We start from the raw sequence: 57,410 nt of genomic DNA on the forward strand, positions 1-57,410 counted from the left end.
AACAGGTATTATTTGAACCTGCCGCTTATAGCCGGTTCATATTGTTGAAAAGCTTTATTCTCAGCCATACCCCGCTGAGCAATCATCAGCCGAAGCCGAACGGTCTTCTCATTTAACTGCTTGTACAGGCGCTGCTTCTCGCTTGGATCGTTGCAGGCTTGCAGCAGATCCTCCAGCTGCAGACACTCACCTCTCAGGGTTAACTCTTCAGGGACATAACCTGCATTTTTCATAACTTTATACGCAATACGAAGATCTTCAGGGATGTGGGAGAGGTCCTCCATTTGCAAAGGCTCTCCCTTGCCTGGAAGATCCTCCAGCTCCCCCCTGTCAACTGCTTCTGTTATTCTCTGTTCAGCCAGCCAGGTGAACATGCAGCTCCACAGCTCCTCTCCAAATTTAAGCTACAGTAATGATTCTGCTCCATCAATAACGATTCTTGCTCCTGTGATATGCTTTGATTCCGATGATGCTAGGAATGCAACGAGGTCAGCAACATCCTCCGGTTGACCAGGTCCATCAGCCAGCGGCTGACTGCCTTCAGGATATTCGACAGGAATTACAATTTCCTTCAACTCATCGCTGGGTTCTGTGGTCTGGTCAATATTGGTGGCAATGGCGCCTGGGCAGATCACATTCACCCGGATCTTGAATTTCGCAAGTTCCAGGGCAGCCATCTTCGCAAAACCGACTTGTCCTGCCTTGGTTGTACTATATGCAGACATTCCGAAGCCTGCAAACCGGTCACTTCCGTTAATGGAACTTGTGATAATAATACTGCCTTCCCCTTTTTCTTTCAAATAAGGGAGCGTATACTTCACCGTCAAGAAGGTGCCATTCAGATTAATCCGCAGCGTTCTTTCCCAGTCATCAAAGCCCATCTCTTCAATAGGCGCCAGGACACCGTTAATGCCCGCATTGGCAAAAACAATATCGATCCCCCCAAAGTAGGAAGCTGCCTCCTGTACCGCCTTCTCCATGCGCTCCGGGTCTGAGACATCTACATCAAAAGAACGTGAGATCCCTCTGAATATATTGTTAATTTCATGCTCCGTTGATCTTGTACGGTCATTTTGCAGATCAAATAGAGCCACCTTTGCCCCTTCTTGAGCAAGCCGAATTGCTGCTGCTTTCCCAATTCCAGAACCCGCACCTGTTACTATAGCTGTTTTACCCTGAAAACGTTGTCGATTGGTCTGATTATTGGGCATGTTTTTTCACTCCTTATCTCTATTTATAGGATTAGACTTAGTCAGCAATTTGCTTCTGTCTCAAGATTACCCACAAAGTGATACTATTTAATCAAAAAGTCATTTATTTCTAAATAAAAAAACAACGCCAAGGGATTTGGCGTTGTTCTCTCAGGTATTCCAGGTTAACTCAAGCCAAGACGCATCATCCTCCAGATGCGCTTCTTTGGCTTGATTGGTGAGCATTCGATTCAGTAAAGTAATAATTTCTGACGGCTCCCCGCAGCCGTCAAGCCGCTTGAATCCATCCGTATAGATCATTAAGCGGTGGTTCTCATTCGCCTTCATAAAGTCTTCCGCATATACATGGGGAGAGCCTCCAATAACTCCATGTCGGCCGGACCACCGCTCTCTGGTATCAAAGGAATCCGGCTTCGTGGCCACCTCGGCGTGATCTACCCATCTCCTAACCCGGCAGTCCCCCTGCCAAGCCAGCCAAATGCTGCCCTGTCGTCCACCATCCGGAAGCTCGATTCTCCCGCATAAATACATGCTCTCAGCTCCGCGGGAGCGCTTATCCTTCAGAACCTCTCTTAAGAGATATGGCATACCCGAAGGTAATTCCAGGCTGTCGGCTGCCTCTGAAGCTTCGGGAACCAGGTCTTGAAGGAACTGCTCGAAGCCCTCTTTGGACAAGTCCATGGACTGACCCAGCCAGTTGAATATACGACTGCCAAGGAACCTGGCCGCGAAATCTCCGCGATAGGATAAGGAGACGCCATCACAGATTACGAATCTGCAGGAATGGCCATCTATTCCTACGGCCAGATAATCCTGACTGGCCTCCCCGAGTTCCAGGGTTTCATCCGAAGGGCTGTATGTATATCGGCAGGTGAACCGGCGGGTAGACTTCTCGGCAAGGGGATGGACGTAATTCTGGTGACTGATCCACTCGAAGGAGGAGGGAACCAGGCGTGTAAATTTATTTCTCAACTCGTCTGCCTCATCTAACCGGTGTTGCAGCCGACATCTGGAATCCTATGGATACCAGCTCCATACAGTTCCCTGGCAGCAGCATAAGGGCACCCGGAGCCAGCTGGTAATCCGCTTCAGCCAGCATCTCTCTGTAGCTCTCTGGAAGCACAGAGGACATTTCACGCAGCTTCAGTCCGGCGCCTTCCTTCAGAATGGTTGCCTGGTCAATGCCCTTCCATCTACGCGGCTCATGAATTGGATCGTCAAGCACGTGGTCCGAAATGAAAATATTCTCCACCAGAACGTTCCCATCCTCAACTCCCATGGCCATGATTCGCTTCACGATCGGCTCCGGGTCTTCCCCGGTAGTAACCCCATCTGTCATATGGCAGATCAAGGGAGCCGGGCATCCCTGCATATCCGGCAGCTCGGCCTGTAGAATTCTCTCTGCCTGGGCAAAAGCTTTCGCAGAGTCCGAGAACCTCTTGGGTGTCAGGTCAGGAAGCTTCCCAAGCAGGGCAACCTCATCAATTCCTTTGACGCCGCCAAGCAGGTCATACACCTCATCACTGTAGGCCAGCAGGGCAATCCGGTAGCGGGGGGTCAGCCGGTTTCCTTTAGTCGATCTGAACACCATCTGTCTAACTGCAAGGGATAGGGCATCGTATACAATATCAATCCGTCTTCGCCCTTCCATCAGCAAGTTCATGGAAGCACTAATATCAATTAAATATATAATCAGGGCCGGCGTCCGTTGCGAGGCCTGAACGGTGTACTTCATGCAGCTTTTGTCTCCTTTAATTACGCTAAATCATTCCTGGTCTAAATATCGGGCAGTCCTGCAGAGGGTTTGGCCAAAAACTTTTTGAGACCTGCAGCCCGTTTAGCCAACTTGGCATTTTTGCTGAAATAACCGGAGTCCTGGGTATACGTGTCCAGGAACTGCCAAGCGTAGGATTTGGCAGAGTCGGTGCCGCCAGTTTTGAGCGCATTATATGCCTGGTTATAAGAAGCATTGAGTTTGATCACCTGCTGCTCACGCTTGGCTGCCAGTATTCGCGCTTTTTGCTCACTCTCGCGCTTCTGCTCTTCAAGCTTTGCTTTGCGGGCGGCTTCAGCCTTTTGCTTCTCGGCTGCTTCCTTAGCCAGCCGTTCGTCCCGGTCTTGCTTCCATACCAAATACTTCTCGTACTGCAGCTGCCGGTCATACTTGAGCTGAGCTTCCCTCTGCTTGTCAAGTTCGGCTTGCTTCTTGGCCTCTTCCTGCTTCTTGGCCTCTTCTTCCTGCCGCTTAATCTCTGCCTGCTTTTTACGCTCCTCTTCAAGCTTAGCGGCTTTGGCAGCCGCCTCCGCCTTGGCTTGTTCGGCCAGCTTATCCTGGTTAGCTGCAGGGGCTTTTACCGGACTTTGAACCGGTGCCTTATTCGGCGGAACCGCAGTCGCAGGCTGCTTGATCTGCTCGCCACTATGAACGATGCTGGTATCGCCGGGTTTTGAACTTCCTGGCAGAGCATAGACTAGAAGTACTCCGATGAGCAGGACAAGCAGTGCTGCTCCGGCATACCATACTTTCCGCTGTGGCTCTTTACTCCGGGGTAAGCCCTTAACCACAGGCTCCTCTGGCAGCGGAGCTTGAACGGTTATCAAGCCCTGTACAGCTGCCGAGAGCTCCGTATATAAGTCCCCTCCGGCAGGTGAGTCCGCAAGCGCTCTACGGTATCCTTCCAGTGCGAATTCCTTATTTCCTTCCTCCTCCTGTCTTCTTGACCATTCTACCAACTCATTGACAGTCAGGAATGAAGGAATTTCCAGTGTCTGATGATCACCCTCTGAAGCAGATGGGATGACCGGTGATGACGGCTCAAGGGCTGATCTTGATTCTTCCGCAGGAGTTTGAGGAGCCAGCATCGATATAACGACCAGCCATTCTCCAAAGGTTGGACAGTTCCTTACATCATCACTCTGCCACGCCCGGACAAATAGCTCAGCCGCAGCTTTTCCCCAGTTCTCTTCCAGACTTTGAACCATCAGCTCATATCTGGCGCTCCGGGTCTGCATCTCTTCCGGATCGAAGTAGCTCTCTCCCCAAGCTTCTGCAATAATACGAGGATCAGACCAGCTCAGCATCTCGGACAGAATGACGGCTCCGGCGAATCGATCTGCATAGGCGTGCCATGGCCCGCCTGTACTGCGATGCACGGGCTGACCAGAAGCATACCCCGGAGACCCGGTAAAGTTCACATCCGGTGGATCTAATCGTGGACTATACAGCTGCTCCACATCCACCAGCTCAATCGATGAGCTGTCATCCAGCTTAGAATTCGAGCTGCGCCAAGTGGGCAGCAGAACATTTGGAGAGGATAAGTCGCAGTGGGCCAGTCCCTTTTGCTCCATCGCCGATCCGACAGCTGCAAGCCCTTTGGCCAGTTCCCAGCTCTCGCTTTGGGTCAACTGATCCTGGTGAGCTAGAACATCCATCCAGGTTGAACCATTTACCCATGGCATAAGCACCGCATACAGCATGTCCGGATACCGGGCGATAAGTGCCCCATTCGTCTCCGGTGTGACTACAAGACGCGAGCATACTTTAAGGCCGGGCAGCGAACTGAAGATCTCCATATTCTCAGACTGATACACCAGCGCAGGATTCCGGTATTTGGGGTAAAAGATCTTCAGTGCCTTAGCCCCGTCCTCATCTCCGTGCTCGGGAATCAGCTTATAGACGGTGCCCTGCCTTCCGGCCTGGGCATAAGCCATACCCGGTGCTGCTGGATGCTGTCCGACCAGATATTTCGTTTGGCTAATATAGACCTCATCCCCCGGGTTAGGCTGAAATGACATTAATACTCCCTCTTTCTTCCGCAAGAATGAATAACTTTGAATTAATTATGGCTTTGGTCAATGGACCGAAATTTCTGTGAGAGCGACAATAATTCTTCGCTGATGGAATCCAGAATCTGTACAAAAGAATGCATTTGCTTGTCAGCTTCCTGGAACTCTTTGATGAAACGCTGTTTAGTAACACCTTCCCATTCATTCTCCATTCCTTGGACTGCATTCGTTAAGTTAGACACAATTTGCCTGCTTTCCTCACTGCTTTGCTTAAATTGCTTGGCGATTTGCTCCACATGTTCCGGGCTGATTGTTATACGTCCTGCCATTTGTGTCTTCCTCCCTGCCTATAATGTAGAATCTTCTTAATCTTGGGTAATGTTCCTCTCAGGCGGCTTCTGCTTGTTTAACAGCTTATCTAATGGCCGCACTCCCGATGGTTTCTTGCCTCCTGGAATAACTCTGATCCTGCGCAGCTTAAGCGGACGCTGCACGGCCGCAGAAGGATTGGTGAACTTCCATGCGGGCGGGTTGTTCACAGCTACCTGCAGAAGCTCGCGCTCATCTGCTTCAATACGTCCAGCATCTGTCTGCTGAATTCCGCTTGATCGCAGCCGGTTCGAAGTTTTGAAGCCAAGTACGTTGGATTGAGAGGTATGCACTTCCCACTTCTGCCCAGATCCCTGGTTCTTCTCATTCCTCACAGCCTGAACTGCCGATTCCGGGTTCGAGATCACGCCATGCATTTTATAGCTCCCTGGAAGGATTACTGGATTACGTACAGCCAGCAGGCCAGCGTATAGGGCAGCCGCGGTGCCCACTGCGGCAATCGGTGTTCCTTTCTGGTAGGCTGCCGGTTCATGCTCAAGACCTTGAAATGCATCTGCCTTGTTCTCTACAAATCTGCCAATCCGGTGAAGCTCAGTATGAAGCTGCTCAGACAAACGATGGGCTTGCTGCCACTGTTCGGTAACAGATCCGAGAGGACCGCTCTCCTGAATAAGGGAATGCAGCAGCTGATTAAGGCCTGCCGCCATTTGGCGCAGCTGTTCCGCAGATTGCTGCAAATTTTTGCTCAGTGTCCGCATTTGCTCGGGTTCCATTTTTATACGCATCATTATCACCTTTCCTCTGCTTCCGAAGGTCTTTCCAACCACAGCAGCAGCATTGTGTGAAATTGCTCTCTTGTCGTCGGGGTAGCAATCAACCAGTCTTCATCATCTTTGGTGCTCATACGAATTAACCAATTCATAGATTCATTTACGATAAAAGCCGCACCCTGGGTCTCCCAATCCGATCCACTCCATACAGATAACTGAAGCTCTCCATCGGATATCCTTGTTTTGATGCTTTTGGCCAAGGCCAAAGCGCCTTCGTGATCATCAGTAGATTCAGCGAGCTCCGTACTGATCTCATCCATACTCAGATGCTCGCTGTTCTCATACAGCTCATTAAATTGTTTTCGGGATAAGAGAAGAGCAGGCATATTCTCCGGAGATTTGGGATTCCATTTCATCCGGTTCACCAGAACCTCGCTAGCCTGTCTCACATTGCCGATCTCCAGCAGTTGATACTCTCGTGAAGATTCAGATATCTTTCTTACCTCAACGACCTTCTCATCCGTTACATGAAGATAACCCTCAAATTTCTCTTCCTCATTCGAGTATCTTACCCAGCATGCACGTTCGGCCAGACCAGCTATAGCCACCTGTGAGAATACCTGGGGTGACATTTCAAGCTCCACCCCATTGCTCACTTGGGTCAAATAACCCTTACTAAGCAAAGAATTCTTCGCACTTTCCCATTCCTCGGCGATTTCTTCTGACAAATATCCGCGGAACGGGTCATCAATTCCCAGCAGACGGTCTGAACCGAGAATGCCGGCAAGAAAGAACAGTTCCTTCGTCTCCAGGGTGATTCCCGCTGATTGATGTGAGGCATTTGCCGTCACCATTTATCCCACCTCCTCTCCGACTAACACCTTCCACTTATCGCTAATTCTTCTGATCCATTCTGCTTTTGCTTCCATAGTTGTAAAGGGTAGAGCTGCTTTAATCTTATCGTATTTGCGTCTTATATAATAACCCTGTCCTGGCGGCAGGACGGGCAGCTCTCCATTCCCCGTCTGGGTCTCTGACATAGGAATCCGGAAGAAGCTAAGATCATTCGCATCCCGGCTTCCCAGCAGAAATCCGCTTTGACAGTTGCGAATCTCGCTGAACCAGTCAACTCCAAAGGTTGGAAAGTCTGAAGGTACCCCGGAGATAATTACATGTACACCCAATTCTCTAGATTTTCTGATCAGACTCGTGAGCTTGTCCTTTAGAGTGAAGTCCTGCATTTGACGGGCAAGCAGATCCGCATCGTCAATCATCAGCAGCTTCGCCGGTCTTGGTCGATAGACCATTCCGGCAGACTCGGAAGAATTCGCCTGGGTGTCAAGGAGTTTGTCAACAATTCCGGCAAGCCCGTTGTCACCGAAGCAGCTGCCTTGGATATGCGGGATTCCTTGGAGTAGTGCCAGCTCATTCGCGGAGTGGCGATTATCGACGGTATAGATCTCTAGCTGCTCAGGCCCACAATTCCAGGCAAGTGACAACAGCCAGCTTGTCAGGAACATGGTCTTTCCCGCCTCCATTGGTGCGCCTACCAGAAAGTGAGGTCCTAACTCCAGATCCGCTCCAAAAGACTTAAGATCCTCTACTCTGATTCCAAGCGGAGCCCGAACACCGCTTCGGTCACATTCCTGAATCACTTCGTCCAGGGTCAAGGCGACCGGCAGTTCGCGAATCGGTTCGGGCCGTGGGCCTTTCCAGCCTCGGTCTAATTCAAATATCTGGTACCGAAGCAGCTCTGCTCTCTCAACCTCATTCTCACCCGGCGAAGGAAGCGAGCTTTGGAATTCCAATACACGGGACTCCCATTTGATATACCCGCGCCCAGGCGGCTGATGTATATCTGCTCCGCCGGCAGCACGAAGGCCCATATAATAGTAATCGCCAGGATCGGCAATCTGAAAGGCTATCGATCTTGGAACACTGCTGCGAAGCTTCTCGCTGATATCTCCAACGCGATTGGCACTAATAATTATTCGTATTCCAGCAGCTGCACCCTCTCGCAGGATGAAATCCAGCTTGTCATTTTCCGAAGGGAAGGAGCCTTTGAACAGATAATAATCGTCAAGTACGACCACAATCTCCGGAAGCTGCGGATCTACAGACCTGCGGTATTCGGCCGCAGTCTTCACGCCTGCTTGCACAAATTGTTGTCTTCGTTCATTCGAAGTGAGCAACAGGTAACGGAACAGCCGGGATACCCGGTCATGATCCTCAGGCATAAGGACATTCCCGATATGAGGAAGGCTGGCGAATTCCTTCATTGTTCTCCCCATATCGACCACGTACCCATTCCAGGTCTCTGGCGAATATCTTTTGGCTAATGACATAAGTAAGGATTGAATGAATGTGGTCTTGCCTGAACCAGGCATACCATAGATCAGCAAATGCCCATCGTCCAAGGCAATTTGAAGCGGAAGCTGCTGCTGCTCAGTGATATCATCTGCCAGTCCAGCCACGGCCACCAGGCCTTCACCTTGCTCAATCTCATCAGAAATTTCCAATGGCCCGATCAGCTCAGGCAGCGGAGGAAGCCATGGACCTTTTAGCGGAGTAACCCCCAAATGATCTGCCGTCTTCTGAACTGCATGAATTACAGCTTGCAGCTGCTTACTGGGCGGCTGGGCTGAAGTGATATCCATTGGTTCATTCACATTCAAGGCCATAGGCATTCGCTCTCCGCTTAATCCAAGCTTGTATATGGATGCCGGGGACTTCCCGTCAGCCGTATACGGAGCACTGCTCCAGGCAAATTGCAGCTGCTCGAATATTTCGCCGCTGCCTACCTGGAAATAACCGCGCCCGGATTTGGTAATCCATGCTGCATCCGGCACTTTAAGCATGTCCCTGCTGTCGCTCTCCTCCTGAACCCGCAGACAAATCCTGAATCTCGCGTTACTCCAGATCTTGTCATCGACTACACCCGAAGGCTTCTGGGTCGCCAGAATTAAATGTAACCCCAGCGTTCGGCCAATAGAAGCAATACTAATTAACTCATCCATGAAATCCGGGTGATCCCGTTTGAGCTCCGCGAATTCATCAATCATAACAATTAGATGCGGCAGGGGTTCCTTGGACTGAAGCAGATAATATTCATCAATATGCTGCAGATTTCCAGCCTCCTTGAGAATCTGCTGCCGGCGGACCAGCTCGGCCCGAAGTGACACTTTAGCGCGATGAATCATCCTTTTATCCAAATTGGTCAAGGAACCTACGACATGTGGGAAAGCCTCCAGCACATTCGACATGCCTCCACCTTTGTAGTCGATTAGCAGGAAATTGACGTCATGCGGATGATATTCCGCCGCCATACCTGCAACCAGGGATTGAAGCAGTTCACTTTTACCCGACCCGGTTGTTCCTGCTATAAGGCCATGTGGCCCGTGTCCCTGACGTTCAATCTTGTCATGAAGCTGCAACTGTACGGTTTTCCCGCCTGATTTCACTCCAATAGGTACTGGAAGCAGCTGGGGAAAGCGATTCCGTTCCCAGGATGCGGCCATGTCATGCTCACCCAGCTGCTTAATTCCCAGCAGTTCAAGAAGCGTTAATGCTGAAGGAATTTCTCCAGCTGTAGACTTCTTGAGTTCGATGGCCGCCATGGTCCGGGCTAATGAATCCATCTGCTGAAGAGAGATGCGGTCCACCGTCATCTGCTGAGTAATGGACACTCCGCTTTCTTGTCTTAAGGTATAAGACGCCTTCGTTCCATCACACTCCACGATAAGCCGACAGGGTCTCGGCAGATTCTCTGTGGAGTCAGCCAGGACCAGGACACAGGCATTCAGACCTTCCTCCTGTTCCATCAGCAGCGTATACAGCGCTTCATCTTCGATCAGCCGGTTGTCAGTCAAGATCGTCACATAATAGGGGTGATCCACTTGTCTGTACGGGCTATAAGCTCTCTCCGGTCTCGTAATTCGCGGAATAAGCTGCTGATAAAGCGATTCAGCAAGCTCACGAATTTGAACGGGATTTCCGGCAATGAATCTGCGATCCTTCCCTTCATCCCATATGTGGGGAAAGTATTGCATCCAGTCCCAATGCTCGCGCCCCGACTCCCCAAAAATCGCGGCAAGTTTCACTTCATCCGGTGAATGGTTAAGAGTAACTTGGGCAATTAAAGCGCGGACCAGGCTGCGAACCTCCTCCCCGCTGCCGACAATGCCAATCACTCCGCCTTCGGTAAGCGGAAGGGTTACAGGACAATCTGGCACATATTGATAACTTTCCTGTATCCGGATGGCCTGATCCACAAGCGGATCGTCTATGAATTCATTCTTCTTCGGCGCCTTGATGTCTACATGAAAAGGAACACTTCCTGTACCTGCTCTGACATCCAAAAAGTCCGCGTCGCCTGAGGATCTTTCCCACAGGACTGCCGCTCGCTCTGCAGCAATGTGTACCGCCGTGTCCGGGTGCCGGTGCACAGAGAGAAGCAGTTCTCTTTGCAGTGAACTTTTCGCCTCGAATTCTTCCTTATATTTATCAAGAAGCGTATTATATTTGAGTTCCCTTTCATTCTGCTTCTGTTCATAATCTCTGTTCCTTGCCCAATATACTGCGAAAGGCAGTGTATATGTCATGAGCACTACGATTAGGGCAATTCCTTCGTACAGCGTAAAGTGCGAGCCTGCCTTATCCGTAACAAAGTTCAAATAGATGATCACGCCCGCTGTAACCAATGTCAGCAGGGAAGGCCATACAAACAGCAGAGGCGAGAATACAGGTCTAGAGGGCGCATCTGGCGGCTTCAAAATTTCTGTCTGAGCAGACTCAACTGACTTTGTCATTCTAGGTGATCTTTGATAGAGAATACTCACCCTACTCCTCCTAGCTCCAAATTACTAGTATCATATTCCTTCATCAATTGTACTATAAGTACGCTGTATTCTGACAAAAGCCCCCTCCATTAGTCCGCTATCCCCTACTCCGCTTTGATTCGAAATTGGGAACCATGGACCCTCCGGCAGCCTGCCTTCAAGTATATATCTGACATTCTCTTCATCTACTAACGGTTGATATGCAAGTTCTTGCTGAAGCAGTCTAAGCAGGTCAAAGGCCTTAGTCTCCGGGGAGAAATCAATGTCGAACCAGTCTGCCTGATCTCTGCCTTTACATACGGTTACAATCACGAATGCTACCCAGCCTTTCGATTCAATTTCTATTAAAAGCAACTATGTTCATAATCATATCACTGTTGACCACTAGATGGCTTGCTGCTCTAACTTCATTTGTTACAAAATGCCCATAAAAATGGGTAATTTCTCTTAGTTTCATTTGAGGCTGTTACTTTTAATATCACATATACGTATCTAAATTTAAGAGGATAGAGCGTCAGCGGAAGCATTTCAGGGTAAACAGCAAAAAGAGACAGCAAGTGTCTCTCATTCCTCCATTTATTTAGAAAGTTATAAGGTTCTTTTAAGCTTATTTTAATAATTGTGTTTTAGTATTATATTATGAAACCACTGTATAGAGGTGATTAAAGTGAGAATCCTGATTAAATTCCAAAACAACACGGTTCCTGTGTACTTTGCAGCAGAGAGCAAACAACCCATTCAACGAACAATTAAACTTTTGACAAGCGCACTTGAGAAGAAGTTCACAACCGGCAAGAGAGCACTTAAGAAATGTTTGACGTCATTGATCAGTATTGAAATTGAAGGTTCAGAAGCCATTCTTCACAGCAAGAGTGAATTTGATTCCTTAGCTCTGTCTTTATATTAAATTTCAAGAGAATATAGCATGAAGGAATCAAGCAATCGCTGCAGCTAGAGGTTCATGGAGAGCAGGTTAACCCGCTGTTCTGTGGACCTCTTCCTCATGCCAAGCTTTCTCTACTCGAATGAGAAATAAAGTTAGCAGATTACGACGGACTAATTCATGTTTGCACTTCTCCAGCTTTTTTAGTATAAAACGGTCAATAGCCATTACGCCCACCTCCTAAGAGTTAGTGAAACCGGGTAAAGGAACTTTTTTCCTCTGACCCGGTTACTTGTAATTTAACCCGTTTATTTGATTTTAAACGCTGCGGTAAGATTAGTTGAAAAGCAGCCTATTTCGACATTTTCACTTGTCCTGACCGGCTCCCTCTCAAGGTCATACGGTACACTGTCATGCCAATCAAGCCTATTCCCGTGAGTGCATACATCAGCTTGGCTGCTGCAGTTCCCGTGTCACTGCCTGTGAATAACCCGTGGAACAGGGCCATGAAGAATATAGGATAAGACAGCAGATGCACCGCATACCAGAGCGGTTTTTTTATTTTACTTCTTAGATCGCTGGTCAGCAGCAGAATTAACATGCCGTATACCGCCAGTGTTCCAATACCGTACGCGACCGGGTGAGTGGGAGCCTTGAACGGAACCCAGATTTCCTTCCAGGTGAAAGGACTGTACTGGTCAACATAGATGATCATTCCGTGTGCCAATCCTATGAGGAAGCCTGCCCAGGTTGAGCGGGTGTGCCATTTAAAGAGTGCTGCTTTGGTCCTGCCAGCAAAGGAAGGCATTCCATGCAGAATACCAAGCATCATCCCGGCGAACAAAAGCAGATACGATACAATCCCCGATACCCTTATACCTTCCCATATGGGCAGACTCATTAACCAATCCGACATCTTGATTCCTCCTTATACCCTGCTTCTATTAAATTTGAATCTCATGTATGCAATCCGGTTCTAGCTTAGTTGTGATCAGATCAAGCTGCTCTTTACGTCCCCGGAAATGTATTTGCTGTTCCTTGTCCACCCAAATCATGGTATGGGTGAGACTACAGCGTCTAAGCCAGTTCATTCCTTCTATGCTGCCAAGGATACACATGCTCTTCGCTATAACTTCACATTCAGATACACGGTTTCCGATTACGGTGCACTGTACTATATCCCCCACTGCAGACTTACCCGTTCGCGGATCGATCAAATGATGAACCAGCTTGCCATCCGGTCTGGTCCACCTTCTCTTGGTACAGCTTGACGTGGCTGCTGTTCCGCTGTGCAGCTCCAAGCTAGCTATATTATTGTCCTGATGGAAGGGGTCCTCAATCTGAATGGTCCAGGACTTTCCCGCAGCATGGCGATTCCAGACAGCCAAGTCCCCGCCTGCATTCACGCAGAACGCTTCTACTTCAGACTGTGTACGAAGCCAATTGCTGATCTCCTGCACACACCAGCTTTTGACTATCCCTCCAAGATCGAGGGTTGTACCCGGATCTCTTCGGAACATGCGGGTCACGGGATCAAATAACCATTTTCTAGAGTGGACGGGTTCCCCTAAAGATTGGCCATTCTTATGACCTTCCAGGGACGTCTTAACCTCTTCAAAAGTTCGATCATATCCCTGTCTTTGCAGCTCTGGGAGAACGGCGGGTTCAAAAACACCTTCGGTGAGTCTTATGAACTGCCGTGATAGATTCAGTACCTCGGACATGGCAGCCGATACGCCCACCCATCCGCTGGAGGCATTCAAGGTACAAAGCTCGCTGGCGGGAATAAACCGGCTAAAGCGTCTCTCCTGAACCTCGAACCAATTCTGCACCTTTAAGGCAAGGGATCTGAATTGACTCAGCTCCGGTACCGCTAAATGAACTTCAATCCTGGTATTCATGGCCCGAAACTCGGCGGTCCAGGCTGGCGAAGCAGTCTCTAGCGCACTCATGACCCACCTGACCGGGTCTGAAAGGATGACGAAGGCGCCTGGTCGGTGAACCCGCCATTCGAGCTGCCTGCAGAGCTGTCATTTGGGATTTCGACATAGCTACCCCCGGAGCTGTCATCTGAGCTATCCATGGCGCCGCTGCCAGAACTGCTGCTTGAGTCCCCGGAAGAGCCATTCCCCTCTTCCCAGGATTGAAATTCTCTATGATGACCCCGGTGTCCATCCTGAGGCTGGAATTGATGCTCATCCATATTATTTTGCCAATCATTGATCGCACTATCTGAATCGGTATTGTCCGACTGATCCATAGCTGTCCCTGCACTGTCCAGAGCAGCAACCTGCTGGTGTGCGGTTTCAAAAGCAGGCGTCATCTTGAGCCACTGTAATGCCAGGCCTGCTGCGAGAACACCGGCCGCGCTCGCTTTCCATTTACGCCATTTATCTTTTTTTGCCATAGTATAAGTCTCCTCTCTGTATGAAGCTTTGTGACTAAAGATAGTGTACTAACCTTAGCTTAATAATCGCTGAATGCACGCTGAAGAATTGCCCAAAATGACTATCCCTAACAAAAAAACCGCCCTTAGCAGGCAGCCTGAATTTCGGCTTTCCTATCTAAAGACGGTTCTTAATCACATCATTTGTTCATCAAAGTAACTTGTTAGGACTTGGAAGCAGCCTGCTTCCTTAGCATCCTTCTTCTTAATGGATTCAGCTTCAATACCCAGGCGGTAATCAACAGCAGCAGACCGTTAAGAACAAATACGAACGAGATGGGTATAAATCCAGCCGCCGCACCTCCTGCTATCGGACCAGCCATGCCTCCAAGCTGATTGGCAGACTGATTCAAGCTGAACGCCCGGCCTCTAAACTCCGGCGCGGTTGTTTTGACAATCAACGCGTTCAAGGAAGGATACACCGCTGCGAAGAACAGACCATACATAAATCTCAGAATTCCGAACCCGTATAAATTGTGGAACACGAGCTGAAGCAGGTTACCCACACCTCCGCCGACCAGCCCAATAATCAATGTATTCTGGTAACCGATCCGCTGGCCTATCTTGCCCCATATGGGGGCCGCAATAACGGTGGCGATACCAACAGCCGAGAAGATAATTCCTGAGCTCAGGGAAGCGTCCCCCATCGAAGCACCCAAATCTACAACATAAAGCGTCAATAGCGGTTCGAGCACCATAACCGAGGTGGTCACAATAAGCACAACCGTCAAATGGCGGATCAGTGGACGGTTCGCAATAGCCTCCTTGAAATCATCCAGCACATGGGACCTGGCTTGATCGCGGTGGAAGTTCTCCTCTTTGACAAAGAACAAGGCGATCAGCGCAGAGATCAATACGACGCCTCCTGCAGCCAGAAAGCATTCCCGGTAACCGATATACTTGCTCAGAACTCCGCCGATCATCGGTCCCACGATGCTCCCTGCCGCCCCCGCCGTGGACATAATCCCAAGAGAGTAACCGACATTTCTCTCCGGCGTATTGGTTGCCACAAGCGCAATGGCAGAAGGCACATAACCGGCCAACAGGCCGGAAAGAATACGTACGCCCAGAAGCTGATAGGGATCCTGCACGAGTGAAGTCAGAATATATACCCCGCATAGACAGAACCCCGAACGCAGCAGCATCGGCTTGCGTCCATATTTATCTGAAAGTGAACCCCAATAAGGAGCAATTAAAGCGCCTGCGAGAAAAGTAATTCCGAAGGTCAGTCCGGACCATAGGGTTACATTCGTGCTTACCCCTAAATCGTGGCTAATGAACAAGGATAGAAATGGAATCACCATTGAATATGCCATACTGCAAAAGAATACACCGCTCCAGAGAACATAAAGATTTTTTCTCCAGGAAAATTCCATTTTGTTCACCTCTGTCTCTCTTCCCTGACGTGCCCGGGAGACTTAATCTTAGCCAGCTGCCAGCATAGCATTTTGTTCAGCCGCACAATATAATAAAATTGGACTATTCTTTATATACTAAAACTTTTTTATATTTTTTCACAGAGTTTCATACATTTTTCACAAAATTATTTCAAGGGGATGCTATCACATGGCACTGATTCAATGCAGATTCTACTCGGAAGTTCTTGGACTCCACACCTCAATGACCGTCATTTTGCCTGATCCCGCTTCAGATTCCGATAAACGTTCGGAAGTCTACCCTACTTTATATCTGCTTCATGGTCTATCGGACGATGACACCGCATGGACAAGACAAACTTCGATTGAACGATATGTATCCAAATACAGAATAGCCGTGGTTATGCCCCAGGTGCACCACAGCTTCTATACGAATATGGTTAGCGGCGGGGCTTACTGGACCTTCATCAGCGAGGAGCTGCCGCGGATCGCTCGCTCCTTCTTCCCGCTATCGAGTGCTAGGGAGGATAACTTTACCGCAGGCTTATCTATGGGCGGCTACGGGGCCTTCAAGCTTGCTCTCAGTCATCCTGAGCTTTTTGCAGCCGCAGCAAGCTTGTCAGGAGCTGTTGTTGTAGAGTCGATGAAGGGGCGGGCTCCCGAGCTGTATGCCCAAATCTTCGGAGACAAGGATATCCGCGGTACTAAGGATGACTTGTTCTATTTGCTCGAGCGCACCAGTTCGCAAGCTGGGGCCAAGCCACAGCTGTACCAGTGCTGCGGAACCGAAGATTTCCTCTATGAAGACAACCTAGCCTTTAGAGATGCACTCAGCAAATCAGGTATGGATTATATCTACGAGGAAGGCCCTGGAGACCATGACTGGGATTACTGGGATGCTCGCATCCAAGACGTGCTGGCCTGGCTGCCTATTAAGCATCGATAAACCGGCGTTCACCTGCAATAACTACAGAACAGGGCGCCCGCAAGCAGATCATTCTGCTTGCGGGCGCCCTGTTCATTAAGCAGCCAACATCCATTCCAAAAGATCACATTTCGAGAATCATCACTGAGGAATCCTGCTGAACCCCATTCATACCTGCTCTTTCAGGGCGGTGGGTCAGCATCAGCTCCTGCTCGGTAACATACAGCGGAATTGTTGGAAGCTCATTCAAATAGTGCTCATTCATCAGCACTTTGAAGTCTACCTCGAACTCCGGAGAACCCTGAATTACCGGCAAATTTCCTGTCTCGGTCACATAGTCGTCCACGGCATTTTGTACCAAATCCAGAAAGTAGGGGATATGCCGTTCCTCTTCGGGAAAAATCTCGTAGGTCTCCCGGGAGAGATAGAATTTCTGATCGGATACACCGCCTAGATACCGGCTAAGCCTGGATAGATCTATCGTACCATCACTTTGCAAGAGTGACATCCGGTTGATGGGTGTCGGCATCTCATCTTCATACTTGAGCACGGCTCTTCTTACGTCTTCGATTGTTACATGTATGGCGGTACGATTCGTGCGGTTGCGTTTATTTTTCCAGAACAACATAATGGATACCTCCCTGTTATTCATCATTGTCAGGAAGCGCTTACATTATTATTGTATCCTGAAAATTATTTTTTGCATATGGTTAATCGCTAACTTTATGCATTTTTCGCAAAAATATTTTCGTATTACTTAAGCGATCTCCAATCAGTCCACATTTCCCGCGGATTAAGCTCATACTCCTCATTCTCCCTGTACATGAACTGGTGCATGATCAGCTCCCGTCTAAGGGTGGCGTAATCCTCATGCATGGGTCTGATGAATTCGTTAATTTCTCGCTCGCTATATTTGTGACCAGGGGCAAGCTTCGATACCATATACTCGAGTACAATCAGCTTCTTCTTAAGCTGTGCGGGAATCTGCTTCAGCTGGCCTTCCTTGGTAAAAAAATTGCGGAGCACCGACTCCTTAAGCGAGTCATTCTTATCCTCCATTCCTTCCACTATCTCCTTCTTCTTAAATATGAATTGCTGCGTAGCGAGAGCGTGATTCTCGATAAAATAACGGTTGAGCGAGAAGTATACCGTGTTCTTCTCCCTTCGCTCATTCAGCAATGAGACTTGCCGAAGCTTGGCCGCATGATGGGTAATGGTTGGCTGCGACAAGTTCAGATGATCGGCCAGCTCCTGGCCGCTGGCCTCCCCCTCAGAGAGAAGCATTAACATGCGAAGCCGCGTCGGATCACCCAGCGCTTTGTGATAGGCAACAAGCTTATCCAGCTGCAATAGATTCACCCTTTCGTTTAGATAAATATCTAATTAGATAATAATCAAATTACTTACTCTTTGTCAACTCTGGAAATTAAGTTTCAATTGCTGTAGGATTAGAGTGTTTCAATCCAAAGGGTACCCGGTACCTATCGTGCCAAGAAAGCAGATTATTAGAGAATTATGAAGGAGGACTTCCATTGGAAGACGTAGTTATCATTGGTGCTGGACCTTGCGGGCTGTCCGCCGCCATCGAATGCCAGCTTCAAGGCTTGTCCGTACGAGTGATCGAGAAGTACAACATCGTTCATTCTATATATTTATATCCTACGCACATGCAATTCTTCAGTACTTCAGAGCTGCTTGAGATTGGGGGCATACCTTTCGTAACCCCGCTTGACAAGCCCTATCGTCATGAAGCTCTCGCATATTACCGCAGAGTAGCCTCTCACTATAATCTTCGCGTGAATTGTTATGAGGAGGCTCTCAGCATAGATCGTCAGCCGGATGGAACCTTTATGGTCAGAACCAGGACCTCATCGGGGGACCAAATGGAGTACCCGGCTCGTAATGTCATCCTGTCCTCCGGTTACTTCGACCACCCTAATATTCTGGGTATACCTGGAGAAGACACCGAGAAGGTGACTCACTATTTCCGGGAAGCCCACCCTTATACGGGGATGAAGGTAGCGATTATCGGGGGCAGTAATTCCGCTGTGGATGCAGCGATGGAGCTGCTTCGTGTCGGTGCAGAGGTTACGATTATCTATAGGGGTGAGGGGATTTCCTCACACATCAAGCCTTGGGTCAAACCTATCTTTGAAGCCATGCTTGAAAAAGAACGGATTCACATGCGCACTTCATCCCGTGTCGTCTCTATTCTCCCGGATCGTATCGTTATTGAATCTCTATCAGATGGAACAACGGATGAGCTCGAGAACGACTTCGTTCTTGCGCTGACAGGCTTTCGGCCTGACCGTAAGCTGCTGGCCTCGGCTGGAGTGCAAATGTCCGAAGACATGGACAAGCCGGTCTTCAATCCCGAGACGATGGAGAGCAACATCCCGGGCCTGTATATCGCCGGGGTCGTAGCATCCGGACGGAATGCGAATGAAGTCTTTATTGAGTCGGGCCGCGGACACGGCAAGCTTATTGCCAGACATATTGCGCAAGCTCCTCTGGCGGAGTCATAAACATGATGGCCCAGATTGATATTACGGCACTTCTTCTGTTATTTATGGCGGCACTGGGAATCATCAGCGGTAACATGCCCATAACGGTAGCCATGATTGTACTGCTGCTTCTAAGAGTGACCAAGTTGAATCAGGCCTTTCCCTGGCTGGACAAATACGGGCTAACTGCAGGAATCATTGTGCTTACGATCGGTGTGATGTCTCCTGTAGCCAGCGGTAAGTTGTCCCCACAGATGCTGTGGGCCTCGTTCTTTCACTGGAAATCACTGTGTGCCATTGCCGTCGGCATACTTGTAGCCTATCTTGGCGGCCGGGGTGCCTCCTTGATGACCAGTCAGCCAACCGTCGTAGCCGGCCTGCTGATCGGTACCGTCATTGGTGTCGCCTTCTTCAAAGGAGTGCCGGTTGGCCCTCTTATTGCAGCAGGACTGTTGTCCTTATTAATTGAGAGAAGCTAGTCATGCACTGCAAAAAAGCCTTCACTGCCCCTTTCGAGCGGCAATGAAGGCTTTTCACATTTATATGAGCTAACTGCAATATGTCTTACTGAAGATTCTGTATACTATATAGACCGGCGTAGACGCCTTCCTCGGCCATCAGCTGATCATGCGTTCCCGACTCGACTACTTCCCCGTCCTTCATGACATAGATCCGGTCGGCATGCGTGATCGTAGACAGCCTATGTGCCACAACAAGTGTAGTTCGATTCGTTGATAGCTCCCTCAGAGATTGCTGGATCAGATGCTCAGACTCAAGATCAAGGGCAGAAGTTGCTTCGTCCAAGATAAGAATTGGTGGGTCTTTCAAGAATACCCGGGCTATCGCAATCCGCTGCTTTTGTCCTCCAGACAGCTTCACACCCCGCTCACCTACTTCCGTATCATAGCCTTGGGGAAGCTTCATGATAAAGTCATGGGCATTCGCTGCCTTGGCGGCTTCAATAACCGCGTCCTCCTCTGCATCCGGATTACCCAGAATAATATTGTCTCTTACCGATCCGCTGAAGAGAAAATTATCCTGTAGCACCATACCTACATGGCTTCGCAGACTCTGCATCGTATAGTGCCGGACATCCTGTCCATTCACCATGATAGATCCCTGCTGGATATCATAAAATCTGGGGATTAGACCTACCAGAGAGGATTTGCCCCCGCCGCTCATTCCGACAAAAGCAATCGTCTCCCCAGGCTGAACACTCAGAGAAATATCACGCAGCACCCAGCCACCTTCGTCATGATACTTGAACCAGACGTTCTCAAGGGATACACTGCAGGAATCGGCCTGCAGAATCTCGGAATCGGGCTCGTCCTTCATATCATAAGGTTCCTTTAACAGCTCATGTACACGTTCCCAGGAAGCCGTGGCCTGAGTCAGAGTGGTTGATGAATTGATCAGGCGCTTCAAAGGCGCGTACAGCCGGTCAAGATAACCGAAGAAGGCGACAAAGGTCCCCAAAGTCAAATGTCCCTGAATCACTTGATAGCCCCCATAGCCAATAACCAGCAGCGGCGCAATGTCAGTCAGTGTATTGATAATGGCAAAAGTCCAGGCGTTCCAGCGGCTCTGGGCAAGCCCCTTTTGCAGAAAGGCTCCGTTCGTCTTTCCGAACAGCTTGCGGTCATACCCTTCCAGGGCAAAGCTTCGAATGACCGAAATCCCTTGAATTCGCTCGTGCAGATAGGCCTGAATCCCCGCCAAGGCAGCCGAGCGGTCTTTGGTAAGCTTCTTGAGACGTTTGTACAATATTTTTACAGCAAGGGCATAAAGAGGCATAATAGCAACAGACACCACGGTCAGCACCGGGTCCAGATAAAGCATAAAGCCAAGCACAAAGATTAGGGTGAACAGATCCAGCCAGACGTTCATCATGCCGACCTCAACGATATTCTTGGTCTGCTCCGCATCGTTAATGAACCGGGATATAATCTCTCCTACCTTGGTATTCTGATAATACCGCAGCGACAGCCGCTGCAGATGCTCGTACAGCCGGCTTCGCAGATCGAACAGGATCTTGGCCGTAATATACTGGGCGAAGTACTGCCGCGCATACTCTACAGGTCCGCGAACAATCACGAACAAGAAGAAGGTTCCCCCCAGTACCAGCATAAGCTGCTGAATCTGCTGCTGTACGGTCATGCTGTGATTCAGCATAAGATCATCCACTACATACTTAAGGATTAAGGGGAGCAAGGAAGGAATTCCGAACTTCAGAATCCCGATCAGCACGGTTACAATAATCCATTTCGTATAAGGTTTTACAAACACAAAATAAGCTTTCCATTGACTCAATAGATGCGCACTTCCCTTTGTTGTCATATTTGCGATTCCTGGATGAATTACGTACCCACGCTGTTTTTTTAGCCCTACAGTTATGATATACTCTACTGCATATATTGAAGAATGCGAGGAAATTCATGCCACATCGATTTGTTATTGAAGCGGTGATGTTAGCCATTTATGGGGAGATCACAGCCCCGGAGACACCCGTTGAATATATTGTACCGTATCCTACAATCATGGAGCTATATGAGTTTCAAAGCAGCACGGAGCACCTGATGAGCGACCCCAATGACGATCTGCACGTGAAGAGCAAAATTAACGAGCTGATTGCTTATTTAGAGGAGCCCCTTAACCGCAAGAAGCTGGAGCGTGCACTAAGTGTTCCTTGGTCTAAAAGCCCCTCTATCCTGTTAAGCAAGTCCGTCTCACTAACCGTAGTTCATGCTCTTGATAATGAACAGTATGGTGAATTCCTGGATCCTATCGAGACCGTTATTGTACTGTCTTCTCTTAAGGAGTCCACTCCCATTCTAACCGATCAGCCGGAAATGATCAGCCGGATTATTGAGGCGGAAATACCTGTACAGGTATTTGACATTCAAGACTTTCATTTCGCCCTGGAACCCATTGTTCCGGATTCACAGCAGACATAGTAACAGGCCCGCAGTGAGCGGGCCTGTTAGAGCTGCTTGATATGGCAAAGTTAAGCTGTCTTAGGTTTGGCCTTCACATATTTATAAGCGATATCGTCGGACGATTCTTCGTAAGTTACCTTCAAATCATAGCCTTCCAAATACCACAAATCCTGTTCTTCCATGTAGAACGTAATCCCTTCCGCCTCCGTTACACATCCCGGCGAACTTGGATTCTCGGTGCCAATACCGAGGGAAAATCCGGGATGAATATGGCCGCCGGCACTGTAGCGTACGAAGAAACGGATCGCCTGCCCTTCCTGAAGCTCCAATTCCTTTTTGTACCACTTTGCTGCTGAATCAGTAACGTGGATCATCAGTTTCATCTCCTTCGTTTTCTCTCTAAAGTGGAGCACCATGGGGTGTTCCTTAATGCTCTTCATACTCCATTGTAGACCAAGAGCCCCGGAATGCCAAACGTCCTTTTTTGGATACAAAACAAAATTAAGTTTGACATCTTTCCGAACCGGGTGATAAAATCGTCAGCGTACGAACAATTTTTTGTACAAATTTCCAAATGAAAGGGTGAATACGGTGTTTAAAGATCATCTCATGACTGCACTTGAATATGCAGCCAAATCTCAACAACTGAATACCGGAAGTAACCCTGCAATGATCGGAATTGGCTTTTAGCTGAACTGGAATCTTGCTCCTGGAGCATCTTACTTTGTTCTGCGGCGGTTACTTGTGCTCAAGTAACGTACGCGTGCTATGTGACCCTGAAATAGGAAGGCATATCGTTTACGGACGATATGCCTTTTTTGTTTTTCCGCGAAATTGCAGTGTTAATTCTAGAGCAAATTAACTTTACCAAAACCAAAGGAGGGAACCCTATGTTCTCAGTTCTCAAAAACTTGGGCTGGTTTTTCCGAAGAGAAAAACGACGTTACACTGTCGGTCTGGTCCTGCTGATCGTAGCGGGAATTGCCGAGCTGGCACCGCCCCGTCTGCTGGGCAATGCGATTGACGAGATTGTCAACGGATCGATTTCCTGGACTTCGCTTACCCAATATATTTTGATGATTCTCGGCATGCTTGTCTTTATTTATTTCATTACGTACATATGGATGCGGGAGCTGTTCGGCGGATCCAACCTGGTCGAGCGGCTGCTGCGATCCAGATTCATGGCCCATCTGCTTCGGATGACTCCGCCATTCTTTGAACGCAATCGGACCGGGGACCTGATGGCCCGGGCTACGAACGATCTTCGATCGGTGGCGCAGACGGCCGGATTCGGCATGTTGACCCTAACAGACTCGACGATCTTCCTGGCGGTTATCTTCATCGCGATGAGTACCATCATCAGTCTGAAGCTGACCCTAGCTGCCATCATTCCGCTCCCCTTCATCGCACTTGCCATGAGCATTTACGGGAAAGTCATCCACCAGCGGTACACCGTAGCGCAGGATGCTTTCGGGGACATGAATGACCAGGTGCTTGAATCGGTTGCCGGAATCCGTGTAATCCGGGCCTATGTTCAAGAACGTAATGATGAGCAAAGATTTGAATCCATCACAAATGATGTCTACGAGAAGAACCTGGCTGTAGCCCGGGTTGATGCATTTTTTGAGCCTACGATTCGCCTATGTGTCGGTATCAGCTACGCCATCGGCCTCGCCTACGGGATATATCTTGTTTTTCATAATGAACTTACTCTAGGAGAACTCGTCTCCTTTAATATGTACCTCGGGATGATGATCTGGCCGATGTTCGCCATTGGTGAACTGATCAACGTCATGCAGCGGGGCGGAGCTTCGCTAGACCGTGTCAATGAAATTCTGTATACCCAACCGGATGTGGAGGATAAATCCACACCTGCTCAGGTCGATGAGCCAGAACGTATCGAGTTCAAGGATGTGACCTTCCGCTACCCTACATCCGCTGCAGATAATTTGAAGCAGATCAACCTTAGTCTACACCCTGGCGAAACGCTTGGTGTTGTTGGAAGAACCGGCAGCGGGAAGTCTACCCTGCTTAAGCAGCTTCTTCATGAATATCCGCTCGGGACGGGCGAAATTCTGATCTCGGGTGTGCCGCTTGAGCATATCCCTGCCGAGAAGCTGCATTCCTGGATTGGTTATGTGCCACAGGAACAAATTCTCTTCTCGAAGACCGTCCGCCAGAACATCCAGTTCGGCTTGCAGGATGCTTCCGACGAGACCATCCTGGAGGCGATCCACACGGCAGCCTTCGATCAGGATCTCAAGACTTTATCCGATGGGCTGGATACGCTTGTAGGTGAGAAAGGCGTCGCCCTGTCCGGCGGACAAAAGCAGCGGGTATCGCTGTCCAGAGCCTTCATTGCCGATCCAGAAATTCTAATTCTAGACGATGCATTGTCTGCGGTCGATGCGCGCACGGAGGCCCGAATTATTGAGAATATCCGGAGCAAGCGTTCCGGCAAGACAACACTTATATCCACTCACAGGCTCTCTGCTATCGAACACGCAGATCACATTATTGTCCTGGAGAAAGGGCAAATCATTGAACAAGGAACTCACGAGGAGCTGCTATCCCAAGGCGGTTGGTACCGTGAACAGTACGATAGACAGCAGGTGGAATCCAATCTTACAGACGGGGAGGTGTCCTAATTGCATACAAGCACGGGAAAATCTCTATTTAAATACGCTTTGACCGCCAAGAAAACATTTATTCTGGCATTAATCATGCTCGCCATTGGGGTAGCCGCAGATCTTGCCGGCCCCTTCATCGCCAGAACGATGATTGACGACCATGTACTGGCCATTGAGAAGTCCTACTTCCAGACTCAGACCAAAGATGATTACACCGTCTCCTACAATAACGAACTCTACAAGCGAGAAGACCGCTTTGGCCCTGGAGAGCCAAAAGGACAGGAAGTCCGCATTCTTCAGGTTGGAAAAGGTTATGTTATAGCTCTTGGAGCGATAACAGCCAAGGACGGTGATAGATCTTTCCAAGATGGGAAGCTATCCATAACCCATGGATCACAGACCGACACTTATCCAGCGAGACAGCTCAGCAATGCCGAAATCTATTCGTTCTACAAACCTGAGTTCCCTGGTATCGTTCAGCTGCTGGGCTGGTATCTTGGCTTTCTGGCAATTGCGATTATTATGGAATTCGGCAAGACCTACTGGCTGCAATCTTCAGCCAACCGCGTAATTCAGAAGCTTCGACTTGATGTCTATGCTCACATCCAGCGGCTGCCTGTGAACTTCTTCGACAATCTGCCTGCAGGCAAGGTGGTCTCCCGGGTTACGAATGACACAGAAGCCGTGAAGGACCTGTTCATTGCGGTCCTATCTAATTTTTTCACCGGAATTATCAATATTATCGGGGTCTATATCGCTTTGTTCCTGCTGGATGCCCGGCTCGGGCTTACCTGTCTGTTCATCGTGCCGATCCTGATTCTGTGGGTGGTGCTGTATCGTAAATTTGCCACCCGCTACAATACGATTATCCGCTCCAGATTGAGCGAGATTAATGCAATCATTAACGAGTCCATCCAAGGGATGTCCATTATTCGAGTATTCCGGAGACAGAAACAGACCACGGAAGAATTCGAATCCCTTAACGATGATTACATGAAGCATCAGAACAAGATGCTGAATCTGAATGCATTTACCTCCCACAACCTCGTTAATGTACTACGAAGCGGCACGTTTGCAATTATCTTATGGTATTTCGGTTCCTCTGCACTCGGCGGAGCTAGTGTGGTGTCTCTGGGTGTTCTATATGCCTTTGTGGATATTCTGGGACGCCTGTTCCAACCGATCACCGGGATGGTCAATCAACTGGCCGCGCTCGATTCTTCCATGGTCTCTGCAGGCAGGGTCTTTACATTGATGAACGAACCTGGAGAGCAGGTCACGGACGGCGCTATGCCGCGGTATAAGGGGAATGTTGAATTTAAAGATGTTTCTTTTGCCTACAAACGTGATTATGTACTCAAAAATATCAGCTTTACGGCTAAGCAGGGTCAGACGGTAGCTCTGGTAGGTCACACCGGTTCAGGCAAGAGTTCCATTATTAACCTGCTGTTCCGGTTCTACGATCCTCAGAAGGGTGTTATCACAATTGACGGTACCCCGGTTACCGAATTACCAAAACAGTGGATTCGTCAGCACATGGGTATCGTGCTTCAGGATCCCTACCTGTTCACGGGAACCATTGCTTCCAACGTAAGCCTTGGGGATAAGCGAATCTCCAGGGAGACAGTAGAGAAGGCTTTGAGAGATGTCGGAGCGGAGCGCATCTTGTCCCATCTTCCAGGCGGCCTCGATGAACCTGTTATTGAGAAAGGCAGCACCTTATCTGCGGGCGAACGCCAGCTCATCTCCTTCGCAAGAGCACTAGCCTTCGATCCAGCTATTCTTATTCTGGATGAAGCCACTGCGAATATCGACACCGAGACCGAAGCGCTGATCCAGTCTGCGCTGGAAGTGCTGAAGAAAGGCCGCACCACCTTCATTATTGCGCACCGCCTCTCCACTATCCGCAGTGCAGATCAAATTCTGGTGCTGCACCGGGGTGAAATTGTGGAACAGGGTACGCATGACGAGCTTCTCGCCATGGGAGGCAAGTATCACCAAATGTATCAGCTTCAGCTTGGATCTTCTGCCGAAGTTCCCGCTGCTCAGGGAACGCAGGATCCCTTAGCCTTAAACTCTGCACCAAGGACTTAAACCATCAGCAAATAGGGGCCGACCCTCAAGATCAATGATCTTGAAGGTCGGCCCCTTTATTGCTGTTACCACTCTAGATTTACTCAGACAAAGCAATCTCAACTTGATACTTGCTGCTGAGATAAGTCTCAGTCTTCGTATCTGTAATCACTTGGGTGTACATTTTGTCAGGATCCGGGGAGCCAAGCTTGTAATAGATAATGGCCTTCCCTTCTGCAGTGAAATCAACTTTCTCAATCGAGATGCTGTATCCGGGATTCGGTTGCTGTGCCCGGGTCAGCACTACCTTGTTCACTTGATCGTTAACCTTCTCAACCGAGAAAGTAACCTGCTGGTTCTCATTCTGCGCAGCCTTGTGATTGTTCACGAACTCAGCAGCCTTATAGACCATCAGAGCAGCTTCCATACGAGTGATCTTATCCTTGGGATGGAACTTCTGGCTGCTGTCCAGTGAAGCAATCTTCATCAGCAGCAGGTTCTGAATGCTGCCCTGGTAATCCGGTGTAGTATCGCTGTCATCAGCCACCTGGATATACATCTTGATCAGCGGGTATTCCCCAGTCGCCCGAATTCCCTTGTACAAAATATGGGCAAATTGTTCCTTCGTCAGTTCTGTTGATGGATTCGCTGCCAGGTCTACCGGAATTCCATTCGCTTTCGCTATCTTCAGCGATTCTGCATACCATGCTGCGCCTTTCTCCGGCTGTGCCGCAGAATCCGACTTCAGCTGGAGCGCTTTCACTACCAGATGAATTCCTTGAGCAGCGGTCAGCTTGCCTTGCGGTGCGAACTTATCCTTGGTTATCCCCTGTATAATTTTCTTGCTTTGAAGCGAATTGATCACTTCGGAATCCTGTCCCTTAACGTCCGAGAAAGCGGATGCCGAGGAGACAGCCATTAACGAACAGCTCAACACCAGTGCCGATATGGCTTTACTTTTATTCCTCATGTCTCTGAACACCTCCACCCTCTTAACGGTTCCCCACAGGAAAATGTTGCATTAATCTTCCACCTTCACCTGATCATAGAGAAGGCTTGAATAATGCTGAAGCTTTATTTCCAGAGCCTGAGCCTCATCTCGGAAGGCTTTTAGCTCCTTAATCATGGCTGCTCTTCCAACTTGGGTAAAAGTTTCGTGAATCCGTTCCTTAAAATAATCATGAACTATGTAATTTCTCTGCTTCCATAACCGGTTTAACTGCTCCATCTCTTCTTCGGAAAAAGAGAAATTATGCTCAATCTCCCTCACCAGCTGACCGAGTGAACTGCTGAGCTTAAGCTGGAACAGCTCCGAGAAATCTTCCTCAGACGGAACCTTCCCGTCAGCCACCTTCATCAGCATGATCAAGTTCGCAAGCTGCTGTTCGAGAGCCTGCGAGTAATATACGGCCAAGCCGAAGTAGGAAAAGAGCTCCTTGGCTTGTCCACTGTCCATTCCGTTCATATCCTTCATGCCGAACCATCCTTCGAATCTTAGTAGTTCATTCCATATATCATAACAGGATGCATTACGCATTTAAACCAGTCAAGGCAGAATACAAAAATAGGGTGCCGCAAGCCGGAAATAGCACATGCAACACCCCACAACTTCAATTATGGATCAGGACTTTGGCAACTCAACGACCCAGCCCTTAGGACCTTCAATTCGGCCAAGCTGAATCGAGGTAAGCGTCTCATACAGCTTGCCTGCCAGCTCACCTGTATGTCCTTGATTAATGGTTAACTGCTCATCTCTCCAATGCAGCTCTCCAATCGGGGAGATCACTGCAGCTGTTCCCGTTCCAAATGCTTCCTCCAACGTTCCATCCTGATAAGCCGTGTAGACTTCCTCCATGGAGATCTGACGTTCTTCAACAGAGATATCCATCTGCTGCAGAAGCTCAATAATGGAACTGCGTGTGATCCCGTCGAGGATACTACCATTCAAAGCCGGAGTGATCACTTTGCCGTTAATCTTGAAGAACACATTCATGCTGCCGACTTCTTCAATATATTTCTTATGAACCCCATCCAGCCACAGAACCTGCGAATAGCCTTTCTCCGAAGCTTCCTCTTGGGCTTTGAGACCCGCGGCATAGTTACCGGCCGTCTTGGCATTGCCCACGCCCCCGGTAACGGCACGAACATAACCGGATTCTACATAAATCTTGACCGGATGAATGCCCTCTTCGTAGTAAGATCCCACCGGAGAGAGGATGATCATGAATTTATATTGAGTGGAAGGCGCTACTCCCAGTGCCGCCTCCGTTGCAATTATAAAAGGCCGGATATAGAGCGAGGTTCCTTCAGACGAAGGAATCCAGTCTTGATCGACGGTGAGCAGCTTCAAAAGGGCTTCCAAAGCCAGCTCCTCATCCAGCTCAGGAATGCTGAGTCTGGCATTGGACAGATTCAGACGCTTGAAGTTCCGGTCCGGACGGAATAGCAAGATACGCTCATCTTCCGTACGGTAGGCCTTCAGTCCTTCAAAGACACTTTGTCCGTAGTGAAAAATTTTGGCTGCAGGATCAAGCGTAATGGGCTGATAGGGAATAATCCGCGCGGAATGCCATCCCTTACCTTGGTCATAATCGAGAATGAACATATGATCCGTGTAGTATTTACCGAATCCCAGTTCATGGTCGGCTGGCTTCTGTTTCTTGCTGCTGCTTTGTTCAATCGTGATTGTATAGGTCATTTCATAACGCTCCTTCACTGCTGCACATTAATTAATTAAATGGTATCATTACTTCATACATATTGAAAAGGATCAATTTTATCGGATTTCCATACTTTTTGAGTATAGGTGGAGGGCAGACCTATGGATTTAAGACAAATGCGTTATTTTCTCGCTATTGCAAGAGAAGGTCAGATTACTAAGGCGGCCAAGGTGCTTAATATGGAGCAGCCTCCATTAAGCAGACAGCTCAAGCTGATTGAGCAGGAGCTTGGCGTTACTCTTTTTGACCGCAGCGGAAAGTCGCTTCGTCTAACCCCTTCGGGCGAACTGTTAAGGGAACGGGCAGAATCACTTCTGCTTCATTTCAACGAGACAATCAAGGAAGTGAAGGAACATAATGAAGGGATTCAGGGCTCCCTTTCAATCGGATCAGTCGTGTCATGTATATCCCTGCTTCCCCGCCCCATTGAACTATTCCGTGAGCAATATCCCAAGGTGACGTTCAAGATTACGGAGGGGGATCACTTTCTGCTCGGCGACCAGCTCGCTAAAGGCATGATTGAACTCATTGTTGCCCGGCTTCCTTTTGAAGCGGATCTGAATGAACAGTTCGAGGTTCTGCCTCTTCCGTCGGATCCTTATGTTGCTGTCGTTCCAAGCGATTCACTTCGGGTAGGCGGCCTTCAAAGCATGAATATGCTTGAGTTAGCGAATCTGCCCTTTCTTACTCTGAAGACCGACCAGACTACACGAATGCACGAGCAAGTTCTGCAGGAATGCAGACGGCATGGATTTGAGCCTAATATCATATGTGAATGCTCCAGTGTGGCCATTATTATAGCGCTTGTTGCTGCCGGAATAGGGGCCACGGTACTGCCCGGGTCTGTTATGAGTGCATTTCCCATTCCCCAGATCAGGACTGTACAATTATCGGATGCTCATTTTCAATCAGACGTAGGCTTAGTGTGGCTAAAGGATCGTTATTTAACCAAGAGTGCACGCCGGTTCATTGAGCGCTTTGCCCAAGATGTACTCTGTTAAGTCAGTATACTCATTTCCATCTACAAAAAAATCCAGGCCGGCAAATCGTAGGAACACGATCTGCTGGCCTGCCTAATTAACTCAGGGTTTTACCATTCATTTCAAACTCGGTTTGGTGCCATTCCCGAATCATACGCTGTAGAAAATGACCCTCTTGATTTCCTAATCCATATTGGTTCTCCTTGACGATCATCTCGCCAATCCGTCGTTTCAACATTTCACTTCGGCGTTCCAACACTTCATCATAAGCCAAGTATGCCATCTCCTCTTTTATTCTTTGCGAGCAATTAACCCACATCTTTTAGTATAAAGACAATTCTTTTACTGGTAAAACCACCTCTCCCTGCTTAAAAGCAGCTGAGATCGGCTCAGTTACAATAAAAGAAGCATGCCAATCCATATTTATAGAAATCCTTACATATCCTCCCGAATCATCCTGAATCCTTCCACTCTGTGGAAGTTAGGTGTACAGAGGATACGATAGCAATATCCCGGGCAGCCGGGCCGTGTCCGCTGAATGTCAGTGAGTTCAATCAGGCACTATGTACACAGCTAAGCTCAATCATCCGCTTGCAGGCTTCCGCACACTTTTGGCAGTGATCATGCTCATGATGGGAGCACTCCTCCGCACAGGCTTCGCATGCTTTGGCACACAGCTCCATAATTTCTTTGGCAAACAGGGTACCCCGTGACAAGGCATCTGCTGCGAACATACAGATGTCAGCACATTCCCGGACAATTCGGATACAGTCTCTTAGTGAGGCTAACTCATACTCCTTCAAGCTCGAGACATAACAGTAATTACATGCATTCATGCACTCCAGGCTGGCTTCTATATATTCGCGATAGGGTTGATCTTGAGTCATCATATACATTCCTCCTGAATATTTATTCTCGAACATGCTCGATTTCTTACTATGTAATTACCGTACTCTGTCCCGGTTGAAACGAAGCTGTGCCAAATTCCTAGATACTGCCAGGGGCCTTTCCGCTTTCCTCCAGCTCAAGCAGGCGGCGTGCAAGCAGCTGCTTATCAAAATGCTCCCCGATAAATACCGCGACGTCCGGGATATTTCCTTGGGGGGTAATTTTCATATAGTCCGATTCCCGGTAAGCATACTGAAATAAGAACCGGCTTGATGTATCCGAGAAGGTCAGCACGCCTTTACCCCGGTATATATCTCTTGGCAGCTCCTTGATAAATTGCTCGAACAATTCGCTATTCACATCAGTTTGGAAGTAATGCGTATACACGGTGACATGTTCATGTGAAGCATGAAGGTGCGCATGCTCTCCCTCACTGCCGGATTCCTGATGAGTGCCTGAGCTTGATCCCAGACGGCCGTCTGCTCCTGTTTCTTGTTCGGGCCTTACGTGAGTATGGGGTTCTTGTCCGTGTAAATGCTTACCTTCTACTACAGGAGTTCCTTGTTGATGACTCCCTTCGAACTGGAGCAGCTCGGACAGATCAACCTTGCACTTAACAGCCGGAATAATCTTGGCAAAAGAGTTCCAACTCGCCAGCTGCCTCTGAAGCTCGTCAGCCTCTGCATGATCCACTCTGTCGATCTTGTTCAAGATCAGCACCGATCCGCAGCGAATCTGTTCCTGCATCAGCCTGTAAGTCTTCCCCTTCTGAGTTCTGGCCAGCTCAAGTAAATGCGGAGCATCCACGACGGTAATCATCGGCTTGATCTCCAGCTTCTGATAAAGTGCAACCTCGGCTACGGCATCCAGAACCTCCATCGGGTTGGCAGCACCCGTGGCTTCGATCACGACCACATCCGGCTGCTCCCGTGCGATCAGCTCGGACATCTCACTACTTAAGTCCGCACGGATAGAGCAGCAGATACACCCGCTCAGCATCTCAGCCATAGGCACCTCCTCCTCAACAAGGAGCCCATCCAGGTTCACATCCCCTATCTCATTCATCACTACAGCTGGTCGAAGACCTTGATTCTTCCAGTAAGTAATCAGCTGTTGAAGCAGTGTCGTCTTCCCGCTGCCGAGAAATCCTGACAAAATATATACAGGTAATACTTGCTGATGTTCTAAATTCATACTATCTCCTCCGACCTTTGCTTGGTAACCTTGAAAGGCAGTTTACTATATGCGCATCTTCGATGCAAGCTGGAGGAGGACCAGGAATTGGAGCCTTAATATCTGGGACAGGACTTAATTTGTGATAAAATATAATAAACCCATCTAGTATTCTCTTAAATTCCTCAATAAGAAAGTGAGAAGGTTACTATGCTCAGATCTGTAGACGAACATCGCAGTGAAGCTCCAAGATCAGTCCAATGTATGGTCATTACGGTATCGGATACCCGCACTCCCGAGACAGACAGCAGCGGCGCTCTCATGAAAAGCCTGCTAGAAGAGAATGGATACGGAATTGAGGGATACAGGATTGTCCAGGATGACTATGATGATATTCGCCAGCTTCTCCGGGAGGCAGCCGCGAACCCCTCCATCGAAGCGGTACTCCTAACCGGAGGGACCGGAATCGCCCCACGGGATACGACCTATGAAGCAGTCCGAAGCCTTCTGAGCAAGGAACTGCCCGGATTCGGGGAAATATTCAGATATTTAAGCTTCACTGAGGATATTGGTTCAGCTGCGATCTTAAGCCGGGCGATTGCCGGTACGATCGGAACTACAGCCGTATTCTCTATGCCAGGCTCCAAAGGGGCAGTAAAGCTGGCGATGGAGCGGATCATTCTTCCTGAGCTGCGTCATGTCATGCGTGAAATATACAAGAAATAAGCGCGGCATAACAAAAAAACACTTCTGTCCACCAGGGACTGAAGTGTTTTTGCTGTGTTAGTGTATGAGGCTTATTCTAGCCAAGCCTTACCACTTGTCTGCCTACCGCTTCTCCAGCGAGAACGACCTTGAGCGCCTTAGGCAGCTCTTCTAGACTGAACTCACTAATCGCCTGCTGTAGGACCCGCTGCGGCTTCCAATCCCGGGCGAGCTGATCCCACAGCTTCTGGCGCAGTGGCATCGGACACTGGACAGAATCAACCCCCAGCAGCTGAATCCCGCGCAGAATAAAAGGATACACGGTGGCATCGAACTTGCCGCCGCCCGTCATGCCGGATAGGGCGATTGCCCCGCCATACCGGATCACCTTGAGCAGCTCACCGGTGCCCGGGCCGCCGACAGGATCCACCACGGCGGCCCATTGCTCGCGGCCAAGCGCGCCCTTGGCCGCGCTTGCTGCAAGCTCGGCGCGCGAGATTACGCCCGCCGCGCCAAGACTCCGCAGCATCGCCTCCTGCGGGGCTTTGCCTGTGCTGGCCGTCACCTCGAAGCCCAGCTTCGAGAGGATGTCGACGGTCATGCTGCCCACACCGCCGGTGGCCCCGGTAACTAGAACGGGGCCTTTCTCCGGCGTGAGCCCGCTGCGCAGCAGCAGCTCCGCCGAGAGCGCCGCCGTGAAGCCGGCCGTGCCAATGGCCATGGCTTCCTTGGCCGATAGGCCGTCCGGCCGGCGGACCAGCCAATCGGCGGGGATCCGGGCGTATTCGGCGTACCCGCCCTCATGGGACACGCCAAGCCCGTAACCCGTGCAGAGCACCTCATCCCCTGGACGGAACTCGCAGCTCCCGGATTCGATCACTTCCCCGGCCAGGTCAATCCCCGGGATGAAGGGGTATCTTTGTACAATCTTGCCTTCAGGAATACTGGCCAAACCATCTTTATAGTTCACACTTGAATAGTGGACCTTGACGAGCACATCTCCCTGCGGCAGATCCTGCTGCCCGATCTCCTCCACAAGGGCACGGAACCCCTCCTCATCCTGGTGAACCCGAAAAGCTCGAAAAGAAGCATTCATCTGATTTCCTCCTGAACAACTCGTTAGATTTGATAACAAAATCTCCTGCTATTCCCCGCTCGATGCCTGATCCATGTCGAGTTAAGCCGGATTTCCGGATTTCCTGCGCTTTCCCGAGAAATAATACAGGATTCCTCTATTCCTCGGTATCAGGCTCCAAGTACGCCTCAAGCAGTCTTTGCTTCATATCCAGGGTCTCCTGGCTCAAGCTGACCCGGTAGATTTCCGGATTCAGCTTACGGAGATATTCCGGCCAGAACAGCTGCATCTGCTCCTTATGGTAATCGCGGATCTGTTCCAGCCCTGGAAGCTCATAGACAAGCTCTCCATCAATAAAGATGGGCTCGAGTAACTTAATGGCATAGAAATGCTTAACCGTCTTCTGAAGGTAAGGATGCAGTGGATTTATCAATTTCAGCTTGCCACCTAATTTCGGGTTCTCTTCATGAGGAAGATTGATGTAATCCGCAATTGCCTTGTTGCTACCGCTGCTGATAATACGATAGACTTCTTTTTTGCCTGGCGTCGTGACCTTCTCGGGGTTGCCGGAGATCTTGATCGTCGGCTCCATCTTGCCGTCCTTCTCACGCTCAACAAGCTTATAGACACCACCCAGAGCAGGCTGATCGGCTGCGGTGATCAACTGGGTTCCCACGCCCCAAATATCAATCCTGGCACCCTGTGCTTTGAGGTTGAAGATCGTATTCTCATCCAGATCATTGGAAGCCACAATTTTCACATAGTCCAGACCTGCCTCATCCAGCATCTTGCGGGCTTGAATGGACAAGTAGGCCAAATCGCCGCTGTCCAGTCTAATTCCCACCATTTTTTTGCCTATAGACTCCAGATGCTTCGCTGTCTGAATGGCATGCGGTACTCCGCTCTTCAGAGTGTCAAAGGTATCCACCAGCAGCGTAACCTGATCCGGCATAGCTTTGGCGTACATCTCAAAGGCTTCCTGTTCATTATCGAACAGCTGAACCCAGGAATGGGCATGAGTTCCCTTGGTCGGGATTCCGAACAATTCACCTGCGAGCATATTGGACGTTGCATCGAATCCGGATATGTATGAAGCCCGCGCTCCCCAGACTGCAGCATCAGCTTCCTGGGCTCTCCGGGTGCCGAACTCAAGCAGCACATCCTGCTCGGCTACCTGCTTGATTCGGGAAGCTTTGGTCGCAATCAGGGTCTGATAGTTCATGAAATTAAGTATCGCCGTCTCTACAAGCTGAGTCTCCATAATATTGCCTTCCACACGGATTAACGGCTCATTGGGAAAGACCAAAGCTCCTTCAAGCATCGAGAAGATACTTCCGCGAAACTTGAAACTGCGAAGGAGTTCCAGAAATTCAGGCTTGTAATTCTCTTCCTGTTTGGCTAAGTAGCTCAGATCCTGCTCGGTAAAATGCAGTTGGTTAATATAGCTGACAATCCGTTCCAGACCGGCAAAAACAGCATATCCGTTCCCGAACGGGAGCTTGCGGAAATAAGCCTCGAACACGGCTTTTCTTAAATGTGTTCCATTCATCCAGTGAGCATAGATCATATTGATCTGATATTTATCCGTATGCAGCGCTAAGCTATTGGTTTGCATGTCTCTCTTCCTCTCGCCTCCTGCAGCTTGTACAGGGAATTAATTAAGCTTGTTCACTGGGCTTGACTTCTGCACCCAGACTGCCTTTGAAATGCCCAAGAGCCCATAAATGTCCTGCTTCATTAAAGCTGGCAACGGCATCCTCGAACACCGTAATTTTAAATCCTTTATTATAAGCATCTACAGCCGTATGCAGCACACAAATGTCCGTACATACTCCGATCAGGTGAACCTCATCAATCCCCCGCTCACGAAGCCTCAGTTCAAGGTCTGTTCCGCAAAAAGCGCTGTATCTGGTTTTGTCCATCCAGTAAATCTGCTGCTTATGATTCTCATATACCTGCCCCAAGGAACCGAACAGCTCCCGTCCCTCTGTCCCCTGAATATTATGAGGCGGGAAAAGTCGGGTCTCCGGATGGTAAGCATCGTTTGCTTCATGCAAATCGACAGCCATAACCACATAATCACCTCGGCGAACATAGGCTTCGGTAAGCCTTGATACCACAGGCTCAATCTTGACAGCCGGCTCTCCTACCGGAAGACTGCCATTCACAAAATCTTTAGTGAAATCAATCACGATTAAGGCTTTCATAAAATCATCTCCTTTATTAGTCTATCCCCAAAAATCAGGTGTATATGGACAACTGCGGAGTGAAATCTGTAAATCGGTACAGCTGGGCTGGCCGCTGGGAATATTGGTTGGACAGCAAGGGCTGACCGTTCTCGTCCCGCACTTCCTCCAAAATCCCCTGCCTGCTGCGGGTTGAAGTGATTTTTCGAATAAAATTAAGCTCTGCGAAATCGGGCACAACCGTCTGAATCACCTGATAAAGCTCACTTAGTGTGAAGTGCTCGGGAAGAAACTGCTTCGCAATCGTGGTTTGAAGCATCTGCTGCTGAATTCTTTTGTAAGCGTCCTTTAATATTTCACGGTGGTCAAAGGCAAGCTCAAGCTCTTCAAGCGCCTCCTTCATCGTGAACAGACCTACCTTCTGGGCATCGTCAGCCGCCTGTCTCTTCTCAAGCACCCACTCCTCCACGAAGGCAAAAAAGGCATGGGAGATAATCCATCCCCTTGGATCTCTTCCTGGCTTGCTGTATACGCCCAAATACTCCAAATGCCGGCCTTCCACCCCTGTCTCTTCCATCAACTCTCTGCTGGCTGTCTCGTACAAGGATTCGTCTTCTTGCGAGAAACCACCGGGAAGAGCCCAGGCACCTGCGAACGGCCAACTCTTACGCCGGATCAGCATGACCTTGAGATCGAATATGGGCAGTGATTTGGTCGCGGCCCGCCGCTCCTGCTTCGTTAAGGTGAACATCACGATATCTGCAGGAATTCCATCGGGCGTCCTGTACTTCTTCGCATCATAGGGCGGCCTATTGTGCTCCTGTTCATTTGTCATCCTACATCACCATATTAATTTATTTGTCTGAAGATGAATCATCAAGCTCAGTGTTTCTCACTGGGTAATCGAAATGTAGCCGTGGCTATACAGCCCAGGACCTGTTCCTCATTGCGAATTTCGGCATGAAGGGTGAGCGTCCGGTAGGTTTCGTGCACAGGATACGCCGTCACAAAGACTTCTCCGAGGCCCATCGGGGCCAGGAAGATCACATTCAGGTGAGTGGTTACACCCTGACGTCCATCCTTTGCTGCAATCACCGCAAAACCCATGACCTGATCCATGAGTGACGAGAGCACTCCGCCGTGAACAATCCCGACCGAATTTAGATGTTTCGGTTCAATTGTCAAGGTAGCCTCTACCTTATTCTTACTGACACTCATCACGCGACCTCCAAGATGGCCCCAAAAAGAGTTGTTGCTTCGTTCCATGATTTCTGCCCATTCCATCCTGTAAATCCTCCATTCTCTGTCTCTCTGAGCATTTCAAGCCTGTTGAATAAAAAATGTGCGGAAGAACTCCCCCGCACATCATTCCATTAATCGCAGCTGCTAGGCGCTGCTTCGGTTCCAGCTTCTACATTCACTTTCTCAGATACCGTGTCACGGATTACAGACACGACAAGCTGAAGCAGATAATTAATATCACTTTGACTTTGCTGGAATTCAGTCACAAGCGGTATACTGTCAATTTCATCCTGAAGCTCTTCAATTTCCTTTTCAATTTTGGCAACCATGGCTTTGTTCTCGAAGGACTCGAAGGCCACAATCTCCTTCTGCTTCTTCTTAATGGTCTGTATAAGACCTTGGACACGCTCATGATTCTGAATCTTTTGTTCCGCCTTCTTGAAGTGTTCTACTTCCTCGCTGGTACCGATCAGTTCGGCAAGCTCCTTGGCTTTCGCCATAATATCTTCACGGATGACCAAATTTTTGGTATCAAAAGTAGGCATTCCGCAATCATTATACTGCACGTTATCAAGCTGTCCCATGGTCCAATTCCCCCAATTTATAGTTTAGCCATATCTGCCTGACTTATGATCCCGCCGTTACCGGCTCGGGAACGATATTCCCCTTGATGTACCAAGTCATTGGATCCGTAATCTCGACATGAACAAAAGTGCCGATCAGGTCCGCAGATCCTTCGAAATGCACCAGCTTGTTACTCCGTGTTCTCCCGGCAAGGACATGCTCATTATTCTTGCTCTCGCCTTCAACCAATACCTCGACTACAGAACCGACAACCTTATCGTTGCTCATGCGGCTGTTCTCGTTGATGGCATCATTAAGACGTTGCAGACGTATCTTCTTCACTTCCATGGGAACATTGTCCTCCATGACCGCAGCAGGCGTTCCTTCCCTTGGCGAATAGATAAAGGTATATGCCGAGTCGTAACCCACCTCTTTGACCAAAGACAGGGTGTCCTCAAATTGTTCATCCGTCTCACCCGGGAAGCCTACGATAATATCCGTAGTGAGTACCACATTCGGTATTTCTGTCTTAATCTTGCGGGCAAGCTCAAGATAGTGCTCCCTGGAGTATTTACGGCTCATTCTCTTCAATATTTCCGTACTTCCGGATTGAACCGGAAGGTGGATATGTTCAACCAGATTCCCGCCTTTAGCCAGCACCTCAATGAGATCATCATCGAAATCACGCGGGTGTGAGGTCATAAAGCGGACACGAGGGATATCGATCTGTCTAAGGTCGTCCATCAGATTCGCGAAGGAGTAGGTGAGATCGGTAAAATCTTTGCCGTACGCGTTGACATTTTGCCCAAGGAGCGTGATTTCCTTAAAACCTTGACGCGCCAGCTCCCGCACTTCAGCTATGACATCTTCAGGTCTGCGGCTGCGTTCTTTGCCTCTTGTAAAAGGCACGATGCAGTAGGTGCAGAACTTGTCACAGCCGTACATAATGTTCACCCAAGCCCGCATACCTTCACGCTTCTTCGGCAGATTCTCAATGATATCGCCTTCCTTGGACCATACCTCAACCACCATCTCTTTGCTGAAAAGCGCCTCTTGAATCAAATGTGGCAGACGGTGAATATTGTGGGTACCGAAGATCATGTCCACAAAGCTGTGCTTCTGCATAATCCGGTTCACCACCGTCTCCTCCTGAGACATACACCCGCATACGCCGAGCAGAAGACCTGGCTTCTCAAGCTTCAGCGTCTTCAGATGCCCAAGCTCGCCGAACACCTTGTCCTCAGCGTTCTCCCTGATCGCACAAGTATTCAGCAGAATCAGATCGGCCTCTTTGCGATCCTCTGTTGACTCATAACCCATTTGCTCGAGCAGACCCTTGATGGTCTCCGTGTCATGCTCATTCATCTGACATCCGTAAGTATACACAATGTAGCGCTTGCCCCGGCCCAAGTCCTGAAGGCCTTCGGGAACCGTGTTCTCGTACAGCACTTTCACATCTTCCTTACCGCGCTGCTTCTCCTGCCTGTGGTTCGGTTCAGACATGATATGAATTTCCCGACCGCGGATTCGGATTTTTTTGCCGGTTTCGTCCTCGGAAAGGATCTTGGCATCTGAGAAATCGAAATATTTGGAGTAATCCTTTTTATTCTCCGCCACGCTCCGGTTCACTCCTTCAAATCATCTATCGACTCCCTGGAATGGGAGGTTACAATAAAAAAAGCATTACATCAAATTATACCATACCTAAATCGCCTTATCTATTAGGTTTGACCGCAAACCAAAAAACCGTTCCCACCCAGGGAACGGTTTTTTAGGATCAAGGCATGTTACTTTCGTAACAGGATCAATTAGAAGCCTTTATATTGCGGCTCTTCATTTTCAAGCTGCTGAACACGGCCTTCCACCTGATTCACAATTTGCTGAGTTTGTGCAGCTGCGTCTGTGAATAGGGTTTTAGCCTCTTGGTTTTGTGTGCTCAAAGCAAACGCCTCTAGGCTTGCCTGCGCACTTTTCAAAGAAGCAACAGTTGTCTTTACCTGCGATGCAACGGTCATCCAAAATCACCTCCTTATCCTTCTAGGCTCATAATTTAACCTGTAGCCGAGAATTTCATCACTGGTAAAAAAATGGTGATTTTCCAAACGATAATTTATTAAAACTTGAAGCTTATACAGATAATTGTAAGGATGAATTCTCAGCTGAGTATACAGGAAGGGGATAATCTGTAATGCCTGAATGGTTAGAAGTTGTTATAAGGACACTTGCCGCCGTAGTTTTCCTGTTCATCCTTACCCGGCTGCTCGGCAAGCGGCAAATTTCCCAGCTATCTTTCTTTGAATACATTACGGGTATAACCATCGGCGACTTGGCTGCAGTCGTATCCCTAGAACTGGACGGCCATTGGTACCTTGGCGTTATTTCTCTGGCCGTATGGGTTGCTGTCTCGTTGCTCATTGAATTTTTACAATTAAAGAGCAAGAAAGCACGCGGAATTATAGACAGCAGCGGTACTGTCTTGATCAAAGACGGTAAGGTACTCGAAGATAATTTGAAGAAAGAAAAGCTGACCAATGAGGAGCTGCTTGAGCAGCTGCGGAAGAAAAGTGTATTTAAGGCCGCAGAAGTTGAGTTTGCCGTTATGGAGCCCAATGGGGAGATCAATGTCCTGCTAAAAAAGGAAAATCTCCCTTTAACTCCAGCTATGCTGGGCATCAAGGTAGCCCCAGAGGTCGAACCTCAGACTGTTATCCTTGATGGGGTTGCTATGCTTGAGCCACTGGCTACTATAGGCAAAAATATGGCTTGGCTGAATACCGAGCTGAATAAGCTCGGCGTGTCCCTGGACAATGTATATTTGGGACAAGTGGATGCCTATGGCGGTCTGTACGTCGATTTATACGATGATCAGATTAAAGTTCCCGAGCCTCAGGAACGAGCCGTTCTGCTGTCCAATTTGAAGAAATGCGAAGCTGACCTCGAAATGTATTCGTTGTCCACCAAGGATAAGCAGGGCAAGATGATGTATGAACAATGCTCCAAGCAGCTGGACCATGTTATCAATAGCATCAAACCCCTGCTAAAAAGATAGGAGGCAGATCTCTTGGCTAATACGAAGAAGAATAAACAAAAAAATCAAAATAAAAAGCTGACTCCGGTCCAACAGGACTATAAGGAGCTGTCTCAAAAGCATGAGCCGAAGCGCCCTGTGTTCCTCAATTGTATCAGGGCCTTTGTCAGCGGAGGACTGATCTGTCTGATCGGTGAATGTATCAGGCAATGGTTCATCCACTACGGGGGATTTGATGAGAAAAGGGCTGGTGATCCTACCGTAGCCGTTCTGATCCTGATCTCCGTCATCATCACCAGTCTTGGCTACTATGACAAGCTGGCCCAGTGGGCGGGAGCGGGGACCGCAGTTCCCGTTACCGGATTCGCCAACTCCATGGCCTCGGCAGCGATCGAACATCGCAGAGAAGGAATTGTACTGGGTATTGGATCCAATATGTTCAAGTTAGCCGGGGCCGTTATTGTTTTTGGTACGGTTGCCGCTTTTCTAATTGCTTTGTTCCACTTTTTATTTATACCTGGATCATCGGGAGGTTCTTGATATGTTAAAGGGTCATCAAAGCTGGGTGTTCGAGAATAAGCCCCGTATTATATCCACAGCCACCATTGTCGGTCCTTTTGAAGGGCAGGGGCCATTGGCTGCAGATTTCGACATTATTCACGGGGATCTATATCTAGGGCAGGACAGCTGGGAGAAGGCTGAGAAAACTTTGATCGAGGAATCATGCAAGCTGGCGATTGAGCATGCTGGTCTGACTAAAGAGGACATACAGTTTCATTTTGGCGGCGACCTCATGAATCAGATTATTAGCAACAGCTTTGCTGCACGTACACTTGGGATTCCCTACATGGGACTATTCGGCGCCTGCTCTACCTCAATGGAAGGACTTGCCCTTGCCGCCCTTGTGGCAAATAGCGGAAGTGCGAATTATGTCCTTGCCGGCACCTGCAGCCACAACGCCAGCGCTGAGAAGCAGTTCCGATACCCTACAGAGTATGGCTCTCAAAAGCCCCCTACCGCACAGCATACCGTTACCGGTGCTGGTGCAGCGGTGGTGTCTCCTTCAGGGAATGGCCCTGTCATTACCTCAGCAACCATTGGCCGTGTTATTGATATGGGGATCAGCGATCCCTTCAATATGGGGGCCGCTATGGCTCCTGCCGCGGTGGATACCATTGAGGCTCACTTTCGCGACCTTCAAATCGAACCCAGCTATTATGATCTCATTGTAACGGGAGACTTATCCAAGGTTGGGTATGCCATTGCCAATGACCTGTTCAAGGAGCATAACTTTCCAATTGAGCAGACTACCTATAAGGACTGCGGTATGATGATCTACGACTATGACAAGCAAAATGTTCAGTCTGGCGCAAGCGGCTGTGCCTGCTCTGCCGTGGTCACTTACGGCCATCTCTTGCGGCGTATTCGTAAAGGTGAACTGCGCCGCATTTTGGTTGTAGCTACCGGCGCCCTGTTGTCCCCCATCTCCTTTCAGCAAAAGGAGACGATTCCATGTATCGCCCATGCCGTATCGATTGAACGGCAGGAGTTCCAAGGTTAGCAGCTATTTACGACTCAGTTAACATGTTCTGGGATCGCGGTGACCTCACCAGATTCTTTGATCTATACCACAAACAGCAAAATCCGGTGACCTATATCGATTAAGAAGCCTCTTATTCAGGAGGCTTCTACCTACATATCAGGCACCAAAAAGACGGGACATACCTGGTCATACCCTGCGTAATTGGCAGGGGTATGACCAGTGCCTCCCGTCTTTTTTAGTTGCAATCTGCTGACCCAGTCATGGAGAGGAGTTTTTAGGACTGGAGAAGCGTAAGCGTTCGCCTACAAGCTTTCTGAAAGAAAGCTACATCGGAAGCATTCGCTTGATCCTCCGATTTCATCCACCTGGGGATAATCCAGGAACTCGGAGGGCAACAGCGATTGCAGGCCCAAACAACTACTCGTAATAACGGCGCGAAATCACCAGACAGCTCGCCGCAAAATAAAAAAGACGAGACCCAAGGTCCCGTCTTTCCTCACATATTTCTATTCGATAATTTCTGCCGTATCACCGGTTTTGGCCCCAGCAGCATTCGCTTCATCGGTATCGATGTGCATGTCCAAAGCATAAGAATCGGATACCCGCGCAATTACATTCTCAAGGATCAAGCCGCGCTCGCCGCCAAGACGAACTTTAAGCAGCTGCTGGTCCTTAATACCCCAATTAGCCGCATCAGAAGTATGGAAGTGGATATGACGGGCTGCCACAATGACACCCTGCTCCAATTCAACTTCGCCTGCTGGGCCTTTTACAGTAATACCCGGAGTCCCATCAATCTTGCCCGATTCACGCACTGGAGCTTTGACTCCGATAGCGAAGGAATCCGTACGGGAAATTTCAAGCTGCGATGCCGGACGCGCAGGTCCCAAAATACGCACCTTGTCGAATTGCCCTTTTGAACCAATTACAGCCACCGTTTCATTGGCGGCAAATTGTCCAGGCTGAGACAATGGTTTAAATTCAGTCAATTGATAACCTTGTCCAAACAAAGTTTCAATATGTTCTTGGGTTAAATGGATATGACGTGCCGATACACCTACAGGTACAGTTTTACTCATGATAGAGTGTCAACTCCTCTTTTTCTCTATAGTCTTTCAAATTCGATAACCATTATACTCCTTTCCGAATCAAAAGGAAAAGGCAGCGGGAAATTCCCCACTGCCTTCGCTTGTATTTATCTAAATTCTGCTACAAGTTTGTCAAATTCACTTTCAGTCAAAGAAAGGTTCTGATGAACGAGCGGCTCCTCACGGAAACCGGATACCAAGTTCTCATAGCTCTTCTTCGTCTTGTTCTGGTAAATAAGACCCGTAATCATACTGCCCGTCTCCATCAGCTTCGTCATCGCCATAACACGGTTACTTGGATCATAATCAGGTACGGTCTCCAAATTCACGATGTTCTCTTTGAACCAGTCATAAGTGTTCACTTTGTTGAATGTTACACAAGGACTGAATACGTTGATCAAGGAGAAGCCTTCATGCTGGATTCCCTGCTCGATGAGTGAAGTTAACTGCTTAAGATCACTGGAGAAGGATTGAGCTACGAAGGTAGCTCCAGCAGAGAGAGCAATCTCCAACGGAGAAAGCGTGGTCTCAATGGAACCCTCAGGCGTACTCTTGGTCTTGAAGCCTTCACTACTACGAGGTGAGGTTTGACCTTTAGTCAATCCATAAATTTGGTTATCCATAACAATATAGGTCATATTGATATTCCGGCGAATGGCATGAACCGTATGGCCCATTCCGATTGCAAAACCATCCCCGTCCCCACCGGAAGCAACAACGGTCAGATCGCGGTTAGCAAGCTTGACACCTTGAGCTATAGGAAGAGCACGACCGTGGATCCCGTGAAGGCCGTAGGCATTGATGTAACCGGAAATCCGTCCGGAGCAGCCGATACCCGAAATAACGGCCAGCTGTTCAGGCTCCAAACCAACATTGGCTGCAGCACGTTGAATAGCCGCTTGTACGGAGAAGTCACCACATCCAGGGCACCAGTTCGGTTTGACGTTGTTGCGGAATTCTTTAAAAGTTGCCATCTTACACCAGCTCCTCACTTAGTTTCTGAGCAGATGGTCCATCGCTCAGCACTTTCTTGCTCTCCGAGTAGACTTCTGAAGGTAGGAACGGGTTACCGTCGTACTTCAGAACACTGTTGATTTTCTCATGCAGACCAACATTCAGCTTAATCAAGCTGGCAAGTTGTCCAGTTGCATTATTTTCAAGAACGACCACGTTCTTAGCTTTTTGCAGGTGCGGAAGCACTTGTTGTACCGGGAAAGGATGCAGTAGGCGAACCGTCATGTGGCTCGTCTTGATGCCTTCTGCTTCAAGATGTACACGGGCCTGGTCGATTGTTCCACCTGTTGAACCCATGCCGATAATCAAGAGATCCGGCTCTTCGTGGGAGCCTTGCATATGAATTGGGTTCTCGACTTCAATGTTATCCATCTTGCCGAGACGCTTATCCATCATATGGATCCGGTTAACCGGGCTTTCAGAAGGGCGCCCAGTCTCGTCATGCTCAACGCCTGTTACGTGATGAATCCCGTTCTTGGTGCCAGGAAGAGCACGGCTGGAAACTCCACTTTCCGTAAGCTCATAACGTTTGAAGAGCGAGCCATCTTCACGATCAGGGATCTCCGTAGCAATGTTACCGCGGTCGATGACAATTTTGCTATAATCGAGCTCTTCGCAAGATTGTTTACCCAGGGACAACTGAAGGTCTGTCGCCAGAATGACAGGCACCTGATATTTCTCAGCCAGGTTAAATGCCTGAACCGTATCATAGAAACATTCTTCAATTGAACTAGGAGAGAGAACAATCTTCGGAATCTCACCGTGTGTACCGTAGATCAGGGCGTGAATATCACTTTGCTCCTGCTTGGTAGGAAGACCTGTACTCGGTCCCCCACGCTGGGTATCTACGATAACGACAGGCGTCTCTGTCATCCCGGCTAGGCCAATAGCCTCCATCATCAGGGATAGACCCGGACCTGCAGAAGCAGTCATCGTTCTTACACCGGCATAGTTGGAACCAATTGCCATGGTAATGGCTGCGATTTCATCCTCGGTCTGAACTACAGTTCCGCCGAACTTCGGCAGCTTCTTGATCAGGTATTCCATAATTTCAGAAGCAGGGGTAATCGGATATGCACTCATAATCCGGCAGCCGGCTGCAAGGGCACCCAGTGCGATAGCATCATTACCGATCATGAACAGCTTTTGCTTGCCGTCAGCAGGTTCCAGCTTGAACCCTTCAAGCGGTCCACCTGCAAGCTCCAGCACATACTCCGCTCCGCGGCGTACAGCTTCAATATTCTTCTCAACGATAGCCGGACCTTTACGTCCGAATTCTTCTTCCACTGCTTTATTAAAAACTTCCAGAGGGAGTCCGAGCAGCGCCCATGAAGCTCCAGAAGCAACCATATTCTTCATAAGGGAAGTTCCAAGCTCCTCCGCGATCGCTGTAATAGGTACAGCAAACAAGGTAGCTTTTGTTCCTTCCGGGATTGTAGGATTAAATTTAGCATCTGCGACAACGACTCCGCCTTCGCGAAGCTCATGTGCATTGAAATCAATACTCTCCTGGTCAAAAGCAACCAGAATATCCAGATCATCGGAAATTGCCCGAATTGGCTTAGTGCTGATGCGAATTTTATTGTTTGTGTGTCCGCCTTTAATCCGTGAGGAGAAATGACGGTATCCATACAAATAGTAACCTAGTCTGTTCAATGCAGTAGAGAAAATCCGGTCTGTACTTTCTACACCTTCACCTTGCTGTCCACCGATCTTCCAAGATAATTGATTAATCAAGATCGCCCACCCCTTCAATCGTATCTCATTAGGAGATATCCGCTTGCATGAATTTAGAGAATAAAAGAGACATTGGTATATCTAAAGACCTATGCCAGTTATGAATATTCTGTAGCATAACCATGTCAATTTTATGTCTATATAGACTAAAAAGCAAGCGTTTTCTCGCGATTTTCATATAGTTGTTTGCGATTGAAACGATCTCTACACAAGATTGATTAAAGCGTTTTCTTTCTTTTTGGGAGATGGATTCTCAAGAAGGATTCCGCATTTCCAAAAAGCCATCTTTTTACCAGTGCCTCGGGATAGTGCTTAAGCAGCTCAGATATCAGATTAGGATAGCGGGAGGCATTCTCAAGCCCTGTTATATACTTGTCAATCCCGTCAAAATCTGAACCGAACATGAGATGATCCTCGCCTCCCAATGAGCAGATGTGTTCAATATGTCTCAGCAGATCGGATATCAGAACCGGCCCATTGGTCTTCACGAAATTAGGAAAAAAAGTTAAGCCGATTCTCCCTCCAAGGCTGATGATGGTCTGTATCTGTTCATCGCGGAGATTGCGGGGATTCGGACAAATGCGGTAGGCATTGGAATGCGAGGCTATGAACGGCTTATCTGCCTGCTTGGCCAGTACAGCAAGCTCCCAGAAGCCTTTTACCGACAAATGGGACACATCAAGAATGATCCCCAGATCATGACAAGCTTGAACAAGCGCAATCCCCTTCTTAGTAAAGCCCCCGTTCCGCGGCTCCAAAATCCCGTCTGCAGCCCAGTTCGCATAGTTCCATGTGATTCCCAAGAACCGAATTCCCTGCTCATAGCCGATCCTCAGGTATTCCAGATTTGCTTCCAGACCGTCCGCCCCCTCCAAGGAGAGCAGTCCCCATAACTGACTTGTAAACGAGGGATCCTCCATATCCTCCCGCCAACAAAGGGGTTTAATGCCGCTTCTCACTAGCTTGTCACGGAAAATCTGAATCTGATCCAGCACATGACTGAACCGGGCGCTGCCCAGCCTTTCGGAGATATAGATGGCAAAGACCTGCAAATTTACATTTCCCTGCTTCAGCTTCTCCATATCTACATCGAGCCGGCTGTCCTTCAAAAAATGAATATGCTCATTGAACTGCATTTTGCTTAGTGCATCACAGTGAAAGTCTATCACCTCATATTGCATTGCCCACTCACCTTTCTACAATCCATAGATAATCCGCTTTAGTACGCGCAAAATCACATGCAAAAAAGCCCGTCTACAATAGTAAACAGGCAAATCCATTATCCAAGGTTATCTAGGCTCTACGATTAACTTAATTGCCGTCCGGTCCTCTCCATCAATCACGATATCCGTGAAAGCAGGAATACAAATTAAATCCACTCCGCTAGGAGCTACGAATCCCCTGGCGATCGCGACTGCTTTGATGGCTTGATTAAGGGCACCCGCCCCAATAGCCTGTAGTTCAGCAGCCCCGCGTTCTCTGAGTACACCTGCTAATGCACCGGCAACGGAGTTTGGGTTGGACTTTGCTGAAACTTTTAATACCTCCATGGTAAGTACCTCCTGGGAATGATGGTTGGATTCCACTAGTTAATTCTATTCGTGAGGAGTGAAATAATTCCTTCTTTTACCATCCTTATATTACCAGTAGTTTACTTACCCGGCTAGCGTTCATTCTAATCCATAATCCATTCATCTTCTAGAAGTCTAATTTTCTTGATGCTCTTGGCACGCCCGGTTCCGTCCTCAATATCCACCAGAACCGCATGGAACTGCCACTTTCCTGCATCTACCTGGAACCTTACTGGAAGCTGAGTTTTAAATTTCCGCAGCACTTCATCCTTCTCCATGCCCAAAATACCTTCCCTGGATCCAACCATACCTACATCGGTAATATAAGCTGTTCCGCCAGGGAGCACGATATCATCATTACTTTGCACATGGGTATGCGTTCCGACCACCATGGAGGCTCTGCCTTCCAAATGCCAGCCCATCGCAATCTTCTCAGACGTGGCCTCCGCATGGAAATCTACCAGGATGTTCTTATGCTTTTGCCGAAGACGATCGACAATTTCATCAGCAGCCCTGAAAGGACAATCAATCGCCGGCAGGAACGTTCTCCCTTGCAAATTAACAATAGCCAATTCCTTGCCATTTGCCTTAATCAGAGTGCTTCCAAGCCCCGGAGTACCTGGAGGGAAATTGGCAGGTCGAATCATTCTAGGTTCATCATCGATAAAATCAAAGATTTCCTTGTTATCCCACGTGTGATTTCCCATCGTAAGACCGTGGATTCCCATATCGAAGAAGTCTTTCGCAATCGCTTCGGTAATCCCTCGGCCCGCTGCTGCATTCTCCCCATTAGCGATAATGATGTGAGGGTTATGCTTGGTTTTCAGCTGTGGAAGCGTTTCTTTCAATGCCTTCCGTCCTGTATTTCCTACGATGTCACCAATAAATAAGACTTTCATGTACGTTCAATCCCTTCTATTCTGCGGAACCTCTTACATTAAGTCACAATCCCACTCAATGAAAAAGCGGCCCCCGAAGGGACCACTTCTCAGCATTTCCTTTACTTTGCGTATTCAACCGCGCGAGTCTCACGAATAACCGTAACTTTGATATGACCTGGATAATCCAGTTCACTCTCGATCATCTTCGTGATATCTCTTGCCAGGCGGAAGCTTTCAGCATCATCAATTTTCTCAGGTTGCACCATAACGCGAACTTCACGTCCAGCTTGAATTGCGTATGATTTCTCAACGCCTTCGAAAGATTCGGAGATCTCCTCTAATTTCTCAAGACGACGGATATACGTTTCAAGTGTTTCACGGCGGGCTCCCGGTCTTGCTGCGGATAGGGCATCAGCTGCACCTACCAGCATCGCGATAACGGAAGTAGCTTCAACATCACCATGGTGAGAAGCTATACTGTTAATTACCACCGGATGCTCTTTGTATTTCTTCGCCAGCTCTACGCCAATTTCAACATGAGAGCCTTCCACTTCATGATCAAGCGCTTTACCAATATCATGCAAAAGTCCGGCACGTTTCGCGAGTACGATATCTTCTCCAAGCTCACCAGCCATAAGGCCAGTAAGATAAGCCACTTCCATCGAATGCTTCAGAACATTCTGACCGTAGCTTGTCCGGAACTTCAGTCGGCCGAGAATCTTGATCAGATCCGGATGGAGAGCGTGTACACCTACCTCGAATGTAGCTTGTTCTCCATATTCACGAATACGTTCATCCACTTCTCGACGGGATTTCTCAACCATTTCTTCAATTCTGGCTGGATGAATCCGGCCATCTGCCACCAATTTCTCGAGTGCAGTTCTTGCAATCTCACGGCGAATAGGATCAAACCCTGACAGAATAACCGCTTCCGGTGTATCGTCGATAATCAGATCTATACCTGTAAGCGTCTCAAGAGCACGGATATTACGTCCCTCACGTCCGATAATCCGTCCCTTCATTTCCTCGTTCGGCAGCGTTACCACAGATACCGTAGTCTCAGCCACATGATCCGCAGCACAGCGCTGAATCGCCAAGGTAATGATTTCTCTGGATTTCTTATCCGCTTCCTCTTTAGCCTGCTGTTCGATATCTTTGATCAGTTGAGCTGATTCGTGTCGTACTTCCTGTTCGACGTTCGTCAGAATAATGCTGCGCGCATCTTCCATTGTCAGGTTAGAAATACGTTCCAGCTCGGAGACCTGGTTTTTGTAAATTAAATCGATTTGCTGCTGAGTTTCCTCAATTCGCTTCTCTTTGTTGGCCACTTGCTCTTCTTTGCGTTCCAGTGATTCTAATTTTTTATCCAGCGACTCTTCTTTTTGCAACAGTCGTCTTTCCTGCCGTTGGGTTTCATTCCGACGTTCACGAATGTCTTTGTCAGCTTCGGCTCTTAGCTTATGAATCTCATCCTTAGCTTCGAGAACCGTTTCTTTCTTCAGTGCCTCTGCATCTTTCTTCGCATTGTCCAGGATTTGACTGGCTGCATGCTCAGCACTGGAAATTTTAGCTTCTGCAAGAGATTTGCGAATAAAATATCCGATCACGAACCCAAAGAATAGGGCGGCTACAACGAGAATAATCGAAATCCAAGGTTCCATTTCTGTTCACCTCCTCGTTGATTAGTCCAAGGCATTCCCTGGGATGTGTGCAGTTGTCAATAATGTTACATTCATCATCATACAAATAAACGATGTACACATGCCAATTCAGTAAGCTGCTCAGGAGAATTCTGTTCATGTACAGAATGTTGAGGCAGTATACTCTTATAATTGGTGATAAGAATCCTAATATAGAAGTCACATTCTTTGGAAGGAAAAAGGGACTCTATCGATAAAGATTCAAATTCATTTTATTATTTGATGAAAGAAATTGTCAAGCATATGACAGCGTTCCTCATCAAAGCGGTTCATTCAAATTCCTCATATTCGGTTTCGCTATCTCCTTGATCGCCCTGTTCCTGTATTAATGAACGAAGTACTCGCGTTACAAGTGAGCCGGAGAAGCCGCGTCTCATCAAGTAGGCTCCGGTTTTTCGCTTCCTGTCCAACACTTCACCAATCGTCTGCCGCCATTTCTTCGCACCCATTGCCAAAGCACTGTGGTACTCTTCTTCCTCCGATACGCTGCCCAGAGCTTCCTCAATGAGAGGCTTGGAAACGCCCTTCTGGCGCAGTTCTTGTCTGACCCACATCTTCCCCTTGCCCCGGTTCTTAACACGCTGGCCGGCCCATTCCTGTGCGTAGAGCGCGTCGTTAACAAGTCCTTCACCTTCAAGTCGTGTCACGATCTCGGTTATTACCTGCTCTTCGCGTCCCTTCTCCTTCAATCGCTGAGAAATTTCACGAGTAGTCCGAGGCTTGCGGCTCAAGTAATTCAGAGCATCCACGTATGCCTGCTGCTTCTCATCAGCAGCAATAATCTCCAGAAGATCCGACTTGGTGAAGGAGCTTCCCTTAATCATCCTGTACTTAATCATTACATCTTCATGAACCTGAACACGATGGGGACCAAAATGAATAAGATATCGAAATTTCGGACGCTTCAAACTTTCAACGGCCGTAATACTTAAAGCTTCATCTTCCGGAAAATCGGCCATGCCGTCATACTCTTCATCAGCCTGATCGCTCTCTTCAGAGATATCATAAATTCCCCGTTCTTCAAGCTGCTTGTCCGATCTCGAACCTGCATACTTTCCTCGTCCGTACGGAGTATTCTTATACTTGCCCTCATCCATAGTAATATTCTCCCGCTACTTAATAAGAAAACGCCCTGTCTCCGGTAAATACCTTCGATCAGAGCGCCAACTCAATTATTTATTCATCTGCAAAAAGAGCTAGCTCTTCTTTGCTTTCTTCTTCAGCTTCACTTGCAGAAGCCGCAGGGACAACTGTAGTCAAATTGCTGGCTTCGCGAATCTTGTTCTCAATAACATCCGCTATTTCAGGGTGCTCTTTAAGGAACTGCTTGGCATTCTCGCGTCCTTGTCCAAGACGTTCCCCAGAGAAGGAATACCAGGCGCCACTCTTATCAACGATATCCTGCTCAACTCCGATATCGATCAGGCTTCCTTCTTTGGAAATCCCCTCACCGTACATAATATCGATCTCAGCTTGCTTGAATGGAGGAGCCACTTTGTTCTTAACCACCTTGATTCTTGTACGGTTACCTACCATATCGTTACCCATCTTGATAGTTTCGATACGACGTACATCTAATCGAACGGTTGAATAGAACTTCAATGCCCGTCCACCAGGTGTAGTCTCTGGATTACCGAACATAACCCCAACCTTCTCACGCAGCTGGTTAATGAAAATTGCGATTGTCTTGGATTTGCTGATTGCTCCAGACAGCTTCCGTAGAGCTTGGGACATCAATCTAGCTTGAAGACCTACGTGAGAGTCTCCCATCTCACCTTCAATTTCCGCTTTAGGAACAAGGGCCGCTACGGAGTCGATGACGATAATGTCTACCGCTCCACTACGAACCAAGGCTTCAGCTATCTCTAGAGCCTGTTCACCAGTATCCGGCTGGGACAAAAGTAATTCATCGATGTTAACACCTAGCTTACCCGCATAAGAAGGATCAAGCGCATGCTCTGCATCAATAAAAGCAGCTTGTCCACCCGCCTTCTGAACCTCAGCTATAGCATGGAGAGCTACAGTTGTCTTACCTGAAGATTCCGGTCCATATACTTCAATAATCCGGCCGCGCGGTAACCCGCCTGTGCCAAGAGCTATATCTAATGCTATAGAACCACTGGGAACAATTTCCACCTGCATATGAGTGGATTCTCCCAGCTTCATAATGGATCCTTTACCGAATTGCTTTTCTATTTGACGAAGCGCCATATCCAGCGCTGCACGACGATCTGACATTAGCTCACATCCTTCAAAATGATAAATACAGGAAAGCTTTACATATATAATTGTACCTTGTTTAGAAGCGTTTGCCAAGCATTTTTTAGAACATACATTCGTTTTTTTCTGATCCGGACACCTCTCTTCTAGAGTGCCGCGATTCCAGAGATTAACATAAAAGAACCGCAGCAACACTTTAGTTTGCTACGGTTCTTCCGTCTCTTAATTATACCTTAGTCTAGCTCCTGCTGCAAGATTAGCATGCAGCACATGGCGCACAAGTACTAAGATTCCTATTTTGCTGATTGTAATTCTTTAAGGCGAAGCCAAAGCCGGTAAAGAACGGATTTAGCGGATCTGAGACGAATCGTCTCTCGATTGCCTTTAAGATTGAGTTCATATGTTGAAGTTGTTCCATCTCTTTCGGAGATCCCAATATACACGAGACCTACCGGCTTTCTTTCGGAGAACGCGGGTCCGGCTACCCCTGTAATAGAAAGTCCGAAGTCTGTATCCGTGACTGTGCGGACTTGTTCAGCCAACACAGCTGCCGTCTCCTTGCTGACGGCACCGGGAGCCTCTTCTCCTTCGAGGAAATGAGCTGGCACATTCAGGAGCTTCTTCTTCATTTCATTGGAGTAACATACGATTCCGCCAAGGAATACAGTAGCACTTCCCGGGATCGATGTGATTCCCTGCATTAAAAGTCCGCCTGTACAGCTCTCGGCTGCACTAACCGTTAAGTTCATCTCGGTCATCATTTCTACAATAATCTGTTCAATAGGTACATCACGATTAGCGTATAAATAATCGGATAAGCGCTCCTCAATAACCTTCTCCATCGCGTTAAGCTTATCAAACGCTTCACTTTCAAGAGCAGCTTTGGTAGAGAGCCGGATTGTTACTTCACTTTCCTTGGCATACGGGGCAATAGTCAGGTCGCTTTGCGATTCAATTAGATCCAGCAGCTTTGTCTCCAAAGCTGATTCCCCGATCCCGGCAAACTTTAACATTTTAGAGTAGAGCGGTGTTTCTTCGGTGAGCACATGACTCATAATCCATGGCTTGGCCTGATTCTCGAACATCGGTATCAGCTCTTTAGGAGGGCCTGGCAGCACAATGTAATGTTTACCGTCCTGGGAGATTGCATTGCCGACCGCAAGCCCCGTCTCATTAGGCAGTGGAGTCCCGCCATCAATGGCCAAGGCTTGACGCCGATTGTTCTCCGTCATGGGCTGATCGCGATCTTTAAAGAAGCGGTCAACGTTATCCATGGCCTGACGGTCGATATGAAGCTCCCGGCCAAGACTTGCGGCCAAGGCGTCTTTCGTAAGATCGTCCTGAGTCGGCCCGATTCCCCCTGAGAATATAATCAGATCAGCGCGTTCCTCCGCTATCTTAATCGCCTGCTGGAGACGTGACTGATTATCTCCAACCACCGTTTGGAAATATACGTCGATGCCGAGCGCTGCTAGTTCTACAGACAAATAGCGGGCATTCGTATTTACGATTTGGCCAAGCAGCAGTTCAGTACCGACGGCAATAATTTCAGCTTTCATTTGCTATCACATCTCCTTCGTTAAGAAGGGCAAAATGGCATCCTCTTCTAGTTAAGTTTAAACTTTCGAAAAAGAAAGTATGTTCTTGTTCTTAATGAAATAATCAATTCCGGAATAAATCGTAATCAGAGCGGCAACCCAAATCGCAACCTCGTCAAAGGGGAAATGGACCCAGGCAAAGGGAAAATTATTGAGCAGCAGGGCCGAGATGGCAACAATTTGAGTGATTGTTTTAATCTTACCCCATTTGCTCGCCGCAATAACAGAACCCTCCAGCAGGGCAACTTCACGTAGTCCGGTTACAGCAAACTCACGGCTAATAATTACAACGGCAATCCAGGCGTCACACTTGCCAAGTGCAACTAAAGAGACCAGGACAGCAGCCACCAGCAGCTTGTCTGCGAGTGGATCCAGCAATTTCCCCAAATTGGTCACCATGTTATTCTTGCGCGCTAAATAGCCATCAATACCGTCCGTGCTGGCCGCAATAATAAACAATAGGGCTCCGATCAAATGATTGAGCGGAAGCGTATAGGTCCCCCAAGTCAAAGGATAGGACCACCAGTCCATGTTCAGGTTCACTAGCAGGAATACCAGCATTACCGGAATCATAAATATGCGGGCTAATGTAATTCGGTTGGGCAAATTCATAGAACACCCTCCCCTGACAGGTCAAGAATAGAATATGTAAAAAAATGAACAAAGTTGTGCTGCTTATGAACTATGACGTAATCGTTAGCTGTCATCTTGTACCCCCAGTAATCTGCTGCCGTTCCCCATTTATCCCTACAAGTATAATATACGGGTTATACCGTGTCAAAATGAAGCAAGGTCTCGATAAATATGCATTCTTCAGGCATATCAAGAGACCCTACAGGTTTTATTTTAGATTAGTAAATTGAAGGTCAACCGACAAGTCTGCTTTGCGGAGAAGCTGGATCACGCTTTGCAGATCATCACGGCTTTTGCCGGTTACACGGACTTGATCACCCTGAATCTGGCTTTTCACCTTAAGCTTGGAATCACGAATAAGAATATTGATTTTCTTGGCATTATCCTGATCAATGCCTGACTTCAACGTAATACGTTGGCGAACACTGCCAAGAGAGGCCGGCTCCACTTTACCATACTCCAGGTTCTTGATGGGCAAGCCCCGTTTGATCATTTTGGACTGCAAAATATCAATAACTGAGGTCAGCTTGTACTCATCATCCGAGGTTACAACCAGAACCTCCTTCTCGACTTTGATCGAGCTCTTGCTGTTCTTAAAGTCATAACGGGTCTCCAGCTCGCGCTCGGTCTGCTGTATTGCATTGGTTAATTCCTGCATGTCTACTTTCGACACAATATCAAAAGAACTTTCACTGCTCATTTGGTCACAATCCCTTCGTTCGTCTTATGTTTTATTATTATATGAAAAACTTTCTTGTAACACAAACAGAACAGGCATCAAACCGGATCTAACCGGTATAACGCCTGTCCTGTATGCGTGAATTAGTCTGTTAACTAGACTTTTGAACAAATTCAAAATCCCTAAGGATGCATATTGAGCTTTCCTTACAGACTAGTTGGTGCTAGTGCCAGAGGTATCCGATCCCTCTGTACCTGAATCTGTCCCACCGGTTGAATTATCAGTGGATGTCGCTGCATCGCCACCACCGGACTCACTTGTACTCTGAGCTGAGGTGCCGTCATCCAAATTCAGTTGGATTTTGGTCGTATTCTTCCCATCAGTCACAACCTGGCCGCCAACCGTAATTACGGTGTTATTGGAATTTCCGGATTTAATATACAATCCTTCAGGCCCTAAATCATAACTTTGGGTTTCTCCATCCTCAATATTCTGATAGAACAATTTCTCGCCCCGGGAAGTACCTTTCCGTACTTCTACCCAGCTCTTACCGGAAGCTTTAATTTCTACTTTGACCGGAGCCGTGCCACTGCTGGTTACTTTGAACTTAGTAGTACTGCCTTTCTTACCATCTGGGGTTACCGTAGCAGCACCAGTACCTGCCTCTGTTCCTGTCCCCGTCGTATCCGTACCTGTACCAGACTGAGTTCCGTTGGTTCCTGCGGTACCGGCATTTGGATCTGTTGTAGTTCCTGTACCAGGCGTCGTACTCTGTCCTTGGCTATCCGTACCGGACTGCCCACCCCCGGTATTCTGATCCCCGCCTTGCGCAGGAGGAGTAACAGCCTCCGTCTTAGTCGGGGTTGTTGTTGTGGCTGGTGTCTTGGTATCTGTAACAGGAGTCGGGTCAGGCGTCTTCGCGCTGTCAGAGCTATAATTACTCGAGACAACAATGTAAATAACGATGACAATCAAGGCAGCAAATGACCACATCAGTGTGGTCGACAGCCATTTCGAATTCCGCTCGGTAGCGGCATGACTGCTTCTTCTCTTCTGTATTACAGGCTCCATGGTAGGTTCCGGCTCTGATACCGGAACATCCTTACGATGCTCCTCAAGCAGGCCATCCGCGTTCACACCTACAGCCTCAGCATAAGTTTTGATAAAAGCCCGCACATAAAAGCTTCCTGGGAGCACCTTATAGTCTCCCGCCTCGATGGCTTCCAAATATCTTTTTCGAATTTTAGTCATTTCCTGTACATCGTCCAGCGACAAACCTCTTTGAAGTCTGGCCTCCTTCAGTTGCTGGCCCAGATCCGACATACCATCACCTCCTGTCCATATTCAGCGCACAATTTATACATCTTCTGTGTAAAGCGTAGTGAACGTATCATAAACGATTTCCTCGTCCGGATTGTTACGTAGTTCGATAATAATATCAAAGTCGCTATATTCGTACTTGGACTCTTTTATAAAG

Annotated in this window: 59 protein-coding genes (1 of these 59 cut by a window edge); 12 read left to right on the top strand and 47 right to left on the bottom strand. The window is 48.4% G+C overall.

Annotation, left to right across the window (positions count from 1 at the left end):
- Window positions 1-8: 8 nt before the first annotated feature.
- The 10 genes from ACEN86_RS12955 to ACEN86_RS13000 form a co-directional block, all read right to left on the bottom strand.
- Window positions 9-374 carry a DnaJ family domain-containing protein gene (locus tag ACEN86_RS12955; protein WP_495631043.1) on the bottom strand — a complete coding sequence of 122 codons (366 nt, stop codon included), beginning with the start codon at window positions 372-374 and terminating at the stop codon, window positions 9-11.
- A gap of 30 nt (window positions 375-404) precedes the next feature.
- Window positions 405-1,211: an SDR family oxidoreductase gene (locus ACEN86_RS12960; RefSeq protein ID WP_495631044.1), complete on the bottom strand. Its 807-nt coding sequence runs from the start codon at window positions 1,209-1,211 to the stop codon at window positions 405-407.
- A gap of 150 nt (window positions 1,212-1,361) precedes the next feature.
- Window positions 1,362-2,183, bottom strand: a complete 822-nt coding sequence (locus ACEN86_RS12965; RefSeq protein WP_495631045.1) for a hypothetical protein — start codon at window positions 2,181-2,183, stop codon at window positions 1,362-1,364.
- Between the two features lie 10 nt (window positions 2,184-2,193).
- Window positions 2,194-2,946: a vWA domain-containing protein gene (locus ACEN86_RS12970; RefSeq protein ID WP_495631046.1), complete on the bottom strand. Its 753-nt coding sequence runs from the start codon at window positions 2,944-2,946 to the stop codon at window positions 2,194-2,196.
- Between the two features lie 41 nt (window positions 2,947-2,987).
- On the bottom strand, window positions 2,988-5,006 hold the full coding sequence (locus tag ACEN86_RS12975; protein WP_495631047.1) for a protein kinase family protein: 2,019 nt from the start codon (window positions 5,004-5,006) through the stop codon (window positions 2,988-2,990).
- Between the two features lie 41 nt (window positions 5,007-5,047).
- Window positions 5,048-5,326, bottom strand: a complete 279-nt coding sequence (locus tag ACEN86_RS12980) for a WXG100 family type VII secretion target (protein WP_495631048.1) — start codon at window positions 5,324-5,326, stop codon at window positions 5,048-5,050.
- Between the two features lie 36 nt (window positions 5,327-5,362).
- Entirely contained in the window at window positions 5,363-6,115 is a 753-nt protein-coding gene (locus ACEN86_RS12985; protein ID WP_495631049.1) for a WXG100 family type VII secretion target, read from the bottom strand.
- 2 nt (window positions 6,116-6,117) lie between these two features.
- Window positions 6,118-6,951 (bottom strand): hypothetical protein, encoded by an 834-nt coding sequence (locus tag ACEN86_RS12990; RefSeq protein WP_495631050.1) that lies wholly within the window; start codon window positions 6,949-6,951, stop codon window positions 6,118-6,120.
- Window positions 6,952-10,935 carry a type VII secretion protein EssC gene (gene essC, locus ACEN86_RS12995; protein WP_495631051.1) on the bottom strand — a complete coding sequence of 1,328 codons (3,984 nt, stop codon included), beginning with the start codon at window positions 10,933-10,935 and terminating at the stop codon, window positions 6,952-6,954.
- A gap of 30 nt (window positions 10,936-10,965) precedes the next feature.
- Window positions 10,966-11,247, bottom strand: coding sequence for a hypothetical protein (locus ACEN86_RS13000; RefSeq protein ID WP_495631052.1), 282 nt, complete (start codon window positions 11,245-11,247; stop codon window positions 10,966-10,968).
- A gap of 355 nt (window positions 11,248-11,602) precedes the next feature.
- Here ACEN86_RS13000 and ACEN86_RS13005 point away from each other — a divergent pair, with 355 nt between their 5' ends.
- Window positions 11,603-11,842, top strand: coding sequence for a hypothetical protein (locus ACEN86_RS13005; RefSeq protein ID WP_127199767.1), 240 nt, complete (start codon window positions 11,603-11,605; stop codon window positions 11,840-11,842).
- Window positions 11,843-11,908: 66 nt separating this feature from the next.
- Here ACEN86_RS13005 and ACEN86_RS13010 read toward each other — a convergent pair whose 3' ends face one another.
- The 5 genes from ACEN86_RS13010 to ACEN86_RS13030 all read right to left on the bottom strand — a co-directional run bounded on the left by ACEN86_RS13010 (window position 11,909) and on the right by ACEN86_RS13030 (window position 15,640).
- Window positions 11,909-12,046, bottom strand: coding sequence for a hypothetical protein (locus ACEN86_RS13010; protein WP_495631053.1), 138 nt, complete (start codon window positions 12,044-12,046; stop codon window positions 11,909-11,911).
- Window positions 12,047-12,170: 124 nt separating this feature from the next.
- A complete protein-coding gene (locus tag ACEN86_RS13015; RefSeq protein WP_495631054.1) occupies window positions 12,171-12,734 on the bottom strand; it encodes a ferric reductase-like transmembrane domain-containing protein in 564 nt (187 codons plus the stop codon).
- Between the two features lie 28 nt (window positions 12,735-12,762).
- Window positions 12,763-13,770: an FAD:protein FMN transferase gene (locus ACEN86_RS13020; RefSeq protein ID WP_495631055.1), complete on the bottom strand. Its 1,008-nt coding sequence runs from the start codon at window positions 13,768-13,770 to the stop codon at window positions 12,763-12,765.
- Window positions 13,767-14,225, bottom strand: coding sequence for a hypothetical protein (locus ACEN86_RS13025; RefSeq protein ID WP_495631056.1), 459 nt, complete (start codon window positions 14,223-14,225; stop codon window positions 13,767-13,769). Before ACEN86_RS13025 ends, ACEN86_RS13020 begins: the two co-directional genes overlap by 4 nt.
- Window positions 14,226-14,428: 203 nt before the next feature.
- Window positions 14,429-15,640 (bottom strand): MFS transporter, encoded by a 1,212-nt coding sequence (locus tag ACEN86_RS13030; RefSeq protein ID WP_495634300.1) that lies wholly within the window; start codon window positions 15,638-15,640, stop codon window positions 14,429-14,431.
- Window positions 15,641-15,830: 190 nt separating this feature from the next.
- Between ACEN86_RS13030 and ACEN86_RS13035 the strand changes: the two genes are divergently transcribed.
- Window positions 15,831-16,586 carry an alpha/beta hydrolase gene (locus ACEN86_RS13035; RefSeq protein WP_495631057.1) on the top strand — a complete coding sequence of 252 codons (756 nt, stop codon included), beginning with the start codon at window positions 15,831-15,833 and terminating at the stop codon, window positions 16,584-16,586.
- A gap of 103 nt (window positions 16,587-16,689) precedes the next feature.
- Here the strand turns inward: ACEN86_RS13035 and ACEN86_RS13040 are convergent, their stop codons facing one another.
- Both ACEN86_RS13040 and ACEN86_RS13045 read right to left on the bottom strand, forming a co-directional pair.
- Entirely contained in the window at window positions 16,690-17,193 is a 504-nt protein-coding gene (locus tag ACEN86_RS13040) for a DUF3939 domain-containing protein (protein WP_495631058.1), read from the bottom strand.
- A gap of 125 nt (window positions 17,194-17,318) precedes the next feature.
- Window positions 17,319-17,915 carry a DUF2087 domain-containing protein gene (locus ACEN86_RS13045; RefSeq protein WP_495631059.1) on the bottom strand — a complete coding sequence of 199 codons (597 nt, stop codon included), beginning with the start codon at window positions 17,913-17,915 and terminating at the stop codon, window positions 17,319-17,321.
- A gap of 182 nt (window positions 17,916-18,097) precedes the next feature.
- Here ACEN86_RS13045 and ACEN86_RS13050 point away from each other — a divergent pair, with 182 nt between their 5' ends.
- Entirely contained in the window at window positions 18,098-19,090 is a 993-nt protein-coding gene (locus ACEN86_RS13050; protein WP_495631060.1) for a YpdA family putative bacillithiol disulfide reductase, read from the top strand.
- Between the two features lie 5 nt (window positions 19,091-19,095).
- Window positions 19,096-19,548: a DUF441 domain-containing protein gene (locus ACEN86_RS13055; RefSeq protein WP_495634301.1), complete on the top strand. Its 453-nt coding sequence runs from the start codon at window positions 19,096-19,098 to the stop codon at window positions 19,546-19,548.
- 85 nt (window positions 19,549-19,633) lie between these two features.
- Here the strand turns inward: ACEN86_RS13055 and ACEN86_RS13060 are convergent, their stop codons facing one another.
- The gene (locus ACEN86_RS13060) at window positions 19,634-21,379 is read right to left on the bottom strand and encodes an ABC transporter ATP-binding protein (protein WP_495631061.1); all 1,746 of its coding nucleotides are present in this window, start codon (window positions 21,377-21,379) and stop codon (window positions 19,634-19,636) included.
- 125 nt (window positions 21,380-21,504) lie between these two features.
- Here ACEN86_RS13060 and ACEN86_RS13065 point away from each other — a divergent pair, with 125 nt between their 5' ends.
- Window positions 21,505-22,023: an ADP-heptose synthase gene (locus tag ACEN86_RS13065; RefSeq protein WP_495631062.1), complete on the top strand. Its 519-nt coding sequence runs from the start codon at window positions 21,505-21,507 to the stop codon at window positions 22,021-22,023.
- A 50-nt stretch (window positions 22,024-22,073) separates the two neighbouring features.
- On the opposite strand, the gene ACEN86_RS13070 is transcribed toward ACEN86_RS13065, so the two are convergent.
- Window positions 22,074-22,382, bottom strand: a complete 309-nt coding sequence (locus ACEN86_RS13070; protein WP_495634302.1) for a HesB/YadR/YfhF family protein — start codon at window positions 22,380-22,382, stop codon at window positions 22,074-22,076.
- Window positions 22,383-22,895: 513 nt separating this feature from the next.
- Between ACEN86_RS13070 and ACEN86_RS13075 the strand changes: the two genes are divergently transcribed.
- A complete protein-coding gene (locus ACEN86_RS13075; protein ID WP_495631063.1) occupies window positions 22,896-24,653 on the top strand; it encodes an ABC transporter ATP-binding protein in 1,758 nt (585 codons plus the stop codon).
- On the top strand, window positions 24,654-26,729 hold the full coding sequence (locus ACEN86_RS13080; protein WP_495631064.1) for an ABC transporter ATP-binding protein: 2,076 nt from the start codon (window positions 24,654-24,656) through the stop codon (window positions 26,727-26,729). It abuts the gene before it with no gap.
- Window positions 26,730-26,808: 79 nt separating this feature from the next.
- Here the strand turns inward: ACEN86_RS13080 and ACEN86_RS13085 are convergent, their stop codons facing one another.
- From ACEN86_RS13085 to ACEN86_RS13095, 3 genes are all read right to left on the bottom strand, one after another.
- On the bottom strand, window positions 26,809-27,678 hold the full coding sequence (locus ACEN86_RS13085; RefSeq protein ID WP_495631065.1) for an S-layer homology domain-containing protein: 870 nt from the start codon (window positions 27,676-27,678) through the stop codon (window positions 26,809-26,811).
- A 51-nt stretch (window positions 27,679-27,729) separates the two neighbouring features.
- The gene (locus ACEN86_RS13090) at window positions 27,730-28,182 is read right to left on the bottom strand and encodes a hypothetical protein (protein ID WP_495631066.1); all 453 of its coding nucleotides are present in this window, start codon (window positions 28,180-28,182) and stop codon (window positions 27,730-27,732) included.
- A 147-nt stretch (window positions 28,183-28,329) separates the two neighbouring features.
- Window positions 28,330-29,406, bottom strand: a complete 1,077-nt coding sequence (locus ACEN86_RS13095; protein WP_495631067.1) for a branched-chain amino acid aminotransferase — start codon at window positions 29,404-29,406, stop codon at window positions 28,330-28,332.
- Between the two features lie 123 nt (window positions 29,407-29,529).
- Between ACEN86_RS13095 and ACEN86_RS13100 the strand changes: the two genes are divergently transcribed.
- Window positions 29,530-30,429 carry a LysR family transcriptional regulator gene (locus ACEN86_RS13100; protein WP_495631068.1) on the top strand — a complete coding sequence of 300 codons (900 nt, stop codon included), beginning with the start codon at window positions 29,530-29,532 and terminating at the stop codon, window positions 30,427-30,429.
- A gap of 76 nt (window positions 30,430-30,505) precedes the next feature.
- On the opposite strand, the gene ACEN86_RS13105 is transcribed toward ACEN86_RS13100, so the two are convergent.
- The 3 genes from ACEN86_RS13105 to ACEN86_RS13115 form a co-directional block, all read right to left on the bottom strand.
- Window positions 30,506-30,682: a hypothetical protein gene (locus tag ACEN86_RS13105; RefSeq protein ID WP_495631069.1), complete on the bottom strand. Its 177-nt coding sequence runs from the start codon at window positions 30,680-30,682 to the stop codon at window positions 30,506-30,508.
- Window positions 30,683-30,962: 280 nt separating this feature from the next.
- Complete coding sequence (locus ACEN86_RS13110) at window positions 30,963-31,295, bottom strand: four-helix bundle copper-binding protein (RefSeq protein WP_495634303.1); 333 nt, start codon at window positions 31,293-31,295, stop codon at window positions 30,963-30,965.
- Between the two features lie 100 nt (window positions 31,296-31,395).
- Entirely contained in the window at window positions 31,396-32,490 is a 1,095-nt protein-coding gene (locus ACEN86_RS13115) for a CobW family GTP-binding protein (RefSeq protein WP_495631070.1), read from the bottom strand.
- Window positions 32,491-32,679: 189 nt separating this feature from the next.
- On the opposite strand from ACEN86_RS13115, the gene ACEN86_RS13120 reads away from it, so the two are divergent.
- Entirely contained in the window at window positions 32,680-33,195 is a 516-nt protein-coding gene (locus ACEN86_RS13120) for a MogA/MoaB family molybdenum cofactor biosynthesis protein (RefSeq protein WP_495631071.1), read from the top strand.
- Between the two features lie 76 nt (window positions 33,196-33,271).
- On the opposite strand, the gene ACEN86_RS13125 is transcribed toward ACEN86_RS13120, so the two are convergent.
- From ACEN86_RS13125 to ACEN86_RS13160, 8 genes are all read right to left on the bottom strand, one after another.
- The gene (locus ACEN86_RS13125; protein WP_495631072.1) at window positions 33,272-34,270 is read right to left on the bottom strand and encodes an acrylyl-CoA reductase family protein; all 999 of its coding nucleotides are present in this window, start codon (window positions 34,268-34,270) and stop codon (window positions 33,272-33,274) included.
- A gap of 136 nt (window positions 34,271-34,406) precedes the next feature.
- The gene (locus ACEN86_RS13130) at window positions 34,407-35,864 is read right to left on the bottom strand and encodes a nicotinate phosphoribosyltransferase (RefSeq protein ID WP_495631073.1); all 1,458 of its coding nucleotides are present in this window, start codon (window positions 35,862-35,864) and stop codon (window positions 34,407-34,409) included.
- A 43-nt stretch (window positions 35,865-35,907) separates the two neighbouring features.
- Entirely contained in the window at window positions 35,908-36,456 is a 549-nt protein-coding gene (locus ACEN86_RS13135; protein ID WP_495631074.1) for a cysteine hydrolase family protein, read from the bottom strand.
- Window positions 36,457-36,490: 34 nt separating this feature from the next.
- Window positions 36,491-37,270: an NUDIX domain-containing protein gene (locus ACEN86_RS13140; protein ID WP_495631075.1), complete on the bottom strand. Its 780-nt coding sequence runs from the start codon at window positions 37,268-37,270 to the stop codon at window positions 36,491-36,493.
- 47 nt (window positions 37,271-37,317) lie between these two features.
- Window positions 37,318-37,719: a PaaI family thioesterase gene (locus ACEN86_RS13145; protein ID WP_495631076.1), complete on the bottom strand. Its 402-nt coding sequence runs from the start codon at window positions 37,717-37,719 to the stop codon at window positions 37,318-37,320.
- Between the two features lie 89 nt (window positions 37,720-37,808).
- Window positions 37,809-38,261 carry a YlbF/YmcA family competence regulator gene (locus ACEN86_RS13150; RefSeq protein WP_495631077.1) on the bottom strand — a complete coding sequence of 151 codons (453 nt, stop codon included), beginning with the start codon at window positions 38,259-38,261 and terminating at the stop codon, window positions 37,809-37,811.
- 43 nt (window positions 38,262-38,304) lie between these two features.
- Window positions 38,305-39,858 carry a tRNA (N6-isopentenyl adenosine(37)-C2)-methylthiotransferase MiaB gene (gene miaB / locus ACEN86_RS13155; RefSeq protein ID WP_495631078.1) on the bottom strand — a complete coding sequence of 518 codons (1,554 nt, stop codon included), beginning with the start codon at window positions 39,856-39,858 and terminating at the stop codon, window positions 38,305-38,307.
- Between the two features lie 191 nt (window positions 39,859-40,049).
- The gene (locus tag ACEN86_RS13160) at window positions 40,050-40,256 is read right to left on the bottom strand and encodes a DUF1657 domain-containing protein (protein WP_433943262.1); all 207 of its coding nucleotides are present in this window, start codon (window positions 40,254-40,256) and stop codon (window positions 40,050-40,052) included.
- A gap of 173 nt (window positions 40,257-40,429) precedes the next feature.
- Between ACEN86_RS13160 and ACEN86_RS13165 the strand changes: the two genes are divergently transcribed.
- The 3 genes from ACEN86_RS13165 to spoVAD are packed head-to-tail and all read left to right on the top strand — an operon-like array spanning window position 40,430 to window position 42,830.
- A complete protein-coding gene (locus tag ACEN86_RS13165) occupies window positions 40,430-41,290 on the top strand; it encodes a DUF421 domain-containing protein (protein WP_495631079.1) in 861 nt (286 codons plus the stop codon).
- Window positions 41,291-41,302: 12 nt separating this feature from the next.
- Window positions 41,303-41,809 carry a stage V sporulation protein AC gene (gene spoVAC / locus ACEN86_RS13170; RefSeq protein ID WP_495631080.1) on the top strand — a complete coding sequence of 169 codons (507 nt, stop codon included), beginning with the start codon at window positions 41,303-41,305 and terminating at the stop codon, window positions 41,807-41,809.
- Between the two features lies 1 nt (window position 41,810).
- On the top strand, window positions 41,811-42,830 hold the full coding sequence (spoVAD, locus tag ACEN86_RS13175) for a stage V sporulation protein AD (RefSeq protein WP_495631081.1): 1,020 nt from the start codon (window positions 41,811-41,813) through the stop codon (window positions 42,828-42,830).
- A gap of 488 nt (window positions 42,831-43,318) precedes the next feature.
- Here spoVAD and pduL read toward each other — a convergent pair whose 3' ends face one another.
- From pduL to ACEN86_RS13245, 14 genes are all read right to left on the bottom strand, one after another.
- Window positions 43,319-43,891 carry a phosphate propanoyltransferase gene (gene pduL / locus ACEN86_RS13180; RefSeq protein ID WP_495631082.1) on the bottom strand — a complete coding sequence of 191 codons (573 nt, stop codon included), beginning with the start codon at window positions 43,889-43,891 and terminating at the stop codon, window positions 43,319-43,321.
- A 116-nt stretch (window positions 43,892-44,007) separates the two neighbouring features.
- Window positions 44,008-44,874, bottom strand: coding sequence for a 2-oxoacid:ferredoxin oxidoreductase subunit beta (locus ACEN86_RS13185; RefSeq protein ID WP_495631083.1), 867 nt, complete (start codon window positions 44,872-44,874; stop codon window positions 44,008-44,010).
- Between the two features lies 1 nt (window position 44,875).
- A complete protein-coding gene (locus tag ACEN86_RS13190) occupies window positions 44,876-46,651 on the bottom strand; it encodes a 2-oxoacid:acceptor oxidoreductase subunit alpha (RefSeq protein WP_495631084.1) in 1,776 nt (591 codons plus the stop codon).
- A gap of 218 nt (window positions 46,652-46,869) precedes the next feature.
- On the bottom strand, window positions 46,870-47,832 hold the full coding sequence (locus ACEN86_RS13195) for a dipeptidase (RefSeq protein WP_495631085.1): 963 nt from the start codon (window positions 47,830-47,832) through the stop codon (window positions 46,870-46,872).
- Window positions 47,833-47,940: 108 nt separating this feature from the next.
- Complete coding sequence (locus ACEN86_RS13200) at window positions 47,941-48,201, bottom strand: stage V sporulation protein S (protein ID WP_006286829.1); 261 nt, start codon at window positions 48,199-48,201, stop codon at window positions 47,941-47,943.
- A gap of 125 nt (window positions 48,202-48,326) precedes the next feature.
- Window positions 48,327-49,121 (bottom strand): TIGR00282 family metallophosphoesterase, encoded by a 795-nt coding sequence (locus tag ACEN86_RS13205; RefSeq protein ID WP_495631086.1) that lies wholly within the window; start codon window positions 49,119-49,121, stop codon window positions 48,327-48,329.
- A gap of 101 nt (window positions 49,122-49,222) precedes the next feature.
- Window positions 49,223-50,764, bottom strand: coding sequence for a ribonuclease Y (rny, locus tag ACEN86_RS13210; RefSeq protein ID WP_127199730.1), 1,542 nt, complete (start codon window positions 50,762-50,764; stop codon window positions 49,223-49,225).
- A gap of 308 nt (window positions 50,765-51,072) precedes the next feature.
- Complete coding sequence (locus ACEN86_RS13215; RefSeq protein ID WP_495631087.1) at window positions 51,073-51,900, bottom strand: regulatory protein RecX; 828 nt, start codon at window positions 51,898-51,900, stop codon at window positions 51,073-51,075.
- Between the two features lie 79 nt (window positions 51,901-51,979).
- Window positions 51,980-53,041 (bottom strand): recombinase RecA, encoded by a 1,062-nt coding sequence (recA, locus tag ACEN86_RS13220; RefSeq protein ID WP_495631088.1) that lies wholly within the window; start codon window positions 53,039-53,041, stop codon window positions 51,980-51,982.
- A 275-nt stretch (window positions 53,042-53,316) separates the two neighbouring features.
- Window positions 53,317-54,582, bottom strand: a complete 1,266-nt coding sequence (locus ACEN86_RS13225; RefSeq protein ID WP_495631089.1) for a competence/damage-inducible protein A — start codon at window positions 54,580-54,582, stop codon at window positions 53,317-53,319.
- Window positions 54,583-54,639: 57 nt separating this feature from the next.
- Window positions 54,640-55,233, bottom strand: coding sequence for a CDP-diacylglycerol--glycerol-3-phosphate 3-phosphatidyltransferase (pgsA, locus tag ACEN86_RS13230; protein ID WP_495631090.1), 594 nt, complete (start codon window positions 55,231-55,233; stop codon window positions 54,640-54,642).
- Window positions 55,234-55,462: 229 nt separating this feature from the next.
- The gene (locus ACEN86_RS13235) at window positions 55,463-55,954 is read right to left on the bottom strand and encodes a YajQ family cyclic di-GMP-binding protein (protein WP_495631091.1); all 492 of its coding nucleotides are present in this window, start codon (window positions 55,952-55,954) and stop codon (window positions 55,463-55,465) included.
- Between the two features lie 192 nt (window positions 55,955-56,146).
- Window positions 56,147-57,256, bottom strand: coding sequence for a helix-turn-helix domain-containing protein (locus ACEN86_RS13240; RefSeq protein WP_495631092.1), 1,110 nt, complete (start codon window positions 57,254-57,256; stop codon window positions 56,147-56,149).
- Between the two features lie 33 nt (window positions 57,257-57,289).
- A protein-coding gene (locus ACEN86_RS13245; protein ID WP_495631093.1) for a DUF3388 domain-containing protein crosses the window boundary here: on the bottom strand, window positions 57,290-57,410 show its end. Its footprint extends 647 nt past the window's final position; 121 of the gene's 768 nt are visible here — the last part of the coding sequence; its start codon lies beyond the right edge, outside the window; it ends in the stop codon at window positions 57,290-57,292.

The organism is Paenibacillus sp. Paensp111, from assembly GCF_059492195.1.

Excerpts from the sequence above, each read along its gene's own strand:
- ACEN86_RS12975 (WP_495631047.1), bottom strand. The coding sequence starts at position 5,006 with ATGTCATTTCAGCCTAACCCGGGGGATGAGGTCTATATTAGCCAAACG.
- ACEN86_RS13030 (WP_495634300.1), bottom strand. The coding sequence starts at position 15,640 with ATGGAATTTTCCTGGAGAAAAAATCTTTATGTTCTCTGGAGCGGTGTA.
- rny (WP_127199730.1), bottom strand. The coding sequence starts at position 50,764 with ATGGAACCTTGGATTTCGATTATTCTCGTTGTAGCCGCCCTATTCTTT.
- ACEN86_RS13085 (WP_495631065.1), bottom strand. The coding sequence starts at position 27,678 with ATGAGGAATAAAAGTAAAGCCATATCGGCACTGGTGTTGAGCTGTTCG.
- ACEN86_RS13225 (WP_495631089.1), bottom strand. The coding sequence starts at position 54,582 with ATGAAAGCTGAAATTATTGCCGTCGGTACTGAACTGCTGCTTGGCCAA.
- ACEN86_RS13235 (WP_495631091.1), bottom strand. The coding sequence starts at position 55,954 with ATGAGCAGTGAAAGTTCTTTTGATATTGTGTCGAAAGTAGACATGCAG.
- ACEN86_RS13115 (WP_495631070.1), bottom strand. The coding sequence starts at position 32,490 with ATGAATTTAGAACATCAGCAAGTATTACCTGTATATATTTTGTCAGGA.
- pduL (WP_495631082.1), bottom strand. The coding sequence starts at position 43,891 with ATGAGTAAAACTGTACCTGTAGGTGTATCGGCACGTCATATCCATTTA.
- ACEN86_RS13090 (WP_495631066.1), bottom strand. The coding sequence starts at position 28,182 with ATGAAGGATATGAACGGAATGGACAGTGGACAAGCCAAGGAGCTCTTT.
- recA (WP_495631088.1), bottom strand. The coding sequence starts at position 53,041 with ATGTCAGATCGTCGTGCAGCGCTGGATATGGCGCTTCGTCAAATAGAA.
- ACEN86_RS12985 (WP_495631049.1), bottom strand. The coding sequence starts at position 6,115 with ATGATGCGTATAAAAATGGAACCCGAGCAAATGCGGACACTGAGCAAA.
- ACEN86_RS13185 (WP_495631083.1), bottom strand. The coding sequence starts at position 44,874 with ATGGCAACTTTTAAAGAATTCCGCAACAACGTCAAACCGAACTGGTGC.
- ACEN86_RS13065 (WP_495631062.1), top strand. The coding sequence starts at position 21,505 with ATGCCACATCGATTTGTTATTGAAGCGGTGATGTTAGCCATTTATGGG.
- ACEN86_RS13040 (WP_495631058.1), bottom strand. The coding sequence starts at position 17,193 with ATGTTGTTCTGGAAAAATAAACGCAACCGCACGAATCGTACCGCCATA.
- ACEN86_RS13125 (WP_495631072.1), bottom strand. The coding sequence starts at position 34,270 with ATGAATGCTTCTTTTCGAGCTTTTCGGGTTCACCAGGATGAGGAGGGG.
- ACEN86_RS13145 (WP_495631076.1), bottom strand. The coding sequence starts at position 37,719 with ATGGAATGGGCAGAAATCATGGAACGAAGCAACAACTCTTTTTGGGGC.
- ACEN86_RS12980 (WP_495631048.1), bottom strand. The coding sequence starts at position 5,326 with ATGGCAGGACGTATAACAATCAGCCCGGAACATGTGGAGCAAATCGCC.
- ACEN86_RS12955 (WP_495631043.1), bottom strand. The coding sequence starts at position 374 with ATGTTCACCTGGCTGGCTGAACAGAGAATAACAGAAGCAGTTGACAGG.
- ACEN86_RS13010 (WP_495631053.1), bottom strand. The coding sequence starts at position 12,046 with ATGGCTATTGACCGTTTTATACTAAAAAAGCTGGAGAAGTGCAAACAT.
- ACEN86_RS13200 (WP_006286829.1), bottom strand. The coding sequence starts at position 48,201 with ATGGAGGTATTAAAAGTTTCAGCAAAGTCCAACCCAAACTCCGTTGCC.
- ACEN86_RS13165 (WP_495631079.1), top strand. The coding sequence starts at position 40,430 with ATGCCTGAATGGTTAGAAGTTGTTATAAGGACACTTGCCGCCGTAGTT.
- ACEN86_RS13110 (WP_495634303.1), bottom strand. The coding sequence starts at position 31,295 with ATGACTCAAGATCAACCCTATCGCGAATATATAGAAGCCAGCCTGGAG.
- ACEN86_RS12960 (WP_495631044.1), bottom strand. The coding sequence starts at position 1,211 with ATGCCCAATAATCAGACCAATCGACAACGTTTTCAGGGTAAAACAGCT.
- ACEN86_RS13100 (WP_495631068.1), top strand. The coding sequence starts at position 29,530 with ATGGATTTAAGACAAATGCGTTATTTTCTCGCTATTGCAAGAGAAGGT.
- ACEN86_RS13140 (WP_495631075.1), bottom strand. The coding sequence starts at position 37,270 with ATGACAAATGAACAGGAGCACAATAGGCCGCCCTATGATGCGAAGAAG.
- ACEN86_RS13240 (WP_495631092.1), bottom strand. The coding sequence starts at position 57,256 with ATGTCGGATCTGGGCCAGCAACTGAAGGAGGCCAGACTTCAAAGAGGT.
- spoVAD (WP_495631081.1), top strand. The coding sequence starts at position 41,811 with ATGTTAAAGGGTCATCAAAGCTGGGTGTTCGAGAATAAGCCCCGTATT.
- ACEN86_RS13215 (WP_495631087.1), bottom strand. The coding sequence starts at position 51,900 with ATGGATGAGGGCAAGTATAAGAATACTCCGTACGGACGAGGAAAGTAT.
- ACEN86_RS13025 (WP_495631056.1), bottom strand. The coding sequence starts at position 14,225 with ATGGCAAAAAAAGATAAATGGCGTAAATGGAAAGCGAGCGCGGCCGGT.
- ACEN86_RS12990 (WP_495631050.1), bottom strand. The coding sequence starts at position 6,951 with ATGGTGACGGCAAATGCCTCACATCAATCAGCGGGAATCACCCTGGAG.
- ACEN86_RS13015 (WP_495631054.1), bottom strand. The coding sequence starts at position 12,734 with ATGTCGGATTGGTTAATGAGTCTGCCCATATGGGAAGGTATAAGGGTA.
- ACEN86_RS13075 (WP_495631063.1), top strand. The coding sequence starts at position 22,896 with ATGTTCTCAGTTCTCAAAAACTTGGGCTGGTTTTTCCGAAGAGAAAAA.
- ACEN86_RS12970 (WP_495631046.1), bottom strand. The coding sequence starts at position 2,946 with ATGAAGTACACCGTTCAGGCCTCGCAACGGACGCCGGCCCTGATTATA.
- ACEN86_RS13120 (WP_495631071.1), top strand. The coding sequence starts at position 32,680 with ATGCTCAGATCTGTAGACGAACATCGCAGTGAAGCTCCAAGATCAGTC.
- ACEN86_RS13130 (WP_495631073.1), bottom strand. The coding sequence starts at position 35,864 with ATGCAAACCAATAGCTTAGCGCTGCATACGGATAAATATCAGATCAAT.
- ACEN86_RS13020 (WP_495631055.1), bottom strand. The coding sequence starts at position 13,770 with ATGAGTGCGCTAGAGACTGCTTCGCCAGCCTGGACCGCCGAGTTTCGG.
- ACEN86_RS13160 (WP_433943262.1), bottom strand. The coding sequence starts at position 40,256 with ATGACCGTTGCATCGCAGGTAAAGACAACTGTTGCTTCTTTGAAAAGT.
- ACEN86_RS13205 (WP_495631086.1), bottom strand. The coding sequence starts at position 49,121 with ATGAAAGTCTTATTTATTGGTGACATCGTAGGAAATACAGGACGGAAG.
- pgsA (WP_495631090.1), bottom strand. The coding sequence starts at position 55,233 with ATGAATTTGCCCAACCGAATTACATTAGCCCGCATATTTATGATTCCG.
- ACEN86_RS13095 (WP_495631067.1), bottom strand. The coding sequence starts at position 29,406 with ATGACCTATACAATCACGATTGAACAAAGCAGCAGCAAGAAACAGAAG.
- ACEN86_RS13150 (WP_495631077.1), bottom strand. The coding sequence starts at position 38,261 with ATGGGACAGCTTGATAACGTGCAGTATAATGATTGCGGAATGCCTACT.
- ACEN86_RS13035 (WP_495631057.1), top strand. The coding sequence starts at position 15,831 with ATGGCACTGATTCAATGCAGATTCTACTCGGAAGTTCTTGGACTCCAC.
- ACEN86_RS13195 (WP_495631085.1), bottom strand. The coding sequence starts at position 47,832 with ATGCAATATGAGGTGATAGACTTTCACTGTGATGCACTAAGCAAAATG.
- ACEN86_RS13055 (WP_495634301.1), top strand. The coding sequence starts at position 19,096 with ATGGCCCAGATTGATATTACGGCACTTCTTCTGTTATTTATGGCGGCA.
- ACEN86_RS13135 (WP_495631074.1), bottom strand. The coding sequence starts at position 36,456 with ATGAAAGCCTTAATCGTGATTGATTTCACTAAAGATTTTGTGAATGGC.